At 61.7% G+C, this 57,671-nt stretch carries 50 protein-coding genes and 2 tRNA genes (2 of these 52 cut by a window edge); 26 read left to right on the forward strand and 26 right to left on the reverse strand.

The genetic code is table 11. The features are described 5' to 3' along the window. Positions 1 to 76, reverse strand: partial view of a two-component system response regulator ColR gene (gene colR / locus JN756_RS26030; protein WP_046382217.1) — the 5' portion only. It extends 608 nt beyond the left edge of the window; 76 of the gene's 684 nt are visible here — the first part of the coding sequence; the start codon lies at positions 74 to 76; the stop codon falls past the left edge of the window. A gap of 203 nt (positions 77 to 279) precedes the next feature. Here colR and JN756_RS26035 point away from each other — a divergent pair, with 203 nt between their 5' ends. Both JN756_RS26035 and JN756_RS26040 read left to right on the forward strand, forming a co-directional pair. Then, positions 280 to 2,229 carry an LTA synthase family protein gene (locus JN756_RS26035; RefSeq protein WP_057004556.1) on the forward strand — a complete coding sequence of 650 codons (1,950 nt, stop codon included), beginning with the start codon at positions 280 to 282 and terminating at the stop codon, positions 2,227 to 2,229. Between the two features lie 50 nt (positions 2,230 to 2,279). Then, entirely contained in the window at positions 2,280 to 3,017 is a 738-nt protein-coding gene (locus tag JN756_RS26040; protein ID WP_057004557.1) for a phosphatase PAP2 family protein, read from the forward strand. Between the two features lie 107 nt (positions 3,018 to 3,124). Here the strand turns inward: JN756_RS26040 and groL are convergent, their stop codons facing one another. The 5 genes from groL to JN756_RS26065 form a co-directional block, all read right to left on the reverse strand. Next, a complete protein-coding gene (gene groL / locus JN756_RS26045) occupies positions 3,125 to 4,771 on the reverse strand; it encodes a chaperonin GroEL (RefSeq protein WP_057004558.1) in 1,647 nt (548 codons plus the stop codon). A 50-nt stretch (positions 4,772 to 4,821) separates the two neighbouring features. Next, positions 4,822 to 5,118, reverse strand: coding sequence for a co-chaperone GroES (locus JN756_RS26050; RefSeq protein WP_017846112.1), 297 nt, complete (start codon positions 5,116 to 5,118; stop codon positions 4,822 to 4,824). Positions 5,119 to 5,364: 246 nt separating this feature from the next. Then, positions 5,365 to 5,841: an FxsA family protein gene (locus JN756_RS26055; protein ID WP_017846113.1), complete on the reverse strand. Its 477-nt coding sequence runs from the start codon at positions 5,839 to 5,841 to the stop codon at positions 5,365 to 5,367. Positions 5,842 to 5,908: 67 nt separating this feature from the next. After that, positions 5,909 to 6,640, reverse strand: a complete 732-nt coding sequence (locus tag JN756_RS26060; protein ID WP_201021484.1) for a HugZ family pyridoxamine 5'-phosphate oxidase — start codon at positions 6,638 to 6,640, stop codon at positions 5,909 to 5,911. A gap of 101 nt (positions 6,641 to 6,741) precedes the next feature. Continuing rightward, positions 6,742 to 7,749: a DUF481 domain-containing protein gene (locus JN756_RS26065; RefSeq protein WP_057004560.1), complete on the reverse strand. Its 1,008-nt coding sequence runs from the start codon at positions 7,747 to 7,749 to the stop codon at positions 6,742 to 6,744. A 192-nt stretch (positions 7,750 to 7,941) separates the two neighbouring features. Between JN756_RS26065 and JN756_RS26070 the strand changes: the two genes are divergently transcribed. The 4 genes from JN756_RS26070 to JN756_RS26085 all read left to right on the forward strand — a co-directional run bounded on the left by JN756_RS26070 (position 7,942) and on the right by JN756_RS26085 (position 12,730). Then, positions 7,942 to 8,256: an MGMT family protein gene (locus JN756_RS26070; protein ID WP_186352037.1), complete on the forward strand. Its 315-nt coding sequence runs from the start codon at positions 7,942 to 7,944 to the stop codon at positions 8,254 to 8,256. A gap of 43 nt (positions 8,257 to 8,299) precedes the next feature. Then, the gene (locus JN756_RS26075) at positions 8,300 to 9,832 is read left to right on the forward strand and encodes an AmpG family muropeptide MFS transporter (protein WP_057004561.1); all 1,533 of its coding nucleotides are present in this window, start codon (positions 8,300 to 8,302) and stop codon (positions 9,830 to 9,832) included. 208 nt (positions 9,833 to 10,040) lie between these two features. Beyond that, on the forward strand, positions 10,041 to 11,756 hold the full coding sequence (locus JN756_RS26080; protein WP_017846118.1) for a proline--tRNA ligase: 1,716 nt from the start codon (positions 10,041 to 10,043) through the stop codon (positions 11,754 to 11,756). A 20-nt stretch (positions 11,757 to 11,776) separates the two neighbouring features. Then, positions 11,777 to 12,730 carry a hypothetical protein gene (locus JN756_RS26085; protein WP_057004562.1) on the forward strand — a complete coding sequence of 318 codons (954 nt, stop codon included), beginning with the start codon at positions 11,777 to 11,779 and terminating at the stop codon, positions 12,728 to 12,730. A gap of 69 nt (positions 12,731 to 12,799) precedes the next feature. Here JN756_RS26085 and dinB read toward each other — a convergent pair whose 3' ends face one another. Next, positions 12,800 to 13,858, reverse strand: coding sequence for a DNA polymerase IV (gene dinB, locus JN756_RS26090; protein ID WP_046382209.1), 1,059 nt, complete (start codon positions 13,856 to 13,858; stop codon positions 12,800 to 12,802). 281 nt (positions 13,859 to 14,139) lie between these two features. On the opposite strand from dinB, the gene JN756_RS26095 reads away from it, so the two are divergent. From JN756_RS26095 to JN756_RS26125, 7 genes are all read left to right on the forward strand, one after another. After that, positions 14,140 to 14,216, forward strand: a tRNA-Met gene (locus JN756_RS26095). Positions 14,217 to 14,514: 298 nt separating this feature from the next. Then, a complete protein-coding gene (locus JN756_RS26100; protein WP_057004563.1) occupies positions 14,515 to 15,558 on the forward strand; it encodes an HlyD family secretion protein in 1,044 nt (347 codons plus the stop codon). 2 nt (positions 15,559 to 15,560) lie between these two features. Continuing rightward, positions 15,561 to 18,302, forward strand: coding sequence for a ribosome-associated ATPase/putative transporter RbbA (rbbA, locus tag JN756_RS26105; RefSeq protein WP_079444617.1), 2,742 nt, complete (start codon positions 15,561 to 15,563; stop codon positions 18,300 to 18,302). Position 18,303: 1 nt separating this feature from the next. Next, positions 18,304 to 19,428 carry an ABC transporter permease gene (locus JN756_RS26110; protein WP_046382207.1) on the forward strand — a complete coding sequence of 375 codons (1,125 nt, stop codon included), beginning with the start codon at positions 18,304 to 18,306 and terminating at the stop codon, positions 19,426 to 19,428. Between the two features lie 174 nt (positions 19,429 to 19,602). Continuing rightward, a tRNA-Met gene (locus JN756_RS26115) sits at positions 19,603 to 19,679 on the forward strand. 267 nt (positions 19,680 to 19,946) lie between these two features. Beyond that, the gene (gene mprF / locus JN756_RS26120) at positions 19,947 to 22,589 is read left to right on the forward strand and encodes a bifunctional lysylphosphatidylglycerol flippase/synthetase MprF (RefSeq protein WP_057004564.1); all 2,643 of its coding nucleotides are present in this window, start codon (positions 19,947 to 19,949) and stop codon (positions 22,587 to 22,589) included. Continuing rightward, positions 22,589 to 23,869 carry a virulence factor family protein gene (locus tag JN756_RS26125; protein WP_108524501.1) on the forward strand — a complete coding sequence of 427 codons (1,281 nt, stop codon included), beginning with the start codon at positions 22,589 to 22,591 and terminating at the stop codon, positions 23,867 to 23,869. The genes mprF and JN756_RS26125 overlap by 1 nt, the downstream gene beginning before the upstream one ends. Positions 23,870 to 23,976: 107 nt before the next feature. Here JN756_RS26125 and recJ read toward each other — a convergent pair whose 3' ends face one another. Beyond that, a complete protein-coding gene (gene recJ / locus JN756_RS26130; protein WP_046382204.1) occupies positions 23,977 to 25,686 on the reverse strand; it encodes a single-stranded-DNA-specific exonuclease RecJ in 1,710 nt (569 codons plus the stop codon). 57 nt (positions 25,687 to 25,743) lie between these two features. Next, a complete protein-coding gene (locus JN756_RS26135) occupies positions 25,744 to 26,286 on the reverse strand; it encodes a YaeQ family protein (RefSeq protein WP_017846127.1) in 543 nt (180 codons plus the stop codon). A gap of 148 nt (positions 26,287 to 26,434) precedes the next feature. Here JN756_RS26135 and JN756_RS26140 point away from each other — a divergent pair, with 148 nt between their 5' ends. Further along, a complete protein-coding gene (locus JN756_RS26140; RefSeq protein ID WP_046382203.1) occupies positions 26,435 to 27,634 on the forward strand; it encodes a CaiB/BaiF CoA transferase family protein in 1,200 nt (399 codons plus the stop codon). A 16-nt stretch (positions 27,635 to 27,650) separates the two neighbouring features. Continuing rightward, complete coding sequence (locus tag JN756_RS26145; RefSeq protein WP_057004565.1) at positions 27,651 to 28,520, forward strand: TIGR02285 family protein; 870 nt, start codon at positions 27,651 to 27,653, stop codon at positions 28,518 to 28,520. 170 nt (positions 28,521 to 28,690) lie between these two features. Here JN756_RS26145 and JN756_RS26150 read toward each other — a convergent pair whose 3' ends face one another. Continuing rightward, positions 28,691 to 28,975 (reverse strand): DUF3509 domain-containing protein, encoded by a 285-nt coding sequence (locus JN756_RS26150; protein WP_017846130.1) that lies wholly within the window; start codon positions 28,973 to 28,975, stop codon positions 28,691 to 28,693. A 313-nt stretch (positions 28,976 to 29,288) separates the two neighbouring features. Here JN756_RS26150 and JN756_RS26155 point away from each other — a divergent pair, with 313 nt between their 5' ends. After that, complete coding sequence (locus tag JN756_RS26155) at positions 29,289 to 29,510, forward strand: hypothetical protein (RefSeq protein ID WP_017846131.1); 222 nt, start codon at positions 29,289 to 29,291, stop codon at positions 29,508 to 29,510. 97 nt (positions 29,511 to 29,607) lie between these two features. On the opposite strand, the gene thrC is transcribed toward JN756_RS26155, so the two are convergent. The 9 genes from thrC to ffh all read right to left on the reverse strand — a co-directional run bounded on the left by thrC (position 29,608) and on the right by ffh (position 38,099). Continuing rightward, positions 29,608 to 31,017, reverse strand: coding sequence for a threonine synthase (gene thrC / locus JN756_RS26160; protein WP_128191963.1), 1,410 nt, complete (start codon positions 31,015 to 31,017; stop codon positions 29,608 to 29,610). Positions 31,018 to 31,084: 67 nt separating this feature from the next. Then, complete coding sequence (locus tag JN756_RS26165; protein WP_017846133.1) at positions 31,085 to 32,389, reverse strand: homoserine dehydrogenase; 1,305 nt, start codon at positions 32,387 to 32,389, stop codon at positions 31,085 to 31,087. Positions 32,390 to 32,518: 129 nt separating this feature from the next. Continuing rightward, on the reverse strand, positions 32,519 to 33,250 hold the full coding sequence (locus JN756_RS26170; RefSeq protein ID WP_003175893.1) for a thioredoxin fold domain-containing protein: 732 nt from the start codon (positions 33,248 to 33,250) through the stop codon (positions 32,519 to 32,521). Between the two features lie 156 nt (positions 33,251 to 33,406). Continuing rightward, on the reverse strand, positions 33,407 to 34,303 hold the full coding sequence (xerD, locus tag JN756_RS26175; RefSeq protein ID WP_201021486.1) for a site-specific tyrosine recombinase XerD: 897 nt from the start codon (positions 34,301 to 34,303) through the stop codon (positions 33,407 to 33,409). Between the two features lie 223 nt (positions 34,304 to 34,526). Further along, positions 34,527 to 34,877, reverse strand: coding sequence for a 50S ribosomal protein L19 (gene rplS, locus JN756_RS26180; RefSeq protein ID WP_003175895.1), 351 nt, complete (start codon positions 34,875 to 34,877; stop codon positions 34,527 to 34,529). 45 nt (positions 34,878 to 34,922) lie between these two features. Then, the gene (trmD, locus tag JN756_RS26185; RefSeq protein ID WP_169864091.1) at positions 34,923 to 35,696 is read right to left on the reverse strand and encodes a tRNA (guanosine(37)-N1)-methyltransferase TrmD; all 774 of its coding nucleotides are present in this window, start codon (positions 35,694 to 35,696) and stop codon (positions 34,923 to 34,925) included. Next, a complete protein-coding gene (gene rimM / locus JN756_RS26190) occupies positions 35,678 to 36,214 on the reverse strand; it encodes a ribosome maturation factor RimM (protein WP_008014731.1) in 537 nt (178 codons plus the stop codon). The genes trmD and rimM overlap by 19 nt, the downstream gene beginning before the upstream one ends. A 5-nt stretch (positions 36,215 to 36,219) precedes the next feature. Continuing rightward, on the reverse strand, positions 36,220 to 36,471 hold the full coding sequence (gene rpsP, locus JN756_RS26195) for a 30S ribosomal protein S16 (RefSeq protein WP_003175899.1): 252 nt from the start codon (positions 36,469 to 36,471) through the stop codon (positions 36,220 to 36,222). Positions 36,472 to 36,722: 251 nt separating this feature from the next. After that, positions 36,723 to 38,099 carry a signal recognition particle protein gene (ffh, locus tag JN756_RS26200; protein ID WP_017846136.1) on the reverse strand — a complete coding sequence of 459 codons (1,377 nt, stop codon included), beginning with the start codon at positions 38,097 to 38,099 and terminating at the stop codon, positions 36,723 to 36,725. 219 nt (positions 38,100 to 38,318) lie between these two features. Here ffh and JN756_RS26205 point away from each other — a divergent pair, with 219 nt between their 5' ends. The 3 genes from JN756_RS26205 to JN756_RS26215 all read left to right on the forward strand — a co-directional run bounded on the left by JN756_RS26205 (position 38,319) and on the right by JN756_RS26215 (position 41,964). Next, positions 38,319 to 39,131, forward strand: coding sequence for a cytochrome C assembly family protein (locus JN756_RS26205; protein WP_026139922.1), 813 nt, complete (start codon positions 38,319 to 38,321; stop codon positions 39,129 to 39,131). 12 nt (positions 39,132 to 39,143) lie between these two features. After that, entirely contained in the window at positions 39,144 to 40,382 is a 1,239-nt protein-coding gene (locus JN756_RS26210; protein ID WP_108524503.1) for a transporter associated domain-containing protein, read from the forward strand. A 271-nt stretch (positions 40,383 to 40,653) separates the two neighbouring features. Next, entirely contained in the window at positions 40,654 to 41,964 is a 1,311-nt protein-coding gene (locus tag JN756_RS26215) for an MFS transporter (protein ID WP_017846139.1), read from the forward strand. 107 nt (positions 41,965 to 42,071) lie between these two features. Here the strand turns inward: JN756_RS26215 and purT are convergent, their stop codons facing one another. The 5 genes from purT to JN756_RS26240 form a co-directional block, all read right to left on the reverse strand. Beyond that, positions 42,072 to 43,253 (reverse strand): formate-dependent phosphoribosylglycinamide formyltransferase, encoded by a 1,182-nt coding sequence (purT, locus tag JN756_RS26220; RefSeq protein ID WP_026139924.1) that lies wholly within the window; start codon positions 43,251 to 43,253, stop codon positions 42,072 to 42,074. A gap of 69 nt (positions 43,254 to 43,322) precedes the next feature. Continuing rightward, positions 43,323 to 43,790, reverse strand: coding sequence for a VUT family protein (locus tag JN756_RS26225; protein ID WP_201021487.1), 468 nt, complete (start codon positions 43,788 to 43,790; stop codon positions 43,323 to 43,325). A gap of 162 nt (positions 43,791 to 43,952) precedes the next feature. Beyond that, a complete protein-coding gene (locus JN756_RS26230) occupies positions 43,953 to 44,168 on the reverse strand; it encodes a DUF1289 domain-containing protein (protein ID WP_017846142.1) in 216 nt (71 codons plus the stop codon). After that, positions 44,165 to 44,689, reverse strand: coding sequence for a gamma carbonic anhydrase family protein (locus tag JN756_RS26235; RefSeq protein WP_017846143.1), 525 nt, complete (start codon positions 44,687 to 44,689; stop codon positions 44,165 to 44,167). The genes JN756_RS26230 and JN756_RS26235 overlap by 4 nt, the downstream gene beginning before the upstream one ends. 35 nt (positions 44,690 to 44,724) lie before the next feature. Then, complete coding sequence (locus JN756_RS26240; protein ID WP_017846144.1) at positions 44,725 to 45,327, reverse strand: CoA pyrophosphatase; 603 nt, start codon at positions 45,325 to 45,327, stop codon at positions 44,725 to 44,727. 146 nt (positions 45,328 to 45,473) lie between these two features. On the opposite strand from JN756_RS26240, the gene JN756_RS26245 reads away from it, so the two are divergent. The 7 genes from JN756_RS26245 (at position 45,474) to nagE (ending at position 53,968) form a co-directional block, all read left to right on the forward strand. After that, the gene (locus JN756_RS26245) at positions 45,474 to 46,022 is read left to right on the forward strand and encodes an NUDIX hydrolase (RefSeq protein WP_017846145.1); all 549 of its coding nucleotides are present in this window, start codon (positions 45,474 to 45,476) and stop codon (positions 46,020 to 46,022) included. A gap of 37 nt (positions 46,023 to 46,059) precedes the next feature. Beyond that, complete coding sequence (locus tag JN756_RS26250; protein WP_017846146.1) at positions 46,060 to 46,563, forward strand: L,D-transpeptidase family protein; 504 nt, start codon at positions 46,060 to 46,062, stop codon at positions 46,561 to 46,563. Positions 46,564 to 46,825: 262 nt separating this feature from the next. After that, positions 46,826 to 47,557, forward strand: coding sequence for a GntR family transcriptional regulator (locus JN756_RS26255; RefSeq protein ID WP_017846147.1), 732 nt, complete (start codon positions 46,826 to 46,828; stop codon positions 47,555 to 47,557). A gap of 36 nt (positions 47,558 to 47,593) precedes the next feature. Beyond that, positions 47,594 to 48,700, forward strand: coding sequence for an N-acetylglucosamine-6-phosphate deacetylase (gene nagA / locus JN756_RS26260; protein WP_017846148.1), 1,107 nt, complete (start codon positions 47,594 to 47,596; stop codon positions 48,698 to 48,700). Next, entirely contained in the window at positions 48,693 to 49,703 is a 1,011-nt protein-coding gene (locus JN756_RS26265) for an SIS domain-containing protein (protein WP_390896561.1), read from the forward strand. Before nagA ends, JN756_RS26265 begins: the two co-directional genes overlap by 8 nt. Before the next feature lie 36 nt (positions 49,704 to 49,739). After that, a complete protein-coding gene (gene ptsP, locus JN756_RS26270) occupies positions 49,740 to 52,250 on the forward strand; it encodes a phosphoenolpyruvate--protein phosphotransferase (protein ID WP_201021488.1) in 2,511 nt (836 codons plus the stop codon). Positions 52,251 to 52,276: 26 nt separating this feature from the next. Continuing rightward, a complete protein-coding gene (gene nagE, locus JN756_RS26275; protein ID WP_128191960.1) occupies positions 52,277 to 53,968 on the forward strand; it encodes an N-acetylglucosamine-specific PTS transporter subunit IIBC in 1,692 nt (563 codons plus the stop codon). Between the two features lie 181 nt (positions 53,969 to 54,149). Here nagE and JN756_RS26280 read toward each other — a convergent pair whose 3' ends face one another. Together JN756_RS26280 and purL are read right to left on the reverse strand one after the other, a co-directional pair. Next, a complete protein-coding gene (locus tag JN756_RS26280) occupies positions 54,150 to 54,461 on the reverse strand; it encodes a YqfO family protein (RefSeq protein ID WP_017846152.1) in 312 nt (103 codons plus the stop codon). 4 nt (positions 54,462 to 54,465) lie between these two features. Next, a protein-coding gene (purL, locus tag JN756_RS26285; protein ID WP_017846153.1) for a phosphoribosylformylglycinamidine synthase crosses the window boundary here: on the reverse strand, positions 54,466 to 57,671 show its 3' portion. 691 nt of this gene lie beyond the right edge of the window; 3,206 of the gene's 3,897 nt are visible here — the last part of the coding sequence; its start codon lies beyond the right edge, outside the window — the gene reads right to left on this strand; it ends in the stop codon at positions 54,466 to 54,468.

Raw genomic sequence — 57,671 nt, forward strand, 5'->3', positions numbered from 1 at the left:
TGTAACCTTTGAGCCCCAGATAATCGGCCAGATTGGCCAGAATATCGCGGTTGTCTTCAACCAATAAAATTCGCATGGGCAGTGTCTCCGTACTTTCGTGCCAGCCGTGTGTTGGCCCGCGCAGCTTAAGGCCAAGTAGGGCTCAGGGATAGAGCTGAGCGCTAGGCAGATAAACGATTTCAACCGACTAAAGAGTTGAACGAGTTTTTCACTATAGCTTCACAAACTCACTACAGTAGCGGGGTGAACATCGCGCGCATCGATATAAGGAAGCTGTACATGGGTTTTTTCAAAACAGCGCCTATGCGCTATTTGCTATTGGTAACCGGTGCCTGGCTGGTTATTTTCCTGCTCACACGTAGCGTATTGCTCATTACTCACCTGAGTGAAGTCGGCGGCAATCTGTTGCCGGTGTTTGGTGTGGGCCTGCTCTATGACCTGGCCTTTCTAGCCTATGCCGCCCTTCCTCTGGGGCTGTACCTGTTGCTGTGCCCGCCCGCGCTGTGGCGTCGCCGCGGCCATCGCTGGTTCCTGCAGGCGGTGCTCACCGTCAGCCTGTTCGCGATGCTGTTCACCTCGGTGGCCGAATGGTTGTTCTGGGATGAGTTCGGCGTGCGCTTCAACTTTATCGCCGTCGACTACCTGGTGTACTCCGACGAAGTACTGAACAACCTGCTGGAATCCTATCCCATCGGCAAGTTGCTCAGTTTGCTGGCGATGCTGGCTGTCGTGCTGAGCCTGGCCCTGCGCAAGCCATTCAATGCGGCAATGAACGCCCCGCTGCCGCCCATGCGCGGCCGTCTGTTGAATGCCTTGGCGCTGTTGGTCGTCGCGGGCCTGAGCCTGCAACTGATCAGCCAGGACAGCCCACGCGCCCAAGGTGGCAATGCCTACAAGAACGAACTGGCGAGCAATGGCCCGTATCAGTTTTTCGCCGCGTTCCGTAACAACGAGCTGGATTACTCACAGTTCTACAAGAGCCTGCCAACCGAAATCGTGGCCAAGCAGTTGCGCGCCGAACTCAGCGAGCCCAATGCGCGCTTCATCGGCCAGGACCCACTGGATATCCGCCGTGCCATCACCCACCCGGGCACGCTGCGCAAACCCAACATCGTGCTGGTGACCATCGAAAGTTTCAGCGCCAAATACATGGGCAGCAATGGCGACGGACGCAACCTCACGCCGAATCTCGACGCCTTGCGTCAACAAAGCCTGTACTTCAACAACTTCTACGCCACCGGCACCCGCACCGACCGTGGCCTGGAGGCGATCACCCTGGCCATCCCACCGACGCCGGGACGCTCCATCGTCAAGCGCATTGGTCGGGAGAGCGGCTTCGCCAGCCTGGGGCAACAACTCACGGCCATCGGTTACGACAGCGTGTTTGTGTATGGCGGGCGCGGTTATTTCGACAACATGAACGCGTTTTTCAGCGGCAACGGTTATCGCGTCGTAGACCAGAGCAGCGTGCCCGAGTCGGAAATTTCGTTCAAGAATGCGTGGGGCATGGCGGACGAGGATCTGTACAAACAGACCCTGAAGCTGGCCGATGCCGACTACGCCAAGCAGCAGCCGTTCCTGCTGCAACTGATGACCACCTCCAACCATCGCCCCTACACCTACCCGGACGGGCGCATCGATATCAAATCCGGCAATGGCCGCGACGGCGCGGTGAAGTATACCGACCATGCCATCGGCCAGTTCCTGGAAGCGGCGCGTCAGAAGCCATGGTTCGATAACACGATCTTCGTCTTCGTCGCCGACCACACCGCCGGCAGTGCAGGCAAGGAAGACCTGCCCATCACCAACTATCAGATTCCACTGTTCATCTATGCGCCGAAGCTGATCGACGCACGGGAATCGGCGCAACTGGCCAGCCAGATAGACCTGGCGCCGACCCTGCTGGGCCTGATCAACCTGAGCTATGAATCGACCTTCTTTGGCCGCGACCTGTTGCAGGACAACCCATTGCCCCCTCGGGTCGTGGTGGGTAATTACCAGCACCTGGGGCTGTTCGACGGCAAAGACCTGGCGATTCTCAGCCCACGCCAGGGCCTGCGTCGCCACGACGAGGCGCTGGGTGAAAGCCAGGAGTTGCGGGTCGGCAGCGATGACCCGCTGATCCTGCGGGCGATCACCTATTACCAGGCCGCCAGTTATGGTTTCAAACAACAACTGCTGAGCTGGAAAGCGCCCAAGGAAGAGGCCCCGGCATTAAGCACGCGCTAACCAAAACGTCCCGTACAGCCGAGTACGGGACTTTTTTATCAGGGTTTACCATGCAATCCCCTCCTGTTGTTCCGGTTTCCAAACCTCTCAATTTCTGGCTGTGCCTGGGCATCCCCGCCGGTGCTGCGCTGCTGATGCTATTGCTGCAGCTGACATCGCTGGACATGGACCTCGCCAAGCAGTTCTACAGCGCTGCGGATGGCGGCTTCATCGGGCGTTACAGCTTCTTCCTCGAAGACATCCTGCATGACCGCGCCAAACAGTTGGTCATCCTGTTCTCGGTGCTGGCCATTCTGGGGTTTGCCGGTACCTTTATCCTCCAGCGCCTCAAGCCGTACCGCCGCGAACTGGGCTGCCTGGTGTTGTCCCTGGGGCTGGCCACGGCGTTCGTCTCGCCATTGAAAACCGTCACCGCCGTGCAATGCCCGTGGAGCCTCAAGGAGTTCGGTGGCCAGGAAACCTACAGCGAACTGCTGAGCCCTCGCCCGCCCACCGATAAACCTGGGCGCTGCTGGCCCGGCGGGCATGCGGCAACCGGGTTCGCCCTGTTCGCCTGGTTCTTTGCGCTACGGGATCGCCGGCCGCGGATGGCACGCAAGGCGTTCATCTTTGCCGTGGCGCTGGGCAGCGTGTTTTCCGTGAGCCGCATGGCACAGGGCGCGCACTTCTTTTCCCACAACGTGTGGACGGCGATTTTCTGTTGGCTGATCTGCCTGGGGCTGTACTGCCTGATGCTCTATCGGCCATCGAAGGTCAGGGTGTCAGAAGTGCGTGCATTGAATACGTAGACCGGCCAACCACTTCAGTTACCTCCCTCCCTTATTACGCACCCGCATAAAAAAACCCCGCCTGCATCGCTGCAGGCGGGGTTTTTCAGTCGCCGGGTAAGGCTGGCTTACATCATGCCGCCCATGCCACCCATGCCGCCCATGTCTGGCATACCGCCGCCAGCCGAGCCTTCTTTCTTCGGTGCTTCAGCAACAGCTGCTTCGGTGGTCAGGATCAGACCGCCGATGGAGGAAGCTGCTTGCAGCGCCGAACGAGTCACCTTGGTAGGGTCCAGGATGCCCATTTCGATCATGTCGCCGTATTCGCTGGTTGCCGCGTTGTAACCGAAGTTACCTTTACCGTTCTTCACAGCGTTAACCACAACGCTTGGCTCGTCGCCGCTGTTGGCAGCGATCTGACGCAGCGGTGCTTCAACGGCGCGACGCAGTACAGCGATACCCACGTCCTGATCGGCGTTGTCGCCTTTCAGGTCCAGGATGGCTTCCAGGGCGCGGATCAGTGCAACACCACCGCCAGGTACCACGCCTTCTTCAACGGCTGCGCGGGTTGCGTGCAGGGCGTCTTCAACGCGGGCTTTCTTCTCTTTCATTTCAACTTCGGAGCCAGCGCCAACCTTGATCACTGCAACGCCGCCGGACAGCTTGGCCAGACGCTCTTGCAGTTTTTCACGGTCGTAGTCCGAGGAAGTTTCGGCAACCTGGGCACGGATCTGAGTGATGCGCGCCTGGATGTCGGCGTCTACGCCAGCACCGTCGACGATGATGGTGTTTTCCTTGGAAATGGTCACGCGCTTGGCGCTGCCCAGGTTTTCCAGGGTGGCGCTTTCCAGGCTCAGGCCGATCTCTTCGGAGATAACGGTACCGCCGGTCAGAACGGCGATGTCCTGCAGCATGGCCTTGCGACGGTCGCCGAAGCCTGGAGCCTTGACGGCTGCAACCTTGACGATGCCACGCATGTTGTTCACAACCAGAGTCGCCAGGGCTTCGCCTTCAACGTCTTCGGAAACGATCAGCAGTGGGCGGCCGGCCTTGGCAACGGCTTCCAGCACCGGCAGCATTTCGCGGATGTTGGAGATTTTTTTGTCGACCAGCAGGATCAGCGGGCTTTCCAGCTCGGCAACCATGGTTTCTGGCTTGTTGACGAAGTACGGGGACAGGTAGCCACGGTCGAACTGCATGCCTTCTACAACCGACAGTTCGTTTTCCAGGCCAGTGCCTTCTTCAACGGTGATCACGCCTTCTTTACCGACTTTTTCCATGGCTTCGGCAATGATGTCGCCGATGGAGTTGTCGGAGTTGGCGGAGATGGTACCCACCTGAGCGATAGCCTTGGTGTCAGCGCATGGCTTGGACAGGTTTTTCAGCTCTTTGACGATGGCGATGGTCGCCTTGTCGATGCCGCGTTTCAGGTCCATCGGGTTCATGCCGGCAGCGACGGCTTTCAGGCCTTCGTTGACAATCGACTGAGCCAGAACGGTAGCGGTGGTGGTGCCGTCGCCTGCGTCATCGTTGGCACGGGAGGCAACGTCTTTGACCAGCTGCGCGCCCATGTTCTCGAAACGGTCTTCCAGTTCGATTTCTTTGGCGACGGAAACGCCGTCCTTGGTGATGGTCGGAGCGCCGAAGCTCTTCTCGATGATCACGTTACGGCCTTTAGGGCCCAGGGTCGCTTTTACTGCGTCAGCCAGGACGTTGACACCGGTGAGCATTTTCTTGCGGGCGGAATCGCCGAATTTAACTTCTTTAGCAGCCATTATCGATATTCCTTAAATACTTTGTAGTAACGGGAAAATGAGCGGGGAAATCAGCCTTCCAGAACGGCGAGAATCTCGTTCTCAGCCATGACCAGCAGGTCTTCGCCGTCGACTTTCACAGTGTTGCTGCCGGAGTAAGGACCGAATACAACCTTGTCACCGACTTTAACGGCCAGCGCACGTACTTCACCGTTTTCCAGAGTCTTGCCTGGGCCTGCAGCGACGATCACACCGTGGTTGGCTTTTTCAGCAGCCGAACCTGGCAGAACGATACCGCCAGCGGTTTTCTTTTCTTCTTCGCTGCGACGGATAACGACGCGGTCGTGCAGAGGACGAAGCTTGCTCATTGTCGATCTCTCCTAATTGTGTTTTTCATCGGCCGGTGTCAGTACCGGCAGGTTAAATCCGGCGGGGCCGGTCGCGGTTCGCTGGGCGAAACGCGGAAGTCTGTCTGGTGTCGCCACCAGAAACCTTGCGGTGACCGTTACATAAGGGCGCATCAGCTTATTACAAGGGGCCGGCGATGAATTTTTTTGCGTCTGCCAGCCCTTAAAAACAACACAGCCCCCGAAGGGGCCGCGCCAGTGAAGCGGTTATTTGCTGTCGCGATGCTCGAACTCACCTTCGATCACATCACCTTCTCGCCCCAACGGCTGGCGCGGAGCCGGGCCGCCACGGGGTTGCAGGTCGTCGGCGAACGCCCGTTGGCGAATCGCAGCCTCTTCGGCGCGCTGGCGCATCTTGCCCGCCAGCAGCTTGCGCGTGAACGGCAGCAACATGACCAGGCCGAGCACATCGCTGATGAAGCCTGGCAGGATCAACAGGCCACCGGCCAGGGCCATCATCAGCCCTTCGAGCATGGTTTGTGCAGGCAATTCGCCGCGATTCAGGCTTTCACGGGCACGCAGCGCCGTGGCCAGACCGGCGACGCGCAGCACCAGAACGCCGAGCATCGAGCCGAGAATGATCAGCAGCAGTGCCGGGAAAAACCCGATCGCACCACTGACTTTTACGAATACGAACAGCTCCAACACCGGGAACAGCAGAAAGAGCAATAAAAAAGGGCGCATCAAATGGTTTCCTCAACGCAAGATTGCCTTGCCAGTCCACCTTAGATGACGTCGCCATTTCGTGAATTCAAGCTTCAGCGACGCTTTTTTTCGGCCAGACCTCAGCATGAGCCAAGGAAACCAGGGCCTCGCGCACTTGTGTCGGCGTGTTGCAAGACTCGGCGAACGGCAACCAGTGCAGCGCATGCCCTATGCGCAGGTGCATGCCTTCGCTGTCGATCCCGGCCAGTTGCGCCGGCTCGTGGGTGGGCAAACCGGCCAACCCGACGTAATGGGCGATGGCCTTGGAGTGGTCGGCGTTCATGTGCTCGACCATGCTGCGCTCGGCCGGGCCGGCGAACGGGTTGGCCAGGGTCAACCGGTCAAGCCAGTGAATCGCGCCAAAGCCGCCGATATAGCGGTGACGTACCGGCTTGAGTACCCAGAAGTCAAAGTCGTGGGCCTGGTGATAATTGGCCGATTCGGGGAAGTAGCGGTAGTAGCGTTCGGCGGCCGCTTCAATCGCGGCGGCGTCGTGCAATTGCTCGGCTTCGGCCAGGTAGGTCAGGCGCCCCACTGCCTGCACGTCATCCGCTTCACGCTCGCCGACCAGCAGCGAGCACTTGGGGTCTTTCTGCAGGTTATGGGTGTGTTGGGCAATTCGGCTGATCAGGATCAACGGCCGGCCTTGCTCGTCCAGGCAATACGGCACGACCGAACCGAAGGGAAAGCCAGGCATGGCTTTGGACAATGTGGAGAGGGCTCCACGGTATTCCTTGAGCAGCAGCTCTCGGGCGTTCTTGGCAACGTGCGCGCTCAACGTATGACTCCTCGGGAATTCAGTCGCCCATAGCGTATGGGAATGGATCTCAAGCCAAGGTAATCAATATCCGCGCAGGTTGCCAGCGGGCACGAAGCGGATTACCAGGCCACGCCAAACCCTGCGGTGTAGCGGGTCTTGCTCAAGCTGCTTTCCGAGTCGCCGCTGATCACGTCACGCTCGGCCTTGAGATTGAGCGACGCCCACTCGGTGACCTTGTAGCGCAGGCCCATTTCCGCATCGAGGGCATACTCGGCCGGCCCGCCGATAGGCTTGCCCAACTCGCCGGAGGTGAAGAATTCAACTGTCTTGCCGATCAGGTAGCGGTTGTAGTCCCACTTCATGGCCAGGGAATAGAAGTTGTCCTTGCCGCCATCGGAATATTCGTAATCGGTGCGGTTGACCAACGAACCCAGGGAGAACGCGCCGAGCTCATCGTCCCAGAATTGGTAGCCCGGGCCGGTGCCGACAGTGCGTTGGCGGGACAGGTCTTCGACCCTGTCGCGCTTGTAGGTCAAGCGGCCCTGCCAGAACCAGTGCTCGGTGATGAAGCGGTCGAGGTCGTATTCCAGGGACCAGTTGTCGGTGGTGGTGACGTCGTCCTGGAACTCGCGGTTGTACTCGCCCTGCCCGGTGTGGCGCCATTGGCCGTGGCGGGCGGAGGTTTTGAAGTCGATGTCGTAGTCGTTGGTGTCTTTCTCGGCGCGCCTGTAGTCCAGCGCCATGTCGACATTGCCTTTCCACACCAGGTCTTCGATCACCGGCTTGGGCTTGATGATCTGCTGGATGCTGGCCAGTTCCACGGTCTTGGGCGCCTCGCCATTGGCCAGCACCACTTTGCCATCAGCCGCAGCCTGCAAGGATTTGGCTTTCTCACCGGTGTAGGCATCCTGCTTGACCAACAACTCCTGATCGCTCTCCAGGGTTTTCACCTGTTTCCAATCCACCGGGATAGCCCCCGCATAGTCGGTCTGGATCAGCAGCTTGCCACCGTCGAAGAGCTTGATCTTGCCGGACAGGCGGTCACCGTTCTTTAACCAGACGGTGTCGGCGAGCAAGGGGGTGGAGGCGCTGAAAACAGCAAGGCACAGCAGGGTTCTGGACAACATAAGCAGATAAGGGGCTCAGGATTGGCGAAATAGGGGCGTTATCGTGTTAGATAGCTAGGACTGACTCAATGAATTGTGTTGAGTTCAGTTCTCATCTGCATATTTACAGACGTTTCTTACAAGAAACCGACGATCTGAACGGATATATCCACCGTGAAGCAACCCGCCGAAGCCCCGCAAAGCCCTGCCGAGATGCGCCGCACCGCGCTGTACCTGACGCTGGCGCAAATCCCCGAAGGTTGCGTGGTGAGTTACGGCGAACTGGCCCACCTCGCCGGGCTGGGGCGCGCGGCGCGTTGGGTCGGGCGCACCCTGAGCCAACTGCCCGACGATACCCGCTTGCCCTGGCACCGCGTGCTGGGTGCCGGCGGTCGGATAAGCCTGCCGGCGGGCAGCGCCTCAGGCGACGAACAACGTGCGCGTTTACGCAACGAAGGTGTCGCTATCCTGAACAATCGCGTGGATATTCAGCGTCATGGCTGGCGCCCGGTAGAGCACAGCGGTTAGAGTGCGCGCTTTGTTTCCGTGAATCTGAGGCAGACTCCAGCCCATGCCCCGTAAAACCTGGCGCGCCGCGCTCGCCGCCTATGCCAGCCCCTCGACGTTAGTGCTGTTGTTGCTCGGCTTTGCCGCCGGCTTGCCTTACATGTTGGTGTTCTCGACGCTTTCGGTATGGTTGCGTGAGGCCGGTGTGGCCCGCGAGACCATCGGCTATGCGAGCCTGATCGGTTTGGCGTATGCCTTCAAATGGGTGTGGTCGCCATTGCTCGACCAATGGCGCCTGCCGCTGCTGGGCAAACTCGGACGTCGTCGCTCCTGGCTGGTACTCGCCCAATCGCTGGTGATCCTCGGATTGATCGGCATGGGCTTCTGCGACCCGCAGAAACACTTGTCCTGGCTGATCGCTATTGCGGTGATCGTCGCCTTCGCTTCGGCTACCCAGGATATTGCAGTCGATGCCTATCGCCTGGAAATCGCCGATGACAGCCGCCAGGCTGCCCTGGCCGCCAGCTATATGTCCGGTTACCGCATCGCCGCCCTGCTCGCCACGGCCGGCGCGCTGTTTTTTGCCGAAGGTTTCGGCTCTACCGGTTTCAACTATAAACACTCGGCGTGGACCGGCACCTATGTGCTGTTCGGCGTGCTGATGATTCCGGCGCTGCTGACCACCCTGTTCATGCGCGAGCCCAATGTGCCACTGCGCACCCAGTTGCAGGCTGGACGCTACAGTTTCGTGCATCAGTTGGTGTCGGTGTTTGTGCTGATCGTGCTGTTGGTGTCGGTGCCGGCGACGTTCACCCAGTTGTACAACACCGATTTCGCCAGCGTGCTGTTCCACGGTGTCAGCCTGTGGGAACTGTTAATGGAAGACCGCGCCTTCCTGCGCGCCATCCTCTACATCACCCTGACAACATTGTGCCTGTCGGCCATGGGCCGCCGAGGCCTGGCGCCGGTGCTGACGCCGGTCAACGACTTCATCCTGCGCTATCGCTGGCAGGCGCTGCTGCTGCTTGGGCTGATCGCCACCTATCGCATGTCCGATACCGTGATGGGCGTGATGGCCAACGTGTTCTATATCGACCAGGGCTTTACCAAGGACCAGATTGCCGGGGTCAGCAAGATCTTCGGCCTGATCATGACCCTGGTCGGCGCCGGCATGGGTGGCCTGTTGATTGTGCGCTTCGGCATCCTTCCGATCCTGCTCATCGGCGGCATCGCCTCGGCCGGCACCAACCTGCTGTTCGTGATGCTCGCTGACATGGGCCCGGACCTGCAGATGCTGATCTTCACCATCTCCCTGGACAACTTCAGCTCAGGCCTTGCCACCTCGGCGTTTGTCGCCTACCTGTCGAGCCTGACCAACCTCAAGTTCTCCGCCACCCAATACGCGCTGCTGAGTTCGATCATGCTGTTGCTGCCGCGCCTGATCGGCGGGTATTCGGGGGTGATGGTGGAGAAGTTCGGTTATCACAACTTCTTCCTGATCACCTGCGTGCTGGGTGTGCCGACGTTGCTGCTGATTGCGCTGCATTGGTTCCAGGAAAGCCGACGGATTCGCTTGAATCCACCGGCAGAAGACTGACAGAGCCTCCCCTTGTAGCTGTAGCGAGCTTGCTCGCGAAGAAGTCACAGACACCGCGTTTATCCCGGTTTCCCGCGTCATCGTTGACGATCTTCGCGAGCAAGCTCGCTCCTACAAACAGCTCTGCGTCCTGATGCCTGTACGGCGGCAGTTTGCGCCCGTACAATCCCAAGTCACTTCAAGTCCAAGCAACCGACAACGGCCTACCATGCGTACCAGTCAATATTTGCTCGCCACACTGAAAGAAACGCCTTCCGACGCGGTTGTGATCAGCCATCAGCTGATGCTGCGCGCCGGTATGATCCGCAAGCTGGCTTCTGGCCTGTACACCTGGCTGCCCATGGGCCTGAAGGTGATGCGCAAGGTCGAAGCCATCGTTCGCGAAGAAATGAACGCTGCCGGTTCTCTGGAAGTGTTGATGCCGAGCACCCAACCGGCCGAGCTGTGGCAGGAATCCGGGCGCTGGGAAGAGTACGGCCCTGAATTGCTGCGCTTCAAGGACCGTCATGGCCGCGACTTCTGCGCTGGCCCGACCCATGAAGAAGTGATCACCGACCTGATGCGCAACGAGTTGAGCAGCTATAAACAGCTGCCCCTCAACCTGTATCAGATCCAGACCAAGTTCCGTGATGAGATCCGCCCACGCTTCGGCCTGATGCGCGGCCGCGAGTTCATCATGAAGGACGCGTATTCGTTCCACGCCGACCAGGCGTCCTTGCAGGTCACCTATGACCGCATGCACACCGCCTACTGCAACGTGTTCACGCGCCTGGGCCTGAAATTCCGCCCGGTTGAAGCGGACAACGGCTCCATCGGCGGCGCCGGCTCCCACGAGTTCCACGTACTGGCCGAGTCCGGCGAAGACGATATCGTGTTCAGCAACGGTTCCGACTACGCGGCGAACATCGAGAAAGCCGAAGCCGTGCCACGGGAAACCGCCCGTCCAGCCCCGGCTGAAGAACTGCGCCTGGTGGACACCCCGGACACCAAGACCATCGCGGCCCTGGTGGAAAAATTCAATCTGCCGATTGAAAAGACCATCAAGACCCTGATCGTTCACGCCGAGGAAGCCGGCAAGCTGATCGCCCTGGTGATCCGTGGCGACCACGAGCTCAACGAAATCAAGGCCGCCCAGCAACCGGGCGTGGCCAGCCCGCTGGTCATGGCCTCCGATGCCGAACTGCGCGACGCCATTGGCGCCGGTGCCGGCTCCTTGGGCCCACTGAACCTGCCGCTGCCGATCATCATCGACCGCTCGGTCGAGCTGATGAGCGACTTCGGTATCGGCGCGAACATCGACGACAAGCACTACTTCGGCGTGAACTGGGAACGCGACTTGCCGGTGCCGACCGTAGCCGACCTGCGTAACGTGGTCGCCGGCGACCCGAGCCCGGATGGCAAGGGCACCCTGGAAATCAAGCGCGGCATTGAAGTCGGGCACATCTTCCAGCTGGGCAACAAGTACAGCAAGGCGATGAAGTGCGAAGTGCTGGGCGAAAACGGCAAGCCGATCACCCTCGAAATGGGTTGCTACGGCATTGGCGTATCGCGCGTGGTTGCCGCTGCCATCGAGCAGAACAACGACGAGAAAGGCATTATCTGGAGTGACGCCCTGGCGCCGTTCCAGGTGGCCCTGGTGCCGCTGCGCTATGAAACCGAGCAAGTCCGTGAAGCCACCGACAAACTGTATGCCGAACTGACGGCCGCCGGTTTCGAAGTGTTGCTGGACGACCGCGACAAGAAAACCAGCCCGGGCATCAAGTTCGCCGACATGGAGCTGATTGGCATCCCGCACCGGATCGTGGTCAGTGACCGTGGCCTGGCCGATGGCAATCTGGAATACAAAAGCCGGACCGAAGCCGAAGCCCAACCGTTGCCGGTGGCTGACGTGCTGTCTTTCCTTCAGGCGCGTATTCGTCGCTGAAAACCAGATCAAGAGAAGTCATGTTCAAGCGAAACACCAGAGCCCTGGGGGGCGCCGCCTTGTGCGGCGCCCTGCTGGTCAGCGGCTGCGCCAACCAGATGTCGCAACGCAGTGAGCACGAGGAGCGGGTCGAGCGTAAGTTGCTCGACCACAGCCTGCAGATCGATGTAGGCGAACCCAAAGTGCTGGAGCTGCCGCAACGTCGGGTTCGCATTCACGAGCAGAAGACCTTCGAGGTCACCGAATTCGAAGTCACCCGTCGTTACGACCGCTACACCCCCTACCAACCCTGGCGCAAACTCTATGAGATGCCGCTGGGCGCGGTCGCTTTGGTGGCCGGCGCGGGCGCCAACGTGGCGAATATCTTCGCCCTCGGCAACCTGCCGACCAGCATGACCCACGATTGGCTGAGCTACGGCATCGACGGCATCAACCCGTTCATGAACGTGCAATCCCACGGGCGTGCGCAACAGAACCTGGCGGGTATCGATGAAGTCCAGCGCGACAAGCGCGTGGAGTATTCGAGCCTGCCCTGGAGCGAACGCCCGGTGCAGGTCACCGCCGGCAGGCAAGTGTATGAAATGACCACCGACCGCAACGGCGTACTGCGCCTGAACCTGTTGGACAGCCCGTTTGCCGAGCAGGATCTGAACCGCATCAGCACCTTGAAGATCAGCGTGGAAGATGGCCAGGACGACGTACATTCGGACTCGACCCTGGCGGTGAGCCACACACTGCGCGGCAAGTTGCTCGAAGCCCACGGCCTGATCTACGACGACCTGGAAGACGACGAAGTCAGCCAGTGGGTCCACCGGGTCAAGCGCCTGTCGGAGCTGGGCCTGGAGGAAGAAGCCAGCGAACTGGAGCAGAGCCTGATCGAACTGACCCACAATGATCCGGAGTTGCAGCAGGAATTCCTGCAAGCGCTGACCAAGGACGCGGGGCGACTCGTCGCGGATCCTGGCGCACGCTGAGCCCTCGAAAACGCTGTAGATCTAAATGTGGGAGGGGGCTTGCCCCCTCCCACATTTGGTTTCCGGGTTCTACCAGGAGAGTTCGAGTTGTTCATTGCCACTGCTCAGGTCGAGCAACCGCACCCCAATCCCCAGCAACCGCACCGGCTTGCCACCGCGATTGAACGCCTGGGTCATCAGCTGTTGATAACTCTCCAGGTCCCGCCCTGCCCCCGCCTGCTCCAGGGTCGTCTGGGTAAAGTCATGAAACTTCACCTTCACGAACGGCTTCCCCGCGCGGTAACTGCTGTCGATGCGCGCGATGCGTCCAGCCAGGGTTTCCATCAGTTCAGGCAGTTTCGCCAGGCAACTTGAAAGATCTGGCAGGTCCACATCGTAGGTATTTTCCACACTGATCGATTGCCGACGACTGTCGTTCTGCACCTCGCGCTCATCTATCCCACGCGCCAGGCTCCACAGTCGCTCGCCAAAACTGCCGAATTCGCGCACCAGCGCCAGCTTGTTCCATTCGCGCAACTGCAGGCAGTCTTCGATCCCCAGGCGCGCCAGCTTGTCGGCGGTCACCTTGCCCACGCCATGCAGCTTTTTCACCGGCAATATCGACACAAAGTCTTCGACCTGGTCCGGGGTGATCACAAACAGGCCGTTGGGTTTCTTCCAATCACTGGCGATCTTGGCCAGAAACTTGTTGGGCGCCACACCGGCGGACACGGTGATATGCAATTGATTCGAGACCCGGCGGCGGATGTCCTGGGCAATACGCGTGGCGCTGCCGCCAAAATGCGGGCTGTCGGAGACGTCCAGGTAAGCCTCATCCAGGGAAAGCGGCTCGATCAGGTCGGTATAGTCGCGAAAGATGCCGTGGATTTCCTTCGACGCTTCCTTATAGGCATCCATGCGCGGCTTGACGATGGTCAGGTCGGGGCAGAGCTTCAAGGCATGGCGTGATGACATCGCCGAACGCACCCCATAGGCCCGCGCTTCGTAGTTGCAGGTTGCGATCACCCCGCGCCGATCCGCCGAGCCGCCGACGGCCAGCGGTTTTTGCGCCAGGCTCGGGTCATCGCGCATCTCGATGGCGGCGTAGAAGCAATCACAGTCGACGTGGATGATTTTGCGCTGCGTCATATATAAGAAGGGGAGCAATCCAACGGATGGGCAGTATCGCACTCACCCCTGTATATAGCACCAGTAGTTTGAATCTTCCGCTTGAGCGGTAGGAAAATTCTCAGATGAATTTATTTTCTCAATCGAATTTAACCTGCCAATAGAGCTGAAACCCTCGGCCAGACTGGCCCCGAAGGCTCAACCTGGCTGTGATGGAGAGCTAACCGATTGAAGCACAAGCGCTTTTCTTCGATTCATAGGTTGACACCCCTGCGTTGCGCTGTAGAATGCCGACACACAGACGCGGGATGGAGCAGTCTGGTAGCTCGTCGGGCTCATAACCCGAAGGTCGTCGGTTCAAATCCGGCTCCCGCAACCAGTTTTAAGTACACGTCAAACACCGCCACGACCTCACCGTCGCGGCGGTGTTTTCGTTTGTGCTGATTTTAATGACTGAGACTGAGGGCGATGGCCGCGCCCGGTTTCGGCTCGATTGCTTGATAAAAATCAACGTTATGTACAGCCCTTGGTTGGTAACGTTTACCCGGATGGGCAAGCATCGGAATTCACCTGCCGCCACGGATGAAATAACGCGCTCGCGTTTGCGTCTCGCGGCCTGACAGGTGCTGGTGTACGCCTCAATCGATCTTCACGCCTCCCCACTCAAGGATCGGATCATGACGGCCATCCCGAGTAACGATGCAAAGTGGTCTTGGCGGCGTGTCACAAGGATTGTTCTGATCCTTGTCATCGTCTTGGCAGCCGGCGCCGGTGGCGCCTGGTACTGGTGGCAAAGCCAGCAAGGCAAGTTGCCCGAGGGCATTGTCTCCGGGAACGGCCGCATCGAATCCGACCAAATCGACATCGCCGCGAAGCTGGCCGGACGCGTGCGCGAGGTGCTGGCCCGGGAAGGCGACCTCGTCGCCGAAGGCCAGGTGCTCGCCCGCCTCGATACCACGGAGTTGCAAGCGCAACGCGCCAAATATGCCGCCGACGTGGCTTCCGAGGAGGCCTCGATGCTCGAGGCAAAGGCGACTGTCGTGCAACGGCAGGCAGAACTGACCCTCAAGGAAGCAAAGCTGCGCCGCGCCCTCAAGCTGATCGTCACCGGGGCGATCAGTGAGGACAACCGCGATGAGGCGCAGGGCGAACGCGATTCTGCGCGCGCCGTTCTCGACGCCGCGCAGCGGACCGTGACCGCGCGCGAGCGTTCGGTGGTGGCCGCACAAGCCCTGGTTAATCAGACCGACGCCCAGATCGCCGACACCATTCTTGTGGCGCCCGTGCAGGGGCGTGTTCTGTATCGTCTCGTCAACCCCGGGGAAGTCGTTTCGGCGGGCGGAAAGGTGCTGACGATCATCGACCTGTCCGAAATCTACATGGAGATTTATCTCCCCTCCGAACAGGCCATGCGCGTAACGATCGGGTCGGCCGCGCGAATTGTGTTCGACGGTGCCGACTTCGCCGTGCCGGCCAAAGTGAGTTTCGTGTCGCCGGACGCGCAGTTCACGCCCAAGCAGGTCGAGACGCGCAGCGAACGCGACAAGCTTATGTTCCGGGTCAAGCTGCGCATCCCGCCGAGCCTCATCGCGCGCCACCTCAACCAAGTGAAAACGGGCACCCGCGGCATCGGTTATGTGCGCCTCGATCCGAACCCGCCCAATTGGCCGGACACCCTGCAAAAGCGCATTCAGGCTGATCCTGTCGACGCCGAGGATTGATAATGGAGACTCGCGCAGCGCTGATTGCCGAGGTTTCCAACGCGAGCCATGTCTATGGCAAGGTTCTAGCGCTCGACAATGTCTCGCTCGCACTGCCGAGCGGCCAGATGACGGGCATCATCGGCCCTGACGCCGCCGGCAAGTCCACGCTGCTCGGCCTGATCGCCGGTGCGCGGAAGATGCAGACCGGATCGGTCGAGGTCCTCGGCGGCAGCATGAGCAATGCCCGGCACCGCCGCTCCGTCTGCACACGCATTGCCTATATGCCGCAAGGGCTCGGCAAAAACCTCTATCAGGAGATCAGCGTCCGCGAAAACCTGGCCTTCTTCGCCACCCTCTTCGGCCTGTCCGCATCGGAACGTGACGCACGCACCCGGCGCCTGGCGGCGGCGATTGGCTTACTCGCGTTTCTCGAGCGGCCGGCCGGAAAGCTGTCGGGCGGCATGAAGCAAAAGCTCGGCCTGTGCTGCGCGCTCATTCACGACCCCGACCTGCTCATTCTCGATGAGCCGACGACCGGCGTCGATCCGTTGTCGCGTCGACAGTTCTGGGACCTGATCAGCGAACTGCGGCGCGAGCGACCGACGATGAGTGTCGTCATCTCCACCGCCTATATGGACGAGGCCGGCCAATGCGATTGGCTCATCGCAATGGATCACGCCCGCGTGCTTGCCTGCGGCACCGCGGATGAGCTGCGCGAGAAGACCGGCCAACAAGACATCGAAGCGGTGTTTGCCGCCCTGCAGCCGGGGCACAAATCGACGGCGCAGCGCTTCGTCATTCCGCCGCGCCAACCAGGCAGCGAGGCGCCGGTCATTGTTGCGAGGAATCTGACACGCCGTTTCGGCAGTTTCACCGCGGTCGATAACGTCAGCTTCGCCATCGAGCGCGGAGAAATCTTCGGCTTCCTCGGCTCGAACGGCAGCGGCAAGACCACCACCATGAAGATGCTGACCGGACTCCTGGCGCCGAGCGAGGGAGAGGCCGAGGTCTGCGGCAAACCTGTCGATGCCAACGACCTGTCGGTCCGCCAGCGCGTCGGCTTCATGTCGCAATCGTTCTCGCTCTATGGCGAACTCACCGTGCGGCAAAACCTGCGTCTTCATGCACGCCTTTTTCATCTGGCCGCGGACCACGCTAACGCGCGTATCGCCCAGCTCATGGTCGATGTCGGCCTTGTCGACTATGCCGACACCGAAGCGAACTCGCTGCCGCTCGGCGTGCGACAGCGCCTTTCGCTGGCCGTGGGGATCGTTCACGACCCCGAGTTGCTGATCCTTGACGAGCCGACCTCGGGCGTCGATCCGCTGGCACGCGATGAATTCTGGCGTTTGCTCGGCGATCTCTCGCGAACCCGCAATGTCACGATCTTCGTCTCCACGCATTTCATGAGCGAAGCCATGCGCTGCGACCGCATCTCATTGATGCACGCAGGTCGCGTCCTCGTCTGCGACACACCGCAAAACGTCATTACCGCCAAGGGCAGCGCGAATCTCGAAGAGGCGTTCATCGCCTATATCGAGGATGCCGAGCCCGCTGCGCCCGCGCCCTCCGTGGCGGATGCCGAGGCGCAGACCCAGCGCGATGCAGCGGCGTTGTCGCCCAGCCGCTCGACCTTCATGCCGCTGCGCCGCCTCCTGGCCTTTACCAAGTGCGAGACGTTGTCGCTTATGCGCGATCCGGTGCGGCTCGCCTTCGCCTTCCTCGGCTCCTTCATCATGCTGTTGATCTTCGGCTTCGGCGTCTCCAGCGATGTGACCAACCTCACCTATGCGGCGTTCGACCACGACGACACGCCGGAGAGCAGAGCCTATCTCGCCAACTACTCGAGCTCCCGATATTTCACCGAAAAGACGCCGATCCACAGTGTCGACGAAATGCAAAGGCGCCTGAAGTCGAACGACATCACGCTGGCCATCGAAATCCCACCTGGCTTCGGGCGCCTGGTAAAGCGCGACTCGGATTGGCAGGTATCGGCCTGGATCGACGGCGCCAACACCTCGCGCGCCGCCACCATCGAGGGTTACGTCGAGTCGGCGCACAACCTCTTCGCCGAAGAGAGAAAGCGCCAGTCCAGCGACGTAGCGAGCAAGAAACCGACGACCAGCATCGTGATCCGCAACCGTTACAACCCGACGGCCGAGAGCATTTATGCAATCGGGCCGGCCGTGCCGGCGATGCTGCTCATGATGTTTCTCGCCATTCTCACAGCCGTCAGCGTTGCCCGTGAAAAGGAGATCGGCACGATCACGAACTTCTACGCCACGCCCACGACGCGCCTGGAGTTCCTGATCGGCAAACAACTGCCCTATATTGGCGTCGGCATGATCAATTTCTTCATCATGACCGTGACCGTGCGGTTCCTCTTCGATGTTCCGCTCAAGGGCGACGGCCTCACGCTGACCCTGGGCGCGCTGTTCTATGTGGCGGCGGCCACCGGCTACGGGCTGTTCATCTCGACGTTCACCTCAAGCCAGGTCGCAGCGGTGTTCGCCGGAGCGGTGCTGTCGATGCTGCCGACCATGCAGTTCTCCGGCATGATGCAGCCCGTCTCGACGCTGGAGGGCGGCGCGCGCCTCATGGGGTACCTCTGGCCGACGAGCTATTACATGCACATGAGTGTCGGCGCGTTCACCAAGGGGCTTGGCTTCACCGACATGGTGACCGACCTGCTCGCGCTGAGCCTGTTTTGCCCGGCCTTCTTATTGCTGTCCGCGCTGCTCCTGCGCAAACAGGAGAAATAAGATGCAGAGTCTCTCCAACATTTTCTGGCTCGGCGTCAAAGATCTGCGCACCCTCTCGAAGGACCTGATGATGATCCTCTTCATCATCTATTCCTTCGGCCTCAGCATTTATATGCAGTCGACCGGAGCCGGCGAGACCGTCAACAATGCCTCCGTGGCGATCGTCGACGAGGACCACTCCAGCCTGTCGCGATCGATTGCCGGACTGTTCTATCCGCCGTACTTCCAGGCAGCCAAGATGATCAGCGCCGCCGACATCGATCGCGGCATGGACAACGGCCTTTACACCCTCGTCATCGTGATTCCTCCGCACTTTGAAGCGGATGTGCGAAAGGGCCGCGATATCGAAGTCCAGGTCAACGCAGACGCCACCGCGGTCCAGCAGGCGTCCCTGGGGTCGGGTTATATCCAGAACATGGTGACCGACGAAGTCACGCGCTACCGACAGGAGGCGCAGCAAACCACCGGGCTGCCCTCCGATCTCGTCGTGCGCCGCGCCTTCAATGCCAACGGCACACAATCCTGGTTCCGCGCGATCGTCGGCCTTGCCGATCAGTTGTCGATGCTGATCATTATCCTGACCGGCGCGGCGCTCTTGCGCGAGCGCGAGCACGGCACGATCGAGCACTTGTTGGTGATGCCGTTGACGGCCTTCGAGATAGCGCTCGCCAAAGTGTGGTCGAGCGGGCTGGTGATCTTCATCGGCTTCATCTGTTCCCTGTTGTTCGTGGTCGAGGGCCTTCTCGACGTTCCGATTGCCGGCTCGCGCGGTGTGCTGCTGCTCGGCACCCTCATCTATATCTTCGCCACGGCAGCGATCGGCATCTTTCTTGGCACCCTCGCCCGCACCATGGCGCAATTTGCCCTGCTGATGATGATGGCCGTCATGCCGATGATGATGCTGTCGGGCGGCATGTCGCCCATCGAGAGCCAGCCGCAATGGGTCCAGTACGTGACGTGGTTTTTCCCGTCGCGGCACTATGTGAGCTTCATGCAGGCGATCGTGTATCGAGGCGCGGGCCTCGATATCGTGTGGAAAGAGTTCGTGACGGTCCTGGTGATGGGCGTGACATTTATCGCGATGAGTTTGCTGCTGTTCCGCCAGTCTGTTGCGACCTTGCGCTAAGGCTTTTTTGCGCCTGCCCGCGTCAGGCGTGGACGATTGTCCGACAAAAAACCTTGCCCGAGCGCGCACTTAGCGCATTTCGTTGAGATTCAACGGCCAATTTGCACTTATTTGACCCAACGGACCATTAACGGTTGACACTCCGCCGCTGGGCTGTAGAATGCCGGCCACAGACGCGGGATGGAGCAGTCTGGTAGCTCGTCGGGCTCATAACCCGAAGGTCGTCGGTTCAAATCCGGCTCCCGCAACCAAACATCAAAAAAGGCTACTCGAAAGAGTGGCCTTTTTTGTATCTGACAAAAAAGTTCTTCTGAAACAATGACATGGCATCTTTCATGAAACCCTAGACGTTTCGTGGAGTCCATTTCATCGCACGCTATGCTTGATCCTTCTACGACCAATGGCCGCAGTCGCCGCATCCGGTGATCCGCGTTAATATTTGTAATTATTTTGTCCATAGGGATTGGTAACTTGGCTGGATACCCCCATCCTGTCGCGCACAATCCACGAGGTGATTGATGCGCGCCAACTCGTCTGAACCACAAGACCCTGTCACAGCGACACAACCGATCACTCCCACCCGTTTGCGCTGGCTGGATCTGTTAAGCAAGTATCGGCAACCCATCGGGCTGGCCGTGACGCTGTTGCTGTTCGCAATCGCCCTGATCGCCTGCCGACACCTGCTGCTGGAACTGGATCTCTACGCCCTCCACGACTCGATCCTGGAAGTACCCAAACCGGCGTTGCTGGGCGCGTTCGTCGCCGCCATCGCCGGCTTCGTCATTCTATTGGGCTATGAGTTCTCCGGCGCACGCTATGCCGGGGTGAAACTGCCCCGCAAGACCCTCGCCCTCGGCGGCTTTACCGCCTTTGCCATCGGCAACGCCATTGGCCTGTCGATGCTCTCGGGCGGTTCGGTGCGTTACCGTTTATATGCGCGCCATGGCATCGGGGCTTCGGAAGTCGCCCGCATGACTGTGTTCGCCAGCCTCTCCCTGGGCTGCGCCCTGCCGCCGCTGGCGGCCTTGGCCACCTTGAGCAACTTGCCCGCCGCGTCCACTGCCCTGCATGTGTCGCAAGGCTTGCTGGGGGCGATTGCCGGCGTCGTGTTGCTGTTGTCGGCCGCGCTGTGCATCGGGATTTATCGCCGTCGCCTGCCGGAACAGCCCTACGCGGACAACCTGCTGGTCAAGGTCGGCCGCCGCACCCTGCGCCTGCCCGGTCGACGCCTGACGTTCCTGCAACTGATCATCACCGCGCTGGACGTCGCCGCTGCCGCCACCGTCCTTTATATGCTGCTGCCGGAAGCGCCACCGTTCGGCCCGTTCCTGCTGGTGTACCTGCTGGCGCTGGCCGCTGGCGTACTCAGCCATGTGCCGGGTGGCGTCGGGGTGTTCGAGGCGATCCTGCTCGCGGCCTTTGCCGACAAGCTCGGCGCCGCGCCATTGGCCGCCGCCCTGCTGCTGTACCGCATGATCTATGTGGTGCTGCCGCTGCTGATCGCCTGTGTGTTCCTGCTGGTCAACGAGGCCCAGCGCCTGTTCCAGACCCAGCAGAGCCTGCGCGTGGCGTCGGGCTTCGCCGCGCCGGTGCTGGCCGTACTGGTTTTTTTGTCCGGCGTGGTCCTGCTGTTTTCCGGCGCCACGCCGGAGATCGACTCGCGCCTGGAAAACATCGGCTTCCTGATTCCCCACCGCCTGATTGACGCCTCGCACTTTGGCGCGAGCCTGATCGGCGTGTTGTGTCTGTTGCTGGCCCAAGGCCTGCGTCGACGCTTGTCGGCGGCCTGGATGTTGACCATGGTGCTGCTGCTGACCGGCGCCCTGCTCTCGCTGCTCAAGGGCTTCGACTGGGAAGAAGCCAGCCTGATGACTATGACCGCCGTGCTGCTGGCGATCTTCCGCCGCTCCTTCTACCGCGCCAGCCGACTGACCGAATTGCCGTTCTCGCCGCTGTATCTGGTAGCCAGCGTGTGCGTGCTGGGGGCTTCGATCTGGCTGCTGCTGTTTGCCTATCAAGACGTCCCGTATAGCCACCAACTGTGGTGGCAGTTCACCCTCGACGCCAACGCCCCGCGCGGCCTGCGCTCGCTGTTGGGGGCTGCGGTGCTGCTGGTGATCGTGTCGCTGACCTGGCTGCTGCGTACCGCGCGCCCGGTGATCCACCTGCCGACAGCCGAAGAACTGGAACGCGCCACCAAGATCCTGATGGCCTCATCGCAACCCGACGGCGGCCTGGCGCTGACCGGCGACAAGGCGCTGCTGTTCCACCCCAACGACGAAGCCTTCCTGATGTACGCCCGTCGCGGGCGCAGCCTGGTAGCCCTGTACGACCCGATCGGCCCGACCCAACCCCGCGCCGAGATGATCTGGCAGTTCCGCGACCTGTGCGACATCCACCATGCGCGCCCGGTGTTCTACCAGGTACGCGCGGAAAACCTGCCGTACTACATGGACATCGGCCTGACCGCGATCAAGCTGGGCGAAGAAGCCCGCGTCGACCTGAAACGCTTTGACCTGGAAGCCAAGGGCAAAGAGATGAAGGATTTGCGCTACACCTGGAACCGTGGCACCCGGGATGGCTTGTCCCTGGAGATCCACGAACCGGGCACGGCGCCGATGGACGAACTCAAGGTTATTTCCGACGCCTGGCTGACCGGCAAGAACGTGCGGGAGAAGGGGTTTTCCCTGGGACGCTTCAGCGACGACTACCTCAAGCACTTTCGCATCGCGATCATTCGCTTCGAAGGGCACCCGGTGGCCTTCGCCAACCTGCTCGAGACCTACAGCCACGACCTGGCCAGCCTCGACCTGATGCGCGCCCACCCCGATGCGCCCAAGCTGACCATGGAATTCATGATGGTCGGCCTGATTCAACACTATAAGAGCCACGGTTATGCTCGCTTCAGCCTCGGCATGGTGCCATTGTCTGGCCTGCAACCGCGTCGTGGCGCACCGCTGACCCAACGCCTGGGCTCGATGGTGTTCCGCCGTGGCGAGCAACTGTATAACTTCCAAGGTTTGCGCCGCTTCAAAGACAAGTTCCAGCCTGACTGGGAACCCCGTTACATGGCCGTGCCCGCAGGACTTGATCCGCTGGTGGCACTGGCCGATACCGCCGCCCTGATCGCAGGCGGCTTGACTGGATTGGTGAAACGCTGATGATTCGACGCTCCTGGCGGTATGTATTAGCCTTTGTGGTGCTGCTCGCCGTGGTCCTGGGTGGCGGCTATTGGTACTGGAACCGCCCTGCCCCACAGCCGACCCTGGAGCAACTGCCCCAGGCCGATGGCTCGGTGATGACCCGCGTCACCCCGGCCGGCACCCCCAAAGCCCGCGTGGCCGTGGCGGTGATGGCCGACGAGACCCTGACCGACAGCCAACTGATTGCCCTCAGCCAGGGCGGCAAGGCGCAGATCGTGCAGGTGATCCTGCCCAAGGATGACTGCACGCAGCAGCAACAGGCACTGCAAGGCGCCCTGAGCCAGCTCAAGGGCCCTGCGACGCTGGTCAGTGGCATCGGCCCTGGCGCCGCCCTCGCCTGGCGCTGGCTGGCCACACAGAACGACGACAAGGCCAATGCCATCTCCGTCGGCTTCGCCTTGGTGCAGGAAGGCTGCAAAGACCCGTTGCCGAAAACCGCCGCTCACGGCAACTGGCTGGTGGCGTGGAACGACAACCCTGACGATGAAAGCGCCAGTTTCGTGCGCGACACCCCCCGCGCCACCACCAGCATCAGCGACTACGACATTCACTACCCACAAGTGCTGAATAACGAACTGCGCAAGCAACTGGTCGGTTCGGACAACGGCGGCCTGGCGATTCCGGTCGTGGAAGTCCCGGCTGGCCAGGCCAAGGACACCGTGACCCTGTTCCTCTCCGGTGACGGCGGCTGGCGTGACCTCGACCGCGACGTGGCCGGTGAAATGGCCAAAATCGGCTACCCGGTCGTGGGCATCGACACCCTGCGCTACTACTGGCAGCACAAGACCCCGGAACAAAGCGCCAAGGACCTCAGCGAGCTGATGCAGCACTATCGGCAGAAATGGGGCACCAAGCGCTTCGTACTGACCGGCTATTCGTTCGGCGCCGACGTGTTGCCGGCCATCTACAACCGCATGCCGGAAAGCGAGCAGCAGCGCGTCGACGCAATCATCCTGCTGGCGTTCGCACGCACCGGCAGCTTTGAAATCGAAGTGGAAGGTTGGCTGGGCAACGCCGGCAAAGAAGCCGCGACCGGCCCGGAAATGGCCAAGCTGCCAGCGGCCAAGGTGGTGTGCATCTACGGTGCCGAAGAGGTCGACGAAAGCGGCTGCACCGACAAGACCGCCGTCGGCGAAGCGATCAAGCTGCCGGGCGGGCACCACTTCGATGAGAACTACCCGGCGCTGGCCAAGCGTTTGGTGGATATCATCGTCAAGCACCAGGCCAAGGCCGAGTAATCCTGCGCTGTGCGCAAAACCTAATGTGGGAGGGGGCTTGCCCCCGATAGCGATAGGTCAGTCATACCGCTATCGGGGGCAAGCCCCCTCCCACATTGGGGTTGGAACTAGCGCGGCTCGATATGCGCAATCATCAACTGCACGGTTTCCTGCCCACGGAACTCGTTCACATCCAGCTTGTAGGCCAACTCCACCCAACGCACGGTCGGGTTCGGCCAGACCTCACGGTCAACCCCAAACGCAATGCCATCGAGCTTCACGGAGCCGCATTCGCTCTTGAGCACCACTTTCAGGTGCCGCTCCCCCACCACACGCTGCTCGACCAACTGAAACACCCCGTGAAACAACGGCTCGGGGAAGTGCTGCCCCCAGGGGCCGGCATGCCGCAGCGCGCGCGCCAGCTCCAGGTGAAACTCTTCCACCGCCAGGGTGCCGTCGGACAATAGCCGGCCGGTCAAGTCTTCTTCGCGCAGTTGCCGACGCACTTCGGCATCGAAGGCCTGGGCAAACAACGGGAAATTCGCCTCGGGCAATGTCAGGCCGGCCGCCATGGCGTGACCGCCGTATTTGCTGATCAGGTTGGGATGCTGGCTCGCCACCACCGCCAGCGCATCGCGGATGTGAAAGCCCTGCACCGAGCGGCCTGAGCCCTTGAGCAGGCCATCACCGGCGTCGGCAAAGGCGATGGTCGGACGGAAATAGCGCTCTTTCATGCGCGACGCCAGAATCCCGATCACACCTTGGTGCCACTCCGGGTCGAACAGGCACAAGCCATACGGCATCGACTCCAGCGGCAAGTCCTTGAGCTGGGCCAGGGCCTCGCGCTGCATGCCTTGTTCGATGGATTTGCGGTCCTGGTTCATGCCGTCCAGTTGCGCGGCCATTTCCCGTGCAGCGGCGAAATCCGTGGTGAGCAGGCATTCGATGCCCAGGCTCATATCGTCCAGGCGCCCGGCGGCATTGAGCCGTGGCCCGAGGATAAACCCGAGGTCGGTGGACGTGAGGCGAGCGTGGTCACGCTTGGCCACTTCGAGGATCGCCTTGATCCCCGGCCGCGCGCGACCGGCACGGATACGCTCCAAGCCCTGGTGGACCAGGATGCGGTTATTGGCGTCCAGCGGCACCACGTCGGCGACGCTGCCCAGGGCGACCAGGTCAAGCAACTCGCCAATGTTCGGCTGCTGCGTGTTCTCGTACCAGCCCAGGCTGCGCAAACGGGCGCGCAGGGCCATCAAGACATAAAAGATCACCCCGACCCCGGCCAACGCCTTGCTCGGAAACTCACAGCCGGGCTGGTTCGGGTTGACGATGGCATCCGCCGCCGGCAACTCATCCCCCGGCAAGTGGTGGTCGGTGACCAGCACCTTGAGCCCCGCCGCTTTCGCCGCCGCCACGCCTTCGACGCTGGAGATGCCGTTATCCACGGTGATCAGCAACTGCGGCTCGCGCTGCAGCGCTACGGCGACGATTTCTGGCGTCAGGCCGTAGCCGTATTCGAAACGGTTGGGCACCAGGTAATCGACATGGGCCGCACCGAGCAAGCGCAGGCCCAGGGTGCCCACCGTACTGGCAGTGGCGCCATCGGCGTCGAAGTCGCCGACGATCAGGATGCGCTGGCGTTGCTCCAAGGCTGTCACCAGCAGGTCTACCGCGGCGTCGATGCCCTTGAGCTGCTGATAAGGGATCAACCGCGCCAGGCTCTTGTCCAGCTCAGCCTCCGAGCGCACCCCGCGCGCAGCGTAGAGGCGGGTCAACAGCGGTGGCAATTCACCGAGAAACGGCAGGACAGCAGGCAACGGGCGGGGATCGATACGCATGGGACGCTGGGAAATTCTCTGTAGGGGAAATATTAGCGGCAAGCTACAAGCGCTAGCTCAACCGCGCTCGCCGATCAGCCATTGCAGTTGCACTTCATGCTGGCCACGATCATCGGTGACGAAGATCGTGCCTTCACTGATCATCACGTCCCACTTGATCACGCGGGGCATGTCCTTGGCCAGGGTCTCGAGGACTTCCTGCGGCACGGCGGCGATGTGGACGTTCTTCAGGGTTTTCGCCACCGGAATCACCTTGCCTTCCCACACGCGCAGGCTGCCGTAAGCCAGCAGACTGGTACGCTCGGCACGACGCGAGCACCAGGTCAGGCGGTCGGCATCGGGCTGGCCGACTTCGATCCAGTGCAAAACCCGATCATCCAGACTTTTTTCCCACAGGGCTGGCTCGTCTACATCTGACAGACCACGGCCAAACGACAGCTGCTCGCTGTACCAAAGGGCGTAGGCCAGCAGACGCACGGTCATGCGCTCTTCGGTTTCCGAAGGGTGGCGGGCAATGGTCTGTTTGACGCTCTCGTACACCGAGCGATCGAGGTCGGTGAGGTTGAGTTCGAACTTGTAGGTCGTGGACGGCTGGGCCATGAACGGGCTTCTAGAGACAGGGAAAGGCGGGCAGTCTAACCGATGGTAGGGCTATTCAACGAATCCTGCGCTGCATCATCCTTATCCCTGCGCGACTCGCCTATGTTAAAAGGCATTACACCACTGTGCTGCGTATGAAAGGTTCCTCATGTCGTTTAACGCCAAACCGCTTGCCGGCCTGAAAGTCATCGAACTCGGCACCCTGATCGCCGGCCCGTTCGCTTCACGCATCTGCGCCGAATTCGGCGCCGAAGTGATCAAGGTCGAATCCCCGGACGGCGGCGACCCGCTGCGCAAATGGCGCAAGCTGTACGAAGGCACCTCGCTGTGGTGGTTCGTACAGGCACGCAACAAAAAATCACTGACGCTGAACCTCAAGCACCCCGACGGCCTGGCCATCCTCAAGCAGTTGCTGGCGGACGCCGACATCCTGATCGAGAACTTCCGCCCCGGCGTCCTGGAAAAGCTCGGCCTGAGCTGGGACACCCTGCACGCGCTGAACCCCAAGCTGGTGATGGTGCGCCTCTCGGGCTTTGGCCAGACCGGCCCGATGAAAGACCAGCCGGGGTTTGGCGCGGTCGGCGAATCGATGGGCGGGCTGCGTTACATCACCGGCTTTGAAGACCGCCCGCCGGTACGCACCGGGATTTCCATCGGCGACTCCATTGCCGCTCTGTGGGCGGTGATCGGCGCGCTGATGGCGTTGCGTCACCGCGAGGTCAACGGCGGGCTGGGCCAAGTGGTGGATGTAGCACTGTATGAGGCCATCTTCGCCATGATGGAAAGCATGATCCCGGAGTTCGATGTGTTCGGGTTCATCCGCGAACGCACCGGCAACATCATGCCCGGCATCACTCCGTCCTCGATCCACACCAGCGCGGACGGCAAGCATGTGCAGATCGGCGCCAACGGCGATGCGATCTTCAAGCGCTTCATGTCCGCCATCGGCCGTGAGGATCTGGCCAACGACCCGCAATTGGCCAGTAATGACGGGCGTGACGAGCGCCGCGACGAGCTGTATGGCGTGATTGATCGCTGGGTCAATTCGCTGCCGCTGGAACAGGTGGTCGAGCAGCTCAACAAGGCCGAGGTGCCGGCCAGCCGCATCTATAGCGCCGAAGACATGCTCGGGGACCCGCAATTCCTGGCGCGGGAAATGTTCCTCAAGGCGCAACTGCCCGACGGCAAGGACTTCAAGATGCCAGGCATCGTGCCCAAGCTCTCCGACACCCCTGGCAGTTGCGAGTGGGTGGGGCCGCAACTGGGCGAACACAACAGCGTGGTACTCGGTGAGCTGGGCTATGACGCAGCGGCCATCATCCGCTTGCGTGAGCAAGGGGCGATCTGATGGCGCGTTCAAGATAATGACTCGCCGCTGGCTATTGCACCTGTGCGCGCCCTTGTTGGGGCTATTGCCGCTACCGACCCAGGCGGCGCAGACCTTGATCTGGCTGGTTCGCGACCTGCCGCCGCTGACGATCTTCGAAGGCCCGCAAAAAGGCCAGGGCGCCATCGACGAATTGTTGCCGATGCTGATGGAGCACCTGCCGGAGTATCAGCACCAGGTCCAGCACGTCAACCGTGCGCGGGGCATGCAGATGCTCCAGGCGCCCTCCCTCACCTGCGACCCTACCCTGCTGTGGACGCCGGAGCGGACCCAATGGATTGTGTATTCCGGCCAGGCGTTTCCCGTGGTGAGCAATGGCGTGGTCGTCCGCCAGCAAAACCGTGAAGTCCTGGCGCCCTTTATCGTGCAAGGCAAGGTCGACCTGGACGCGATGCTACGAGACAAGAGCACACGCCTGGGCATCATCGCCGAGCGCAGCTACGGGCCATTCATCGACGGCATGTTGCAGCAAGGCGACACGCACAATCGAGTGATGCACTACGGCACCGACGCCTTGGGCAGCCTGCTGCAAATGCAGCGCCTGGGACGCCTGGAAGGCGTACTGGGTTACTGGACCGAAATTCGCTATCACGCATTGCAGCAAGGTATCGATCCCGAAGGGCTGGCGTTCTATCCGATTGCCGGCACCGCGCCCTATCAGCACATCCATATCGGTTGTTCGGATACGCCCGAGGGGCGCGAGGTCATGGCGCGTATCAACCAGTTGCTGGGCGACCTGCCGCAGGCGCAGTTGCTGCGTTCCTACGCGTCATGGCTCGACCCGGCCCTGCGCGAGCAATACCTGCTGGACCATTCGCGATTCTATGAAGAAGTGCCCACCCCGTGATAAATCGCGGGCAAAAAGAAACCCCGAAGAGTGGGGAGACACTTCGGGGTTAAACGTGGCCTACAAAGACCAGTACAGCAAGTCACAAACACCGGAGCACAATGTCTGCTCTTGCTGTTACTAAATCTGACCGGCCACGCCGTAGGAAGTTTCCGCGGATAAACAATTCTTCATGCGAGGGCGCTGCTGCGGGTCTGGGCCGCATTGCGCAAGGCAGCGATGACCGAGGGCTCCAGGCGCCCTTCGGCGATTTTCAGATCGCGCAGCAAGCAATCCACGACATCCACCAGGACGCGCTTGTCGGTCAGTTGCGCCCGGTCGACTTCACGCTCGACCACGATGGCACCAGCAGGATTCTTTACGGTTACCAGGCACTCGCCCTGCACACCAGCGGTGGTCAGCGTAACCTGATAAGGGCTCAGCGCTTCTTCGAGCAATAGGCTGATACTTTCCATTTCGATCACCACTCAATAGTTCGGGAACAATCGTTTCAATGGGGGTTGCCTCTCTCCTAAGTGACTGTTTGTAACGTAGGAAAGTTCGCTTTTTCGTGTTTATGGAGCCGTCAGGGAGTGACTTGATCCAGCATGCGCTTGCAACATGACAACGAAAAAACGGCCGCACATAACTGCTTACGCAATGGGCGGCCGTTTCAGGGTTCGCCCTGCAGCGCGGCCGAGGGTGAACCCTATATTCGGTAAGCGCTGATCACGCTGTCACGCAGCTAGAAGTGCATGTCAAAGGCCCTTATTGCTAAGGATGAACATGATGGTGGAACACAACGAACAACAAGCGTCGATGGAGAAGATGCATGCTGACGTATCTCGCATCTATGCCGAGATTTCACGCATGCATGCCGAGCGAGGCAAGCTCAACGCAGAGTCCTTGAAGATAACCTGTGAGACTTTCTGGTACCCCGTGGGTATCGCCACGGGTTTCTACGCCGCTGTCGGCACCGTGATTGTCGTGGCGCAGAAACTACTCTCATAACGCTCAGCAACCCGGGCCTGCCTGAAACGAAAAACGCCGCTGACCCACGGAAGGGAAAGCGGCGTTTTTGTCTGCGCCAGGGCGCCGGCAGTTTGCCTTACAGCGGCTTACCGCGATTGCCATGCTGGCTGACAAACCCCTGCATCGCCTTCAGGTCATTCGGCAGCACGGTGCAACGCTCTTCACGCTCGAACAGGTCGGACAGATGCTCCGGCAACTCCAGCGCCTTGCCAACGCCGGCCTTCTCCACCGCTTCCGGGAATTTGACCGGGTGCGCGGTGCCGAGGATCACCATCGGGATATCCAGGCTGCGACGGCATTCGCGTGCAGCCCTCACGCCGATCGCGGTGTGCGGGTCGAGCAGTTCGCCGGTCTGGGCATAGACTTCTGCGATGGTTTCGCAGGTCTGTGCATCGTCCACGGCCAGGGAGTCGAACAGCTTGCGGGTTTCGGTCCAGCGCTCTTCATCGACACTGAAACCGCCACCGCTTTTGAAGGTGTCCATCAAGCCGGCAATCGCCGCACCGTTGCGGCCGTGCATGTCGAACAGCAGGCGTTCGAAGTTCGACGACACCATGATGTCCATCGACGGCGACAAGGTGGCGTGCAGGGTTTCCTTGACGTACTGGTTGCCGCTCATGAAGCGGTGCAGGATGTCGTTGCGGTTGGTGGCGACGATCAACTGATTGATCGGCAGGCCCATGTTGCGCGCCAGGTAGCCGGCGAAGATGTCGCCGAAGTTGCCGGTCGGCACCGAGAACGACACCGAACGCGCCGGCCCGCCCAGCTGCAGCGCAGCGTGGAAGTAGTAGACGATCTGGGCCATGATCCGCGCCCAGTTGATCGAGTTCACCGCAACCAGGCGCGTGCCCTTGAGGAAGCTCTGGTCAGCGAAGCTGTTCTTGACCATTTCCTGGCAGTCGTCGAAGTTGCCTTCGATAGCGATGTTGTGGATGTTTTCACCGAAGATGGTGGTCATCTGCCGACGCTGTACTTCCGACACGCGCTTATGCGGGTGCAGGATGAAGATGTCGACGTTTTCGCAGTGCTTGCAGCCTTCGATGGCCGCCGAGCCGGTATCACCGGAAGTGGCGCCGATGATCACCACGCGCTCGCCGCGCTTCTCCAGCACGTAATCGAGCAGGCGCCCCAACAGTTGCAGAGCGAAGTCCTTGAACGCCAGGGTCGGGCCATGGAACAGCTCCAAAACCCACTCATTGCCATTCAGTTGGCGCAGAGGCGCGATGGCGTTGTGGGAAAACACGCCGTAGGTCTCTTCCAGGATCTTTTTGAAATCCGCATCCGGAATGCTGCCGGTGACGAACGGGCGCATCACCCGGAACGCCAGTTCGTGATACGGCAGGCCGGCCCAGGAAGCGATTTCTTCCTGGGTGAAGCGTGGCAGGTTTTCCGGCACGTACAGGCCGCCGTCGGTGGCAAGGCCTGCCAACAGGACGTCTTCGAAATTCAGGGCCGGTGCCTGGCCGCGGGTGCTGATGTAACGCATGACTGGCTCCTCTAAAACATTCTCGAACAGGGGCCGCCGATCACACGGGGCCCCTGGAACAAATCGGTTAGTTCAGGTGTTCGACGCGAATCCGTACCACCGGGCCCACTACGCCTTGCAAGGCTTCCAGGGCTTTGATGGCATCGTTGATGTGCTGCTCGAGCACGCGGTGAGTCAGCAGGATCATCGGCACCTGGCCGTTCTGCTCCTCGACTTCCTTCTGCATGATCGACTCGATGTTGATGCCACGTTCCGACAGGATGCTGGCAACCTGGGCCAGTACGCCCGGATGATCCTTGGCCTGGATGCGCAGGTAGTAGGCGCTTTCGCACGCCTCGATCGGCAGGATCGGGTGGGCCGACAGCGAATCCGGCTGGAAGGCCAGGTGCGGCACGCGGTTTTCCGGGTCGCTGGTCATGGCGCGAACCACGTCCACCAGGTCGGCGATCACCGACGAAGCGGTCGGTTCCATACCGGCGCCGGCACCGTAGAACAGGGTCGAACCGGCGGCGTCACCGTTGACCATCACGGCGTTCATCACGCCATTGACGTTGGCGATCAGGCGGTCGGCCGGGATCAGCGTTGGGTGTACGCGCAACTCGATACCGGCCGCGGTGCAGCGCGCCACGCCCAGGTGCTTGATGCGATAGCCCAGGGCTTCGGCGTAATTCACGTCGGCGGTGGTCAGTTGGGTGATGCCTTCGGTGTAGGCCTTGTCGAACTGCAGCGGGATGCCAAAGGCAATGGACGCAAGGATGGTCAGTTTGTGCGCCGCGTCGATGCCTTCAACGTCGAAGGTCGGGTCGGCTTCGGCGTAACCCAGGGCCTGGGCTTCGGCCAGCACGTCTTCGAAGGTGCGGCCCTTCTCGCGCATTTCGGTGAGGATGAAGTTACCGGTGCCATTGATGATGCCGGCCACCCAGTTGATGCGGTTGGCGGACAGGCCTTCACGGATCGCCTTGATCACCGGGATACCACCGGCCACCGCGGCTTCGAACGCGACGATCACGCCCTTCTCACGCGCCTTGGCGAAGATCTCGTTGCCGTGGACGGCGATCAGCGCCTTGTTGGCGGTGACCACGTGCTTGCCGTTTTCGATCGCCTTGAGCACCAGCTCGCGGGCAATGGTATAGCCGCCCACCAGCTCGATGACGATATCGATTTCTGGGTTGGTCGCCACGGCGAAGACATCGTTGGTAATCGCAATACCGGTCGTTTCGAACTGAGGCTTTGGCGAACGCGTGGCAATTTGCGCCACTTCAATCCCGCGCCCTGCACGGCGGGAAATTTCTTCAGCATTACGCTGAAGTACGTTGAAGGTGCCGCCACCGACGGTCCCTAACCCACAGATGCCTACTTTGACCGGTTTCACTGAAGAACTCCCCATGAAACGGCCGACGCGAGGTCGGCCGTGGAAAACAGCCGCACAACCGCGGCTTTCAATTAATGGCCCATCGACTTATCAAAGGGCCATGATCGTCAAAGGTTCGACGATGCTGGTTTATTTGGCACTCAGCGCCAGTTTGGCAACTTGCGGTGCCGGCTGATAGCCCGGAATCACCTGGCCGTCAGCCAAAACGATGGCCGGTGTACCGTTTACACCAATGGACTGGCCCAGGGCGAACTGCTTGGAAACCGGATTGGCGCACTTGGCCGCTTTGATTTCCTTGCCGTCGACCATCTTGTCCATCGCCGCTTTCTTGTCGGCCGAGCACCAGACCGCCTGCAACTGCTCGTCGCCCGGCGAACCGAGGCCCTGACGCGGGAACGCGACATAGCGCACTTCCACACCGAGCTTGTTCAGCGCCGGCACTTCGGCGTGCAGCTTGTGGCAGTACGGGCAGGTGGTGTCGGTGAACACGGTGATGTGCGTCTTGGTCTCGCCGATGGCCGGGTAGACCACGGTTTCTGCAACCGGAATGCCGTTGATCAGCTTGGACACGCCCAGGCGCTCGGCTTTCTCGGTCAGGTTGACCGGCTTACCGTCCTTCAACTGGAACAGGTAGCCCTGGACAATGTACTGGCCGTCGGCACTGGCATACAACACGCGGCTGCCCTTGAGCTTGACTTCGTACAGACCGGCCATCGGGCTGGCACTGATGCTTTCGATCGGTGTGTCGAGTTGCAGGTTGGCCAGGCTCTTGCGAATAGTCTGCTCGGCAGCGTCATCGGCGACGGCAAAGGTGGAAACCAACGCAATGGCTGCGGCGGCAATAATCTGGGTCAAGCGCATGGGAACTCCTGAAGGCAGATGCAGGGACGGGTGTGTCGAACACCGATCTGGAAACACGGCACTGTAATCACAAGTCACGCCGTCCCCTTTGCTAACCGGCAAAGCCTACCACAGTTGGGCCGCAGGGCAGCCCGTGGCGGGATAATTTGGCGGTTTTCAGCCTCGCGGATGGTGCTTGGCGTGCATATCCTGCAAGCGCGCCCGTGCCACATGGGTGTAGATCTGGGTTGTGGATAAGTCACTGTGGCCAAGGAGCATTTGCACCACGCGCAAATCCGCGCCGTGGTTGAGCAAATGCGTGGCAAATGCATGGCGCAGAGTATGCGGCGACAGGCTCTTGCCGATCCCCGCCACCTTGGCCTGGTGCTTGATGCGATGCCAGAAAGTCTGGCGGGTCATCTGCTCACCGCGCTGGCTGGGGAACAGCACATCGCTGGGGCGCCCACCGAGCAGTTCGCCGCGCGCATCGCGCATGTAGCGCTCGACCCACACAATCGCTTCTTCGCCCATCGGCACCAGCCGCTCCTTGCTGCCCTTGCCCATCACCCGCAGCACGCCCTGGCGCAGGTTGACTTGCTCGAGGGTCAGGCTGATCAGCTCGGTCACCCGCAGGCCGCAGGCGTACAGCACTTCGAGCATGGCACGATCGCGCTGGCCGATGGCTTCGCTCAAGTCCGGGGCGGCGAGCAAGGCGTCAACATCGGCTTCCGACAAGGACTTGGGCAATGGCCGACCCAATTGCGGCATGTCGACCTGTAACGTCGGGTCGAGGGCAATGAGCTTTTCCCGCAGCAGGTAGCGATAAAAGCCACGCACACCGGAAAGGAAGCGCGCTGTGGAGCGCGGCTTGTAGTTCTGCTCCAGGCGCCAGGCCAGGTGATCGAGGATCAACTCCCGGCCGGCATTGATCAGCTCGAGGTTTTTTTCCTGCAGCCAGCCGTTGAACAGCACCAGATCGCTGCGGTAGGCCTGGCGGGTGTTGTCCGACAGGCCTTTTTCCAGCCAGAGGGCGTCGAGGAAGCGGTCAATCAGAGGGTGGTCGATGGCGGGCATGGGGGCTCAGGCAGATGACGGAGGTGTCTGGTAGATCCTATCGCAGGCAAGTCGGCTCCCACATTGGATTTGTGTCGTGCATCGATTTTATGACCACTAATGATCAAGTGTGCAAGCTGGCCCGCCTGCGATAGGCGCGCCGCCGACCCGGCCCCGTCAATAAATCCCAGGCACAAAAAAAGCAGCCCGCAGGCTGCTTTTTTTCTGCATCGGGAAGCTGGACTTAAGCCAGTTTTTCCTTGATGCGAGCTGCTTTACCGGACAGGTCACGCAGGTAGTACAGCTTGGCTTTACGCACGTCACCGCGACGCTTAACAGCCATGCTGTCGATTTGCGGGCTGTAGGTCTGGAAAGTACGCTCTACGCCAACACCGTTGGAGATTTTACGAACAGTGAAAGCACTGTTCACACCACGGTTACGCTTGGCGATTACCACGCCTTCGAACGCTTGCAGACGCGAACGGTCGCCTTCCTTCACTTTCACCTGAACGACAATGGTGTCGCCCGGGGCAAAGGTAGGGATCTCTTTGGTCATCTGCTCTGCTTCGAGTGCAAGGATGATTTTGTTAGTCATGCTGTGCTCCTAAGGTAAGTCAATGGACCTACCATCGATACGTTGTTAACTATCGTCCCGCGCGAGGATGTATTCCTCGAGCAGCTTCTTCTCTTCTCCAGAAAGCGAGCGGCTTTCCAGAAGATCGGCGCGTCGTTCATAGGTCCGACCAAGGGACTGCTGTAAACGCCAACGCCGGATGTGTGCGTGATTGCCACTTAGCAATACGTCGGGAACACGCTGATCCGCATACACCTCCGGTCGGGTGTAGTGCGGGCAATCCAGCAAACCATCCGTGAAGGAATCTTCCTCCGCGGAGTCCGCATGCCCTAAAGCTCCAGGCAGCAGTCGTGTAACCGCATCTATCAGGACCATCGCCGGCAGCTCACCGCCAGACAGGACATAGTCCCCAATCGACCACTCTTCATCGACATGAGCTTCAATGAAACGCTCGTCAATGCCTTCATAGCGACCGGCAATCAGGATCAGTGCTTCCTCATTCGCCAGTTCGCGTACCGCCGCCTGTTTCAGCTGACGGCCTTGAGGGGACAGGTAAATTACCTTCGCCTTCTCCCCGGCGGCAGCCTTGGCCTGAGCCAACGCGTCTTCCAGGGGCTTGATCTTCATCACCATGCCCGGGCCACCGCCAAATGGGCGATCGTCCACAGTGTGATGTCGATCCGTCGTGTAGTCTCGCGGGTTCCAACAGGTGAGCTGCAAGAGCCCCTGTTTCACCGCCCGACTGGTGATGCCGTACTCGCTGATGGCGGAGAACATCTCGGGAAACAAACTGATCACTTCAATGCGCAAATTAGCCACGCTTAGAAGTCCGCGTCCCATTCCACCTTCATCTCGCCCGCGGCCAGGTCGACGGCCAACACGCATTGCTCGGTATAGGGCAACAGGCGTTCGCGATCATCCAGGCTGCCAGCGCAAGGCTTGACCACCATTACATCATTGGCGCCGGTTTCCAGAAGATGATCGATTTTCCCGAGCAATTGCCCGAGTTGATCAATAACCTTCAGACCTTCCAGCTGGTACCAGTAGTACTCGCCGTCGGTCAATTCAGGGAACAGGTTGCGCGGCACGCAGATCTCATAACCGGCCAGAAGACGAGCTTCTTCACGATCATCAAGACCCTTGAGCTTTGCGACCAGGAACTTATCGTTCCCGCGTCCACTGACCAGCTCGACCTGTTTCACATTCCCCTCGCGCTTGAGCGTCCAGGTTTTGTACTGCAACAGGTTTTCAGTCGGATCAGTAAAGGAATACACCTTCACTTCGCCGCGAACGCCATGAACAGAGTAAATCTTGCCGATAACGATCAAATCATCAGCAACAGCTGGCGTCGCGTTCATATTGCTCAGGCTGCGGCCTTAGCCGAGTCCTTCAACAACTTGGCAACACGCTCGGAAGGCTGTGCACCAACGCTCAGCCAGTAGGCTACGCGCTCTTGGTTCACGGACAGACGAACTTCTTGACCACGAGCAACAGGGTTGAAGAAACCAACCTGTTCCTTGTGCGAACCGTCACGCGGGTTGCGGCTGTCGGTTACGGTCAAGTGGTAAAACGGGCGCTTTTTGGAGCCGCCAAGGGCAAGACGGATTGTTAGCATGTGAACATCGTTCCTGTAGTCGGTGCTGCAAATCTAAATGCACAGCGGGCATAGGTGCCCGAAAGGCCGCATATTCTAAGGAATATCCGGACTTTTGCAAATGTCTTTTTCTGGCGCCTATCAGCGTGCCATTCAGATCTGCTATAGAGCCGTCGGTTAAAACGGCAAGTCAGCTCCCGCCAGACGGCGGGTTTGCTGGAGATCCCACATCCCTGTGGGTCGGAGCAGGAGCATGCTCCCGCTCGAATACTTTACATTTTCGGCATGCCGCCGCCGGGCAACATACCGCCCATGCCGCGCATCATCTTGGCCATTCCGCCCTTGGCGGAGAATTTCTTCATCATCTTCTGCATCTGCTTGTGCTGCTTGATCAAGCGACCGATGTCCTGCACCTGGGTGCCGGAGCCCATGGCGATCCGACGCTTGCGCGAACCGCTGATCAGCTCAGGGTCGCGGCGCTCGGCCGGGGTCATGGAGTTGATGATGGCTTCCATCTGCTTGAACTGCTTCTCTGCCGCGCCCTGGGCATTGCCCATTTGCGCCAGGTTCACACCGCCGATGTTCGGCAGCTTGTCCATCAGGCCGCCGAGGCCGCCCATGTTCTTCATTTGTTGCAACTGATCGCGGAAGTCTTCGAGGTCGAAGCCCTTGCCCTTCTTCAGTTTCTTGGCCAGTTTATCGGCCTTGTCCTTGTCGAGCGTCGCTTCGGCCTGCTCGATCAGGCTGAGCACGTCGCCCATGCCGAGGATACGCGAAGCGATACGTTCAGGGTGGAACGGTTCGAGCGCGTCGCTCTTCTCGCCCATACCGATGAATTTGATCGGCTTGCCGGTGATGGCGCGCACCGACAGCGCGGCACCGCCACGGGCGTCGCCGTCGACCTTGGTCAGGATCACGCCGGTCAGCGGCAGTGCGTCACCAAAGGCCTTGGCGGTGTTGGCCGCATCCTGGCCGGTCATGGCGTCGACCACGAACAGCGTCTCGACCGGGTTGATCGCGGCATGCAGCGCCTTGATCTCGCCCATCATCTCTTCGTCGATGTGCAGGCGACCGGCGGTATCGACGATGACCACGTCGATGAACTTCAGCCTGGCTTCTTTGATCGCCGCATTGGCGATGTCGACCGGCTTCTGGCTCAGGTCGGACGGGAAGAAGGTCACGCCCACTTCGCCCGCGAGCATTTCCAGCTGCTTGATGGCCGCCGGACGGTACACGTCGGCCGACACCACCATCACGGTTTTTTTCTTGCGCTCTTTAAGGAAGCGCGCCAGCTTGCCGGCGGTGGTGGTCTTACCCGCACCTTGCAGACCGGCCATCAGCACGACGGCCGGCGGCACGGCGCTGAGGTTCAGGTCTTCGTTGGCCGCGCCCATCAGGCTTTCGAGCTCGGCCTGGACGATCTTCACAAAAGCCTGGCCCGGCGTCAGGCTGCGGGACACTTCGGTGCCGACCGCGCGCTCCTTGACCGAGTTGACGAAGTCCTTGACCACAGGCAAGGCCACGTCGGCTTCCAGCAACGCCATGCGTACTTCACGCAGGGTGTCTTTGATATTGTCCTCGGTCAGCTTGGCCTTGCCGGTTACATGGCGCAGCGTCTGCGAGAGACGGTCAGTCAAGTTTTCAAACATGCGCGATCCTTTCAGGCCCTATGGTAGACCGAGGTAATGGCGGCCCAGGCTGTGATAAATCGCTATTAAAAACAGCGCTCGGCGAGCCTGCGGCGTGGGCAGGTCGCGGATTATAGCGAAGACTGCGCCCATGCACACCCGCTGTCTGGCCCTGAAGTCTTTCGTGGAACGCAGGTGTATGCCAAACTCAGCGCCTTTCGGGCTTGCCTAACAGGATTTATGCTCCCTTTGTCACCCAGTTTGCTACCCAGTCTCGCCGCCGCCTTTTTATATGCCGCTGCGACCCTCTACCAAGGCACTCGCCTGGCGCAAGGCGCCAAGGCCGACACTCGCCTGCTGGCAGGCCTTGGCGTCCTCGCCCTGCTCGCCCATGCCGCGAGCCTGTTCACCCACTTGATGACGCCGGTCGGCCTGGGCCTGGATTTTTTCAGCGCCGCCAGCCTGATCGCCGCCGCAGTGATCGCCCTCACGCTGATCGCCTGCGCACGCATCCCGGTGGAAAACCTGCTGGTGCTGCTATTCCCCCTGGGCATGCTGACGGTGCTGCTGGCGCAATTCGCCCCCACCGGCACGGTGCAGGTGATCGACGAAGAGCCGGGCATCCTTGCGCATATCCTGCTGTCGATCCTGGCCTACGGCATGTTCACCATCGCGGTGTTCCAGGCGTTGCTCCTGCTCGTGCAGGACCATCAGCTCAAGCACAAGCATCCGTCGGGCCTGATCAAGAACTTCCCGCCGCTGCAAACCATGGAAAGCCTGCTGTTCAGCTTCCTGTGGGCCGGCTGGACGCTGCTGTCGCTGTCGCTGATCTCTGGCTGGCTGTTCGTCGAGAACCTGTTCGCCCAGCACCTGGTGCATAAAACCCTGCTGGCGTGCCTGGCGTGGGTGGTGTTCAGTGTGCTGCTGTGGGGCCGCAACCGCCTTGGCTGGCGCGGGCACAAGGCGATCCGCTGGACCCTGGCCGGTTTCTGCCTGCTGATGCTGGCCTACTTCGGCAGCAAGCTGGTTCGCGAATACATCCTGCATATCTGACGGGCAGCGATCATGGACAACTTGCCCTTAGGGCCGATGCTCGCGGTAATCGCCTTGCTGATTTTGTGGGCGGCGCTGTTTACCGCCATCGAAGCCGCACAACAACACCTGTTGGCCCTGCGCCCCGGTACCCGCCAGGGCGACAAAGCCGCCGCCCGCCTGCACTTCCCACGCCACAGCATGATCCTCTGCAACACCCTGTGCCGTGCTGGCGTGGTGATCCTTTGCACCCTGCTGGCGATCTATGCCTGGGCGCAAAACGGCGCGTGGCTGGGCTGGCTGGTTTCCTGCACGATCCTGCTGGTGCTGGCCGATTACCTGCCGCGCGCCCTGGCCACCCGCCATCCGCAAGCGGTGCTGGGCTTCGGCAATGCCCTGCTGGGCGTGCCGCTGAAAATTATCTACCCCCTCGCCTGGCTGCTCAATGGCATCAGCCTGCTGTTGCTGCGCCCCTTTGCCCGCCCGCCGGGCATGGTGAAAAAAAGCGACGACCCGCAGCCCGACCATGATGACGAACCCGAGCCAGAGGGAGATGAACGTCGCACGCCCGGCATGCCCGGCATCCACGCGCTGGACAACATCACCGTCAACGACATCCTGGTGCCGCGCAGCGAAGTGGACGGCATCAACCTGGACGACTCGCTCGACGCGATCCTCGAGCAACTGCGCAACTCCCAGCGCACCCGCCTGCCGGTGTTCCACAGCGACATCAACCAGGTCGAAGCCGTGCTCAACACCCGGCTGATCCAGCACCTGCTACCGGATGCCAGCCTGACCAAGGAGACCTTGCTCGAGGCCTGCTACGAACCCTACTTCGTCCCGGAAAGCACGCCCCTGCAACTGCAACTGCTGAACTTCCACAAGCAACAGCGGCGCCTGGGCATGGTGGTGGACGAGTATGGCGAAGTGCTGGGCATCGTCACCCTGGAAGACATTCTCGAAGAAATCGTCGGCGAATTCGAAAGCGAACAGAGTGCCGACAACCCGCATATCGAAGCGCAACCGGACGGCCGCTACATCGTCGACGGCACCGCCTCGATCCGCGAATTGAACAAGAGCCTGGCCTGGCACCTGCCCAGCGACGGGCCCAAGACCCTCAACGGCCTGGTGACCGAAGCGCTGGAAACCATTCCCGATTGCGCGGTGTGCCTGAAGATCGGCCGCTACCGCCTGGAAATCCTCGAGACCGAAGACAACCGCGTGAGCAAGGTGCTGATCTGGCACACCAGCCGCGTGCCGGTTGCCACGTAGCCTCGCTGACGGAACACACTGATCCACTGTGTGCAGACGATCAGATTTTCCCCCTTGTTGGATGCGCAACCCCCTTCCTATAATCGGGTCGGCTTACCCAAGCCGCGCCCGACCGCGTGCTATCCGCACGGACCGCGTCCAGGCACTGCCTTGCCCTGTACGACCGGTGTCCGCTCTCATCCCGAGCCGCTCCGCCCACAACCCTGATCCATGGGTGTTCGACCAATAATAATCCGCGTCCAAACGCGCACTGCCCCTCAGGGATACCGCCATGAGCACCACCTATAACGAGGCTGCGACCGCCGCCCCGACCAACTCGACCGCCCGCGTCGCCACCGCCAGCATCGTCGGCACGGCCATCGAGTTCTACGACTTCTATATCTATGCCACTGCGGCCGCGCTAGTGATCGGCCCGGTGTTCTTCCCGCAGACCTCCGGCACGGCGCAGATGCTCGCGTCGTTCCTGACCTTCGGCATCGCGTTCATCGCCCGCCCGCTGGGTTCGGCGCTGTTCGGCCACTTTGGCGACCGTATCGGCCGCAAATCGACGCTGGTGGCTTCGCTGCTGCTGATGGGGGTGTGTACCACGCTGATCGGCTTGCTGCCGGGGTATGACAGCATCGGCGCCTGGGCACCGATTCTGTTGTGCGTGCTGCGTTTCGGCCAAGGCCTGGGGCTGGGCGGGGAATGGGGCGGTGCGGCGTTGCTCGCCACCGAGAACGCGCCGAAGGGCAAACGCGCGTGGTTCGGCATGTTCCCGCAACTCGGTCCTTCGATTGGCTTCCTGGCGGCCAACGGCCTGTTCCTGATCCTGGCCATGAACCTGAACGACGAGCAGTTCCGCAGTTGGGGCTGGCGCATCCCGTTCATCCTCAGCGCAGCGCTGGTGATGGTCGGCCTGTATGCGCGGCTGAAGCTGCATGAAACCCCGGTATTCGCCAGTGCGGTAGCGAAGGAAGCGCCGGTAAAAGTGCCGTTGGTGGAACTGTTCAGCCAGCATTGGCTGCCGGTGCTGCTGGGTGCCGCGTCGATGGTGGTGTGTTACGCGCTGTTCTATATCACCACGGCGTTTTCCCTGAGCTACGGCGTTTCGACCCTGGGCTACAGCCGCGAGACATTCCTCGGCTTGCTGTGTTTTGCCGTGCTGTTCATGGGCCTGGCGACGCCGCTGGCAGCCTTGGCCAGCGATCGATTCGGGCGCAAGCCGGTGCTGATTGTCGGTGCGCTGCTGGCGATTCTGTCGGGGTTCACCATGGAGCCGTTGCTGACCCACGGTTCGACCTGGGCCGTGGCGCTGTTCCTGGCCCTGGAGCTTTTCCTGATGGGTGTGACCTTCGCCCCAATGGGCGCGCTGCTGCCGGAACTGTTCCCGACCCGCGTGCGTTATACCGGCGCTTCGGCGGCGTATAACCTGGGTGGGATCGTCGGCGCGTCGGCGGCACCGTTCTTCGCGACCAAGCTGGTGGCGATGGGCGGGCTGAGTTATGTCGGCGGGTATGTGTCGGCGGCAGCGTTGCTGAGCTTGATTGCGGTGCTGTGCTTGAAAGAGACGCGGGATAACGATTTGAACAAGGTTGCCTGATAGATCGCTATCGGGGGCAAGCCCCCTCCCACATTTTGACCGCATTCCTACAGATTAAACGCGGTTAAGTGTGGGAGGGGGCTTGCCCCCGATAGGCACGACGCGGTTTAGAGCTCTACAACAACCGCCTGAGCCGCACGAGTCGCCTTGGCGCGAGCCGCTTCAATCGACTCATCCCGCGCCAACGCCACGCCCATGCGGCGCTGGCCGTTGACTTCCGGCTTACCGAACAGACGCAACGCCGTGTCCGGCTCGCTCAGGGCCGCGCCGAGGTTGGCAAAAGCGGTCTGGGTCGATTGCCCTTCCACCAGGATCACCGCCGATGCCGAAGGCCCGAACTGACGGATCAATGGGATCGGCAGGCCCAGGATGGCGCGCGCGTGCAGGGCGAACTGCGACAAGTCCTGGGAAATCAAGGTGACCAGGCCGGTGTCATGCGGGCGTGGCGACACTTCGCTGAACCACACCTGATCGCCCTTGATGAACAACTCCACGCCAAACAGGCCGCGGCCGCCCAGGGATTCCGTGACGGCCTTGGCCACGCGCTCGGATTCCGCCAGGGCAATCGGGCTCATGGCCTGAGGCTGCCAGGATTCCTGGTAATCGCCTTTCTCCTGACGGTGGCCGACCGGCGCACAGAAGGTCGTGCCGCCGATGTGGCGCACGGTCAGCAGGGTGATTTCGTAGTCGAAGTCGATAAAGCCTTCGATGATCACCCGACCCTTGCCGGCACGCCCGCCTTCCTGAGCGTAATCCCAGGCTTTCTGCACGTCGTCGGCACTGCGCAGCAGGCTCTGGCCCTTGCCCGACGAACTCATCACCGGCTTGACCACACACGGGAAGCCCAGGTCTTGCACGGCCTTGCTGTAGTCTTCGAAGGTATCGGCGAAGTGGTACGGCGAGGTCGGCAGGTCCAGCTCTTCGGCGGCCAGGCGCCGGATGCCTTCGCGGTTCATGGTCAGCGACGCGGCGCGCGCGGTCGGGATCACGGTAAAGCCTTCGGCCTCCAGCTCCACCAGGGTGGCGGTGGCGATGGCTTCGATTTCCGGCACGATGAAGTGCGGTTTTTCCGCCTCGATCACCGCACGCAGGGCCGCGCCGTCGAGCATGTTGATCACATGGCTGCGATGAGCCACCTGCATCGCCGGCGCGTTGGCGTAGCGATCCACGGCAATCACTTCAACGCCCAGGCGTTGCAGTTCGATTACCACTTCCTTGCCCAGCTCACCGCAGCCACACAGCAAAACGCGGGTCGCGGTTGGCGACAATGGAGTTCCGATTCGGGTCATCTCAGGTCCTCAGGGGAGCGGATCATGGGGAGAAAGGCCGGCATTTTACATGAACTGCACAGATTGGCTTCAGTTGGCGACGGCACGTTTGCGGATACGCCAGGCCATGATCAGCCAGACCGCCGTGACCCCGGCGAATTTCGACGCCAGCGCGGTGCCCACCACGGCAGGCGTAAGCGCACCGATCAAGCCGAAAAAGATAAAGGTATCGAGGGGAATGCTCAGCGCCGAACTTATCCACAGGCGATCGTGGAGCGGGCGCTTGGTGATGCTGAACACCAGCCAGTCAATGCACTCGGACACCGCGAACGCAGTGGCGCTGGCCAGCGCGATGGACGGGTCGGAGGTGATATACGACAGCGCCAGCGCCGCCAGCATGGCAAGAATCGCGCCGTGGCCGAAGCGGGTTTGCACCATGTCGCGCAGGATAAACACCAGGCCGCCCCAGGCGGACCAGATCACATCCAGGCGCGGCGCGGTGGAGAAGGCGAAGTTGATCAGCACGACGCTGCTGATGTAGGCGATCAGGAAGAGCATGGGGGGATGGACCTGTGGGTAATGCCGCACAGGGTACACAATTACAGGGATGTCGTCTGGGATGGCGCCATCGGGGGCAAGCCCCCTCCCACATTTTGACCGCGTTCCTACAGATTAAACGCGGTCGAATGTGGGAGGGGGCTTGCCCCCGATAGCGATGGTTCAGCCAGCGGATTTACCGGACGCCATAAACACCAACCCACCCGCCAGCGCCCGCTCATGACACAACCCCAACACCACCCGACGCTCGGCGTTGTCCATGCGGCTCCAACGCGTGATTTCTTCCACGGTACGCTGGCAGCCGGTGCAAATGTCGTCGTCATCCAGCGCGCAAATGCTCACGCACGGCGAGGCGACGGGGCGTTCTGGCGGCTTCATTCTTCCTGCTCGACCAGATCCCGCGCATAACGCTGGGCGTTATGCACATAGTGCGCAGCGCTGGCCTCGAGCATCTTCTTCTGCGCGTCAGTCAATTCGCGCACGACTTTTCCCGGCGAGCCCATGACCAGCGAGCCATCGGGAATCTCCTTACCTTCGCCGATCAGCGAATTGGCGCCGATGATGCAGTGCTTGCCGATCTTCGCGCCGTTGAGGATCACCGCGTTGATGCCGATCAGGCTGTAGTCGCCGACGGTGCAGCCATGCAGCATGGCGTTATGGCCGATGGTCACGCCGGTGCCCAGGGTCAGCGGGTAACCCATGTCGGTGTGCATCACGCTGCCGTCCTGCACATTGCTGTTCTTGCCGATCAGGATCAGTTCGTTGTCGCCACGCAACACCGCGTTGAACCAGACATTGGCGCCCTCCTCCAGCTTGACCTTGCCCACCAGCGTGGCATTCGGCGCCACCCAGCTGTGTGGGTGCGTCTCAACGCGGGCGTCGCCCAGGCGGTATTTCATGATATGTCCTCACGACTGGCCATTTAAACGATGGCTTATAGATGGATGAAGCTCTTGGGCGGCTGGTGCAGGCTGATGTTGGCATCGTCATAGAGCAAATTGATCAGCTCGACGATCATGATTGCCGTCAGCCCCCAGATCTTGTATTCGCCGAACCGATAGCTCGGCACGTACCAACTGCGGCCCTGGTAATCGATGCGGTGCGTATGTTCGCGCGGGTCCTGGCGGAAAAACTCCAGGGGCACGCTGAAGACGGCGGCGATTTCGGCGTCGTTGGCCAGGTAGTCGACGTAGTCCGGGATGACGCCAACGTAGGGCGTGACCCGAATGCCATGCAGGGAAATCAGCGGGCTCAACGGGCCGATTACCTCGACCAGGCCAGGCGGCAGGCCGATTTCTTCTTCGGCTTCGCGCAGGGCGGTGAAGATCAGGTCCGGGTCTTCGGGGTCGCGACGCCCGCCGGGAAAGGCCACTTCGCCACCATGGGTCGACAGGCCGCTGGCGCGCAGGGTCAGGATCAGCTCAGGTTCGTCACTGCGGGTAATCGGCACCAGCACGGCGGCCTCGGGGAAACGCCCGTCGGTCTCAAGCCGTTGCGGTGTGTGATTGCTTACCCGGCGAAGTAGCTCGTCCAGCATGAGTCATCTCGGTCTGTTGGCTACTTTGCATCATGCACCAAAGCGCGCGGGCGCCCAACCCCAAAACCGAAGGGCTGTCGCGAAACGACAACTTGCAGGGCCCTGCCGCCCACGCCAAGATAGGCAGACTTTCCAGGAACCCCAGCATGAATTTCTGCAGCCAGTGCGGTAAACCGGTCACCCAACGCATTCCCGAAGGCGACGCACGCCTGCGTTTTGTATGCGATCACTGTCATACCATTCACTACCAGAACCCCAATATCGTCGCCGGCACCGTGCCGGTGTGGGGCGATCAAGTGTTGTTGTGTCGCCGCGCCATCGAGCCCCGCCTGGGTTACTGGACCCTGCCCGCCGGTTTCATGGAGAACGGCGAGACCGTGGAACAGGCCGCCATGCGCGAGACCATGGAAGAAGCCTGCGCCCATGTACGCAACCTGAGCCTCTACACCCTGATCGACGTGCCGCATATCAGCCAGGTGCATGTGTTCTACCGCGCCGAGCTGATTGACCTGAACTTCGCCGCTGGCCCCGAAAGCCTGGAAGTGCGACTGTTCGACGAGGCCGATATCCCTTGGTCCGAGCTGGCTTTCCGCACAGTCGGGCGTACCTTAGAATACTTCTTCGCCGACCGTCGCCTACGGTCGTTCCCGGTGCGCAACGAAGCTGTGCCGCCGCTGTCCCAGCCCGCCCAATAACAAACCGGCAGATCGTCGTCCAAGGGAAATCGTTTTAATGCGTTGGTTGCTTGCTTTGCTCTGCCTGTCGTTCGCCACGTTGTCCTCAGCCACCACCCTGGAAACCCTGGGCGGCAAAACGGTCGAGAAAATTCTGGTCCTCAAGTCCGCCCATCAGTTGCAACTGATCAACGACGGCAAACCCCTCAAGACCTACCGTATCTCCCTGGGCAAAAACCCCAAGGGCACCAAGCTGATCGAGGGCGACCGTCGCACGCCGGAAGGCTTGTATTGGATCGACTGGCGCAAAACCAGCGACCGCTACAACCTGTCCATGCACATCTCCTACCCCAATATCAGCGATTCGGCCCGTGCCCGCCGCCAAGGCGTGAACCCCGGCAGCATGATCATGATCCACGGCACGCCCGACACCGCGGAGTACCCGGAGCAGTGGTTTCACACCCTGGACTGGACCGACGGCTGCATCGGCATGCGTAACGTCGACATGCGCGAAGTCTGGAACCTGGTCAAGGACGGCACCCTGGTCGAGATCCGCCCGTAACCTTCGCCCCTCGGTCAATTAACTAAAAAAAGTTTCCTGCCCTCGACAGCGCCTGCCGGTGAATACCAATTCACCCCGCAGGCTGCGCAGCTCTGCGCGCCTTAAAGACCTCTCTAATACCACTTGATACCAGACACCGTTAATGCGCCCTGAAACCAGGAGCCGAAGCGTTTTGGCAGCATTGACATGGTATTTAAGTGGTATTAGTTTCCGGCCAATACCGGGCGACAACACACTAATAACCGCATCGGAAACCTGACAGATGAACCCCATCCTGACGCTGCGTCCCGACGACAAGCAATCCACGCCGCTGTACCTGCAACTGGCCCGCAACCTGGAAGCGGCGATCCACGCCGGCCAATGGAAATCCGAACAGGCCCTGCCGTCGGAACGCGCCCTCAGCGAGCAGTTGAGCATCTCGCGCGTCACCGCCCGCAAGGCGCTGGAAGTCTTGTTTGCCCAAGGCCTGATCCGTCGCAGCCAAGGCTCCGGCACCTTTATCACGCCACGCCTGGAACAACCGCTGTCGCGCCTGTCGGGCTTCAGCGAGATGCTGCGACTCAAGGGGTTTGTGCCCAGCTCCCAGTGGCTGGAACGCGACATCAGCGCGCCGACCCACGAAGAGCTGATCCGCCTGGGCCTGTCGCCGACCGACAAAGTGGCGCGGCTCAAGCGTCTGCGCAAGGCGGACGACACGGTGATGGCCATCGAAATGACCACCATGCCCGCCGCGGTGCTGCCGCACCCGCAAGCCATCGGCCAGTCCCTCTACGAGTACCTCGAAGGCATCGGCAAACCCATCGTGCGCGCCCTGCAGCATATCCAGGCGATCAATGCCTCGGACGAGTTCGCCGCGCTGGTCGGCATCGCCCCCGGCACCGCCATGCTGTTGATGACCCGTGTCGGCTACACCGCCGACAACACACCGATCGAAATCACCGACACCTACTGCCGCAACGACTACTACGACTTTGTCGCCGAGCTGCGTCGATAGGCCTTTGCCGCGCACTGCGGCCTTAGAGAACTGCCCATGTCCGAAGACAATATCCTCACACCCCATGGCTGGATTCGCGGCCGCCTGGTGCATGAACACGGCAAGGTGATCGCCATTGAAGGCGCACCTTGCGACCCGGCCGACAACGATCTGCCCTACCTGCTGCCGGGTTTTATCGACCTGCACGTCCACGGCGGTGGCGGCAAAGACATCATGGAAGGTGCCGACGCCTTCGAAACCATCACCCGCACCCACGTGCGCTTTGGCACCACGTCGCTGCTGGCCACCACCATGACCGCGCCGGTGGATGAAATCTCCAGCGTGCTCGGCCAGCTCGGCAGCTTCTGCGCGCAACGCCCGAGCGGCAGCGCCCGGGTCCTCGGCGTACACCTGGAAGGGCCCTACATCAATCCGGGCAAACTCGGCGCGCAACCCAACTTCGCCCACACCGCATTGATGGAAGAAGTGGAAGCCTACCTGCGCCTGGCGCCGATCCGGGTGATCACCATCGCCCCGGAAATCGCCGGGCATGACCGCCTGATCCGCGCCCTCAGTACACGCGGCGTGCGTATGCAGATCGGCCACACCCTGGGCAGCTATGAAGAAGGCGTCGCCGCCCTCGCCGCCGGCGCCACCAGCTTCACGCATTTGTATAACGCCATGAGCCCGCTGCATCACCGTGAGCCCGGCATCGTCGGCGCGGCGCTGGCCCACGCGCAGTACGCGGAATTGATCCCGGATTTGCTCCACGTACACCCCGGCGCCATGCGCGTGGCCCTGCGCGCGATCCCGTGCCTGTACTGCGTCACCGATTCCACCGCCGCCGCCGGCATGCCCGACGGCGAATACAAGCTGGGCAGCCACACCGTGACCAAATGCCTGGGCGGCGTGCGCCTGGCCGACGGCACCCTGGCTGGCAGCACCCTGACCATGGATCAGGCGCTGCGCAACCTGGTGAAGATCGGCCTGCCCATCAGCGAAGCCTCACAACGCCTGTCGCAATTTCCGGCGGACTACCTGGGCCTGGAACAACGCGGCCGCCTGCAACCCGGCAGCTTTGCCGACTGCGTGCGCCTGGACCGCTCCCTGCACCTCACCGACGTCATGGTCGAAGGAGAAACCATTGTCTTCAAAAATGCTTGAAGAGGCCCTCGCCTCCAGCGACGCGGTCGCGGCGCAGCTGCAACGCCTGGCCCCGCGCCTGCAAGACATCGCCGAGCACCTGCGCCGTCAGCCGCCGCACGTGGCGATGACTGTCGCTCGCGGCAGTTCCGACCACGCCGCGAGCTACTTCGCCTACCTGGCCATGCAGCACGTGGGCATTCCGGTGGCGTCGTTGCCGATGTCGGTGGTGACCCTGCTGCACGCGCCGTTGAAGGTCAGCGGCCAGGTCGCATTCGGCTTCTCTCAGTCGGGCCAGAGCCCGGACCTGGTCGACAGCCTGCGCCTGCTGCGCCAACGCGGCGCCTTGAGCATCTCGCTGGTGAATGCCGAAGACTCGCCCCTGGAAGCCGCCTGCGAATTCCACGTGCCGCTGTGCGCCGGGCCAGAACTCAGCGTGGCCGCGACCAAGAGCTTTATCGCGACCCTCAGCGCCAGCGCGCTGTTGGTCGGCCACTGGAACCAGGAAACCGACCTGCTGCACGCCTGCCGTGCGTTGCCCGATGGCCTGCGCGAGGCGGCCAAACAGGATTGGACGAACGCCATCGACGCCCTGCGCGACTGCCAGCAGTTGATGGTCATCGGCCGAGGCGCCGGTTTTGCCATCGCCCAGGAAGCCGCGCTCAAGCTCAAGGAAACCTCGGCGATCCAGGCCGAAGCCTTCAGCAGCGCCGAGGTGCGTCATGGGCCGATGGCCTTGATCGACGACAACTACCCGCTGCTGATATTCGCCCCACGCGGTGCCGAGCAAGCCGGCCTGTTGAGCCTGGCCGCCGATATGCGCCAACGCGGCGCCCGCGTGTTGCTGGCCGCGCCGGACGATATCGCCGAACGCGACCTGCCGCTGAGCCGCGCCGAACACCCGAGCCTGGACCCGATCCTGGCCATCCAAAGTTTCTATGTCATGGCCGCCGGCCTGGCGCTCGCCCGTGGCATGAACCCGGACCAGCCGCGCCACCTGAGCAAAGTGACCCGCACCCACTGAGTGGCGTGCCGCGATTTCCTGATGAGTACCGTGCCCATGTCCAACAACAATAATGCATTGACCCTCGGCGCCCCCCTCAGCGGGCCGGTGCTGGCCCTGGGCAACGTCCCCGACGAAGTATTCGCCAGCGGCGCCATGGGTGACGGCCTGGCCATCGATCCGCTGAACGATAGCCTGTACGCACCGTGCGACGGCGAGATCATCCATGTCGCGCGCACCGGGCATGCGCTGACGCTTCGCGCGCAGAACGGCGCCGAGCTGTTGATGCATGTGGGCATCGACACCGTAGAGTTGAACGGCGAAGGGTTCGCCCTGCTGGTGAAGAACGGTGCGCAGGTGAGCAAGGGCCAGGCGCTGATACAGTTCGATCTGGACCGGATTGCGCGCCAGTGCAAAAGCCTGGTCAGCCTGATCATTCTCACCAACAGCGAGCGCTTCGAACTGACACCGCTGCCGCTGCGCTCAGTCAAACACGGTGAAGCGCTGGCGCGCGTGGCGCTGCGTTCCGGCGCCGCGCTGCAAACCGCTGTGGATAACTCCGTCGCGCAAGCCAGCGCCAACGTGCGGATCACCCATCGCGGCGGCTTGCATGCGCGTCCGGCGGCATTGATCCGCAAGACCGCACAAGCGTTCAGCAGCCAGACGCAGTTGCATTTCGCCGGCAAGTCGGCGGCGTGCGACAGCTTGATCGGCCTGATGGGGCTGGGCATCGGTGAGGGCGATGAGGTGTGTGTCACCTGTCGCGGCAAGGATTGTGCGGCGGCGTTACAGGCGCTGGTCGCCGCGCTGTCTGTCGCCATCGGCGAAGAACCTCACACGCCGATGGCGGCCGCTCCACGCCGCGCGAATACCGAGGTCGGTGTGTTGCAAGGTGTTTGTGCGGCACCGGGCCTGGTGTGCGGGCCGCTGTTCCGCCTGAGCACGATCGAGTTGCCGGCCGATACCGGCAACCACTGCGCCGACGAACAGTTGCAACGGCTGGACGCGGCCCTTGAGCAAGTGCGCGGCGAAATCCGCACCACCCTGGACCTCGCCCGCCAACGCCGAAATGCCGAAGAAGAAGACATCTTCGCCGCCCACCTCGCCTTGCTGGAAGACCCCGCCCTGCTGGACACCGCCACCCGCGCCATCGAGCACGGCAGCGCCGCGACCCACGCCTGGCGCGATGCGATCCAGGCGCAATGCGCGGTGTTGCTGGGCCTGGGCAAGCCGTTGCTGGCCGAGCGCTCCAACGACCTGCGCGACCTGCAACAACGGGTGCTGCGCGTGCTGCTCGGCGAAGCGTGGCACGTCGAGTTGCCTGCCGGGGCGATTGTCAGCGCCCACGAGCTGACGCCGTCGGACCTGCTCCAACTGAGCGCGCAACACGCCGCCGGCCTTTGCATGGCCGAGGGCGGCGCCACCTCCCATGTCGCGATCCTGGCCCGCGGGAAAGGCTTGCCGTGCGTGGTGGCATTGGGCGCCGAAGTGCTCGATGTGCCCCAAGGCCAACGCGTGGTGCTCGACGCGGCCAACGGTCGCCTGGAGCTGACACCGAGCGCGACGCGCCACGCCGAAGTCGAGCGGATTCGCGAAACACAGAACCTGCGTCGCCAGGAACAACAGACCCAGGCCCGACTGCCAGCGAACACCCGCGATGGCATGACCATCGAAGTCGCCGCCAATGTCGCCTCCAGCGCCGAGGCCCAGGTGGCGTTTGAAAACGGCGCCGATGGCATCGGCCTGCTGCGCACCGAGTTCCTCTTCGTCGACCGCCGCACCGCGCCGGATGAACAGGAACAGCGTCAGGCCTATCAAGCCGTGCTGGATGCGATGGGCGACAAGTCGGTGATCATCCGCACCATCGACGTGGGCGGCGACAAACAGCTCGACTACCTGCCGCTGCCGGTCGAGGCCAACCCGGTGCTGGGCCTGCGCGGCATTCGCCTGGCCCAGGTGCGCCCCGACGTGCTCGACCAGCAACTGCGCGCACTGCTGCAAGTCAGCCCGCTGGCACGCTGCCGCATCCTGCTGCCGATGGTCAGCGAAGTCGACGAACTGCTGCAGATCCGCCAACGCCTGGATGAACTGTGCGTCGAGCTGCAACTGACCCAACGCCCGGAACTGGGGGTGATGATCGAAGTGCCCGCCGCCGCGCTGATGGCCGAACAACTGGCCAGGCATGCCGACTTCCTGTCCATCGGCACCAATGACCTGTCCCAGTACACCCTGGCCATGGACCGCGACCACGCCGGCCTCGCCGCGCGGGTCGATGCGCTGCACCCGGCGCTGCTGCGGCTGATCGCCCAGACCTGCACGGGCGCGGCCAAACACGGGCGTTGGGTCGGCGTGTGCGGCGCCTTGGCGTCCGACCCGCTGGCGACGCCGGTGTTGGTCGGGCTGGGGGTCAGCGAGCTGTCGGTCAGCCCGCCGCAGATCGGCGAAATCAAGGACCGCGTCCGCCACCTGGACGCGGCGCAATGCCGGCAACTGAGCCTGGGCCTGCTCGACCTGAGCAGCGCCAAGGCGGTACGCCAAGCCTGTCAACACCACTGGCCGCTGAGCTGACAACAACAAGAAAAGGGAGACACGCCATGTACCAACACCTTATCGAAGGCCTGCAACGCCTGGGCCGTGCGCTGATGCTGCCGATCGCGATCCTGCCGATCGCCGGCCTGCTGCTGCGCCTGGGCGACACCGACCTGCTCAACATCGCGGTGATGCACGACGCCGGGCAGGCGATCTTCGCCAACCTTGCGCTGATCTTCGCCATCGGCATCGCCGTGGGCTTTGCCCGCGACAATAACGGCACGGCCGGTTTGGCCGGGGCCATCGGTTACCTGGTGATGATCTCGACGCTCAAGGTGATGGACTCGACCATCAACATGGGCATGCTCGCCGGGATCGCCAGCGGCCTGATGGCGGGCGGGCTGTATAACCGCTTCAAGGACATCAAGCTGCCGGAGTACCTGGCGTTCTTCGGCGGGCGGCGATTCGTGCCGATTGTCACCGGGTTCAGCGCGGTCGGCCTGGGCGTGATCTTTGGCCTGATCTGGCCGCCGATCCAGCACGGCATCAACAGCTTCGGCGTGTTGCTGATGGAAAGCGGCAGCCTGGGGGCCTTCGTGTTTGGCGTGTTCAACCGCCTGCTGATCGTCACCGGCCTGCACCATATCCTCAACAACATGGCGTGGTTCGTGTTCGGCAGCTTTACCGACCCGGTGACCGGCGCGGTGGTGACCGGCGACCTGACCCGCTACTTCGCTGGCGACCCGAAAGGTGGCCAGTTCATGACCGGCATGTTCCCGGTGATGCTGTTCGGCCTGCCCGCCGCGTGCCTGGCGATGTACCGCAATGCCCTGCCGGAACGACGCAAAGTGATGGGCGGGATTTTCCTGTCGATGGCGCTGACCTCGTTCCTGACCGGCGTGACCGAGCCGATCGAATTCGCCTTCATGTTCCTCGCGCCGTTCCTGTACCTGCTGCATGCGCTGCTGACCGGGCTGTCGATGGCGGTCACCAACCTGCTGGATATCCACCTCGGGTTTACTTTCTCCGGCGGCTTTATCGACATGGTGCTGGGCTGGGGCAAGTCCACCAACGGTTGGCTGGTCGTACCGGTCGGCCTGGCTTATGCGGCGATTTACTACAGCGTGTTCAGCTACTGCATCCGCCGCTTCAACCTGAAGACACCGGGCCGCGAAGATATCCCGGTGGCGCAGGCCGAAGCGATGAGCGATAACCAGCGCGCCACGGCTTACATCCACGCGCTGGGAGGGGCGGACAACCTGCTCAGCGTGGGGGCTTGCACCACGCGCCTGCGCCTGGACATGGTCGACCGCAACAAAGCGGTGGATGCACAGTTGAAAGCCCTCGGCGCGATGGCCGTGGTGCGGCCGGGCAACGGCGGCAGTTTGCAGGTGGTGGTCGGGCCGATGGCCGACAGCATTGCCGATGAGATTCGCCTGGCGATGCCAGCGTTTGTGGCGGGCGCGCCGGTGGATAAACCGGTCGCGGTCAATGTGCAGGAAGCCGAGCAATGGCTGAGCGCATTGGGCGGCCGGGGGAATGTGCGCCAGCTGGAAGCGGTGGCGATGACCCGGTTGCGGGTGGAGTTGGGGGATGATTCGGTGGTGTCCGAGGCTCAACTGACGGCGCTTGGTTGCCAAGGCATCAGCCAACTTGATAGCGGTGTTTGGCACCTGCTGATTGGTGACAAGGCCTCGGGCTTGAGTGAGGTATTGGAGCGACTGGTCAGCGGCCATGAGGTCGGCGCCAGGGTTTAAGAGAGGTAGTGGTTGTTCTGGCCTCATCGCGGGCAAGCCCCCTCCCACATTTGACCGAGTTCCAACGCTGGAATGCGGGTAAATGTGGGAGCGGGCTTGCCCGCGATGAGGTCCTTACAGCCAACAAAAAACCCGCTGACCAAACTGGCCCAGCGGGTTTCTCGTTCATGCAATCAACGAATCAGAAATCCGCCAACCGCCACACCTCATACGCCGGTGTCTCATAGGGATGGCTCAGCTTCAACGCAGCCACAACAGCCACGATCAGCTCATCCGCCACCACCAGCTCAACCTTCCACTCTTCAACCACTTCAACCTGGCCGACTTGCCCGAGAAACGGCTGGCTGCCGTCCAACGCACGGAATTGGCCCTGGCCCAGCACTTGCCAGGCGCAGCTGTCGTAGTCGCCGATGCGCCCGCCGCCGGCTGCGAAGACGGCGGCCTTCACCGCCTCCACATGGCTGCCGGGCACGAAGAAGCTGAGCTTGTACACCGCCTTAGTTCACCCACACGCGCGCGTTGCGGAACATCCGCATCCACGCGCCGTCTTCGTTCCACTCTTCCGGGCGCCACGAGTTCTGCACGGCGCGGAATACACGCTCCGGGTGCGGCATCATGATGGTGACGCGACCGTCGCGGCTGGTGAGGCCGGTGATCCCGCGCGGTGAGCCGTTCGGGTTGGCCGGGTAGCTTTCGGTGACCTTGCCGTGGTTGTCGACGAAACGCATGGCGACGCAACCGGATACATCGGCTTCGAGCAAGGCTTCTTCGCTGGCGAACTCGGCATGGCCTTCACCGTGGGCGATGGCGATTGGCATACGCGAACCGGCCATGCCTTGCAGGAAGATCGAGTTGGACTCCTGCACCTGCACCATGGCGACACGGGCTTCGAACTGCTCGGAACGGTTACGCACGAAGTGCGGCCAGAACTCGCTGCCCGGGATCAGTTCGTGGAGGTTGGACATCATCTGGCAACCGTTGCACACACCCAGGGTGAAGCTGTCGTTGCGTTCGAAGAAGCCCTGGAACGCGTCGCGGGCACGGCTGTTGAACAGGGCCGACTTGGCCCAGCCTTCACCGGCACCCAGCACGTCGCCGTAGGAGAAACCGCCGCAGGCCACCAGGCCTTTGAACTCGTTGAGGTCGACGCGACCGGCGAGGATGTCGCTCATGTGTACGTCGATCGCATTGAAGCCGGCGCGGTCGAACGCGGCCGCCATTTCCACCTGGCCGTTGACGCCCTGCTCGCGCAGTACGGCAACCTGTGGGCGAATGCCTTTCTTGATGTACGGCGCGGCGATGTCCTGGTTGACGTCGAAGCTGAGCTTGGTGCTCAGGCCCGGGTTGTCTTCTTCCAGGATCACGTCGAATTCCTGCTCGGCGCAGTCGGCGTTATCGCGCAGGCGCTGGATCTGGTAGCTGGTCTCGGCCCACTGGCGCTGCAGCAGACGGCGCTGGCCTTCGAACACGGTGTCGCCGTTGAAGACGATGTCGATCTGACCGTTGTTGATCGGCTGGCCGATCACGGCCACGCAATCGCCCAGGCCGGCGGCGCTGAACTGTGCCAATACGTTTGGCGTCGCGTCCTGGCGCACCTGGATCACCGCACCCAGCTCTTCGTTGAACAGGATGCCGTTGAGTTCAGAGGCGTCCTCGGCAACGCTGTCGAGCACCAGGTTCAAGCCGCAGTGACCGGCGAAGGCCATCTCGACCACGCTGGTCAACAGACCACCGTCGGACCGGTCGTGGTAGGCCAGCAGGTGGCCGTCGGCGTTGAGGCCCTGGATCACGGCGAAGAAGGCTTTCAGGTCTTCGGCGTCATCGACGTCCGGCGCGTGTTTGCCGAGCTTGCCATGGGTTTGCGCGAGGATCGAGGCGCCCATGCGGTTCTGGCCACGGCCCAGGTCGATCAGGATCAGATCGGTGGTGCCCTTGTCCATGCGCAGTTGCGGGGTCAGGGTCTGGCGGATGTCGGTGACCGGCGCGAAACCGGTGACGATCAACGACAGCGGCGAGGTGACGCTCTTGTCCACGCCTTCGTCGTTCCAGCGGGTGGCCATGGACATGGAGTCCTTGCCCACCGGAATGGTGATCCCCAGTTCAGGGCACAGCTCCATGCCGACAGCCTTGACGGTGTCGTACAGGCGCGCGTCTTCGCCGGGGTGACCGGCAGCGGACATCCAGTTGGCCGACAATTTGATGTCGGACAGCTTGCCGATACGGGACGCGGCGATGTTGGTGAGGGTTTCACCAATGGCCATGCGGCCCGACGCCGGAGCGTCCAACAGGGCCAGCGGCGTGCGTTCGCCCATGGCCATGGCTTCACCGGTGTAGACGTCGAAGCTGGTGGCAGTGACGGCAACGTCGGCCACCGGCACTTGCCATGGGCCGACCATTTGGTCACGGGCAACCAGGCCGGTGATGGTGCGGTCGCCGATGGTGATCAGGAAGCTTTTGCTCGCGACCGCCGGGTGGTGCAGCACGCGTTCGATGCTGTCGGCCAATTCCAGTGTGCTTGGGTCGAAGTCATCGCCCAGCTCGGTTTCACGTACCGCCGAGCGGTGCATGCGCGGGGCTTTGCCCAGCAGCACTTCGAGCGGCATGTCCACCGGGCTGTTGCCGAAGTGGCTGTCGGTGACCGTCAGTTGCGGCTCGGCAGTGGCTTCGCCGACCACGGCAAACGGGCAACGCTCGCGTTCGCAGATGGCCTGGAAGCGCGCGAAGTCTTCAGGACCGACGGCCAGGACGTAGCGTTCCTGGGACTCGTTGCTCCAGATTTCGTGCGGGGCCATGCCCGGCTCGTCGTTTGGAATGTTGCGCAGTTCGAAACGGCCGCCACGCTCGCCATCGTTGACCAGTTCCGGGAAGGCGTTGGACAAACCGCCGGCGCCGACGTCGTGGATGAAGCTGATCGGGTTCTTGTCACCCAACTGCCAGCAACGGTCGATGACTTCCTGGCAGCGACGCTCCATCTCTGGGTTTTCGCGCTGTACCGAAGCGAAGTCCAGGTCTGCCGAGCTGGTGCCGGTGGCCATGGAGGAAGCCGCGCCGCCGCCCAGGCCGATCAGCATCGCCGGGCCGCCGAGCACGATCAGCTTGGAGCCGACCAGGATCTCGCCTTTCTTGACGTGTTCTTCACGGATGTTGCCCATGCCGCCGGCCAACATGATCGGCTTGTGGTAACCGCGCACTTCGTCGCCACGCGGGGTGGTGATGGACTGTTCGAAGGTACGGAAATAACCAGTCAGCGCCGGACGGCCGAATTCGTTGTTGAACGCGGCGCCGCCCAGAGGGCCTTCGATCATGATGTCCAGCGCGGTGACGATGCGCTCCGGCTTGCCGTAGGGCACTTCCCACGGCTGTTCGAAGCCCGGGATCTGCAGGTTGGACACGGTAAAACCGGTCAGCCCGGCCTTGGGCTTGGCGCCACGGCCGGTGGCACCTTCGTCGCGGATCTCGCCGCCGGAACCGGTGGCTGCGCCCGGGAACGGGGCAATTGCGGTCGGGTGGTTGTGGGTCTCGACTTTCATCAGGATGTGTACCGGCTCCTGCACCGCGCCGTACTGGCGGGTTTCAGGGTCCGGGAAGAAACGGCCGGCGACGCTGCCGACGATGACCGAAGCGTTGTCCTTATAAGCCGACAGAACGCCTTCGCTGTGCATCACGTAGGTGTTCTTGATCATGCCGAACAGGCTTTTTTCCT

This window comes from Pseudomonas sp. Y39-6 (assembly GCF_023651955.1).
Lineage (GTDB): Bacteria > Pseudomonadota > Gammaproteobacteria > Pseudomonadales > Pseudomonadaceae > Aquipseudomonas > Aquipseudomonas veronii.

Bases quoted from the DNA above. Each gene is read 5' to 3' on its own strand.
- JN756_RS26150 (WP_017846130.1), bottom strand. From the start codon at position 28,975: ATGGAAAGTATCAGCCTATTGCTCGAAGAAGCGCTGAGCCCTTATCAG.
- JN756_RS26170 (WP_003175893.1), bottom strand. From the start codon at position 33,250: ATGCGCTTGACCCAGATTATTGCCGCCGCAGCCATTGCGTTGGTTTCC.
- JN756_RS26255 (WP_017846147.1), top strand. From the start codon at position 46,826: ATGAACCCCATCCTGACGCTGCGTCCCGACGACAAGCAATCCACGCCG.
- JN756_RS26125 (WP_108524501.1), top strand. From the start codon at position 22,589: ATGATTCGACGCTCCTGGCGGTATGTATTAGCCTTTGTGGTGCTGCTC.
- JN756_RS26215 (WP_017846139.1), top strand. From the start codon at position 40,654: ATGAGCACCACCTATAACGAGGCTGCGACCGCCGCCCCGACCAACTCG.
- JN756_RS26235 (WP_017846143.1), bottom strand. From the start codon at position 44,689: ATGAAATACCGCCTGGGCGACGCCCGCGTTGAGACGCACCCACACAGC.
- JN756_RS26155 (WP_017846131.1), top strand. From the start codon at position 29,289: ATGGTGGAACACAACGAACAACAAGCGTCGATGGAGAAGATGCATGCT.
- JN756_RS26110 (WP_046382207.1), top strand. From the start codon at position 18,304: ATGCAGAGTCTCTCCAACATTTTCTGGCTCGGCGTCAAAGATCTGCGC.
- ffh (WP_017846136.1), bottom strand. From the start codon at position 38,099: ATGTTTGAAAACTTGACTGACCGTCTCTCGCAGACGCTGCGCCATGTA.
- JN756_RS26135 (WP_017846127.1), bottom strand. From the start codon at position 26,286: ATGGCCCAGCCGTCCACGACCTACAAGTTCGAACTCAACCTCACCGAC.
- JN756_RS26210 (WP_108524503.1), top strand. From the start codon at position 39,144: ATGGACAACTTGCCCTTAGGGCCGATGCTCGCGGTAATCGCCTTGCTG.
- rbbA (WP_079444617.1), top strand. From the start codon at position 15,561: ATGGAGACTCGCGCAGCGCTGATTGCCGAGGTTTCCAACGCGAGCCAT.
- rimM (WP_008014731.1), bottom strand. From the start codon at position 36,214: ATGAACGCGACGCCAGCTGTTGCTGATGATTTGATCGTTATCGGCAAG.
- JN756_RS26145 (WP_057004565.1), top strand. From the start codon at position 27,651: ATGACTCGCCGCTGGCTATTGCACCTGTGCGCGCCCTTGTTGGGGCTA.
- JN756_RS26085 (WP_057004562.1), top strand. From the start codon at position 11,777: ATGTTCAAGCGAAACACCAGAGCCCTGGGGGGCGCCGCCTTGTGCGGC.
- rplS (WP_003175895.1), bottom strand. From the start codon at position 34,877: ATGACTAACAAAATCATCCTTGCACTCGAAGCAGAGCAGATGACCAAA.
- dinB (WP_046382209.1), bottom strand. From the start codon at position 13,858: ATGACGCAGCGCAAAATCATCCACGTCGACTGTGATTGCTTCTACGCC.
- trmD (WP_169864091.1), bottom strand. From the start codon at position 35,696: ATGGGACGCGGACTTCTAAGCGTGGCTAATTTGCGCATTGAAGTGATC.
- JN756_RS26250 (WP_017846146.1), top strand. From the start codon at position 46,060: ATGCGTTGGTTGCTTGCTTTGCTCTGCCTGTCGTTCGCCACGTTGTCC.
- rpsP (WP_003175899.1), bottom strand. From the start codon at position 36,471: ATGCTAACAATCCGTCTTGCCCTTGGCGGCTCCAAAAAGCGCCCGTTT.
- JN756_RS26100 (WP_057004563.1), top strand. From the start codon at position 14,515: ATGACGGCCATCCCGAGTAACGATGCAAAGTGGTCTTGGCGGCGTGTC.
- nagE (WP_128191960.1), top strand. From the start codon at position 52,277: ATGTACCAACACCTTATCGAAGGCCTGCAACGCCTGGGCCGTGCGCTG.
- purT (WP_026139924.1), bottom strand. From the start codon at position 43,253: ATGACCCGAATCGGAACTCCATTGTCGCCAACCGCGACCCGCGTTTTG.
- JN756_RS26245 (WP_017846145.1), top strand. From the start codon at position 45,474: ATGAATTTCTGCAGCCAGTGCGGTAAACCGGTCACCCAACGCATTCCC.
- JN756_RS26075 (WP_057004561.1), top strand. From the start codon at position 8,300: ATGCCCCGTAAAACCTGGCGCGCCGCGCTCGCCGCCTATGCCAGCCCC.
- nagA (WP_017846148.1), top strand. From the start codon at position 47,594: ATGTCCGAAGACAATATCCTCACACCCCATGGCTGGATTCGCGGCCGC.
- JN756_RS26065 (WP_057004560.1), bottom strand. From the start codon at position 7,749: ATGTTGTCCAGAACCCTGCTGTGCCTTGCTGTTTTCAGCGCCTCCACC.
- JN756_RS26205 (WP_026139922.1), top strand. From the start codon at position 38,319: ATGCTCCCTTTGTCACCCAGTTTGCTACCCAGTCTCGCCGCCGCCTTT.
- JN756_RS26080 (WP_017846118.1), top strand. From the start codon at position 10,041: ATGCGTACCAGTCAATATTTGCTCGCCACACTGAAAGAAACGCCTTCC.
- JN756_RS26040 (WP_057004557.1), top strand. From the start codon at position 2,280: ATGCAATCCCCTCCTGTTGTTCCGGTTTCCAAACCTCTCAATTTCTGG.
- JN756_RS26055 (WP_017846113.1), bottom strand. From the start codon at position 5,841: ATGCGCCCTTTTTTATTGCTCTTTCTGCTGTTCCCGGTGTTGGAGCTG.
- recJ (WP_046382204.1), bottom strand. From the start codon at position 25,686: ATGCGTATCGATCCCCGCCCGTTGCCTGCTGTCCTGCCGTTTCTCGGT.
- JN756_RS26230 (WP_017846142.1), bottom strand. From the start codon at position 44,168: ATGAAGCCGCCAGAACGCCCCGTCGCCTCGCCGTGCGTGAGCATTTGC.
- thrC (WP_128191963.1), bottom strand. From the start codon at position 31,017: ATGCGTTACATCAGCACCCGCGGCCAGGCACCGGCCCTGAATTTCGAA.
- JN756_RS26035 (WP_057004556.1), top strand. From the start codon at position 280: ATGGGTTTTTTCAAAACAGCGCCTATGCGCTATTTGCTATTGGTAACC.
- JN756_RS26140 (WP_046382203.1), top strand. From the start codon at position 26,435: ATGTCGTTTAACGCCAAACCGCTTGCCGGCCTGAAAGTCATCGAACTC.
- JN756_RS26070 (WP_186352037.1), top strand. From the start codon at position 7,942: ATGCGCCGCACCGCGCTGTACCTGACGCTGGCGCAAATCCCCGAAGGT.
- groL (WP_057004558.1), bottom strand. From the start codon at position 4,771: ATGGCTGCTAAAGAAGTTAAATTCGGCGATTCCGCCCGCAAGAAAATG.
- JN756_RS26240 (WP_017846144.1), bottom strand. From the start codon at position 45,327: ATGCTGGACGAGCTACTTCGCCGGGTAAGCAATCACACACCGCAACGG.
- JN756_RS26265 (WP_390896561.1), top strand. From the start codon at position 48,693: ATGCTTGAAGAGGCCCTCGCCTCCAGCGACGCGGTCGCGGCGCAGCTG.
- ptsP (WP_201021488.1), top strand. From the start codon at position 49,740: ATGTCCAACAACAATAATGCATTGACCCTCGGCGCCCCCCTCAGCGGG.
- mprF (WP_057004564.1), top strand. From the start codon at position 19,947: ATGCGCGCCAACTCGTCTGAACCACAAGACCCTGTCACAGCGACACAA.
- JN756_RS26225 (WP_201021487.1), bottom strand. From the start codon at position 43,790: ATGCTCTTCCTGATCGCCTACATCAGCAGCGTCGTGCTGATCAACTTC.
- xerD (WP_201021486.1), bottom strand. From the start codon at position 34,303: ATGCCCGCCATCGACCACCCTCTGATTGACCGCTTCCTCGACGCCCTC.
- JN756_RS26050 (WP_017846112.1), bottom strand. From the start codon at position 5,118: ATGAGCAAGCTTCGTCCTCTGCACGACCGCGTCGTTATCCGTCGCAGC.